General features: G+C 50.4%; 38 protein-coding genes, 2 tRNA genes and 1 pseudogene. 5 read left to right on the top strand and 36 right to left on the bottom strand.

Annotated elements, in window-relative coordinates; translation table 11 throughout:
* Nucleotides 1-125: 125 nt before the first annotated feature.
* From DWX59_RS27615 to DWX59_RS27565, 11 genes are all read right to left on the bottom strand, one after another.
* Nucleotides 126-214, bottom strand: a tRNA-Ser gene (locus tag DWX59_RS27615).
* 86 nt (nucleotides 215-300) lie between these two features.
* A tRNA-Ser gene (locus DWX59_RS27610) sits at nucleotides 301-386 on the bottom strand.
* Between the two features lie 155 nt (nucleotides 387-541).
* Nucleotides 542-1,285: a 2-C-methyl-D-erythritol 4-phosphate cytidylyltransferase gene (gene ispD / locus DWX59_RS27605; protein WP_117563359.1), complete on the bottom strand. Its 744-nt coding sequence runs from the start codon at nucleotides 1,283-1,285 to the stop codon at nucleotides 542-544.
* A 14-nt stretch (nucleotides 1,286-1,299) separates the two neighbouring features.
* Nucleotides 1,300-2,334, bottom strand: a complete 1,035-nt coding sequence (gene tsaD, locus DWX59_RS27600; protein ID WP_117563358.1) for a tRNA (adenosine(37)-N6)-threonylcarbamoyltransferase complex transferase subunit TsaD — start codon at nucleotides 2,332-2,334, stop codon at nucleotides 1,300-1,302.
* Nucleotides 2,335-2,347: 13 nt separating this feature from the next.
* Nucleotides 2,348-3,259: a ribonuclease Z gene (locus tag DWX59_RS27595; protein WP_117563357.1), complete on the bottom strand. Its 912-nt coding sequence runs from the start codon at nucleotides 3,257-3,259 to the stop codon at nucleotides 2,348-2,350.
* 266 nt (nucleotides 3,260-3,525) lie between these two features.
* Nucleotides 3,526-5,235 carry a vWA domain-containing protein gene (locus DWX59_RS27590; protein WP_117563356.1) on the bottom strand — a complete coding sequence of 570 codons (1,710 nt, stop codon included), beginning with the start codon at nucleotides 5,233-5,235 and terminating at the stop codon, nucleotides 3,526-3,528.
* Between the two features lie 130 nt (nucleotides 5,236-5,365).
* Nucleotides 5,366-5,608, bottom strand: a complete 243-nt coding sequence (locus DWX59_RS27585) for a hypothetical protein (protein WP_008726514.1) — start codon at nucleotides 5,606-5,608, stop codon at nucleotides 5,366-5,368.
* 154 nt (nucleotides 5,609-5,762) lie between these two features.
* Nucleotides 5,763-6,212 (bottom strand): ribosomal protein S18-alanine N-acetyltransferase, encoded by a 450-nt coding sequence (gene rimI / locus DWX59_RS27580; RefSeq protein ID WP_117563355.1) that lies wholly within the window; start codon nucleotides 6,210-6,212, stop codon nucleotides 5,763-5,765.
* Nucleotides 6,213-6,240: 28 nt separating this feature from the next.
* Complete coding sequence (gene tsaB, locus DWX59_RS27575) at nucleotides 6,241-7,020, bottom strand: tRNA (adenosine(37)-N6)-threonylcarbamoyltransferase complex dimerization subunit type 1 TsaB (RefSeq protein WP_117563354.1); 780 nt, start codon at nucleotides 7,018-7,020, stop codon at nucleotides 6,241-6,243.
* Complete coding sequence (tsaE, locus tag DWX59_RS27570) at nucleotides 7,020-7,448, bottom strand: tRNA (adenosine(37)-N6)-threonylcarbamoyltransferase complex ATPase subunit type 1 TsaE (protein WP_117563353.1); 429 nt, start codon at nucleotides 7,446-7,448, stop codon at nucleotides 7,020-7,022. Before tsaE ends, tsaB begins: the two co-directional genes overlap by 1 nt.
* Nucleotides 7,449-7,450: 2 nt before the next feature.
* Nucleotides 7,451-9,595 carry a Tex family protein gene (locus DWX59_RS27565; RefSeq protein WP_117563352.1) on the bottom strand — a complete coding sequence of 715 codons (2,145 nt, stop codon included), beginning with the start codon at nucleotides 9,593-9,595 and terminating at the stop codon, nucleotides 7,451-7,453.
* A gap of 186 nt (nucleotides 9,596-9,781) precedes the next feature.
* On the opposite strand from DWX59_RS27565, the gene DWX59_RS27560 reads away from it, so the two are divergent.
* Entirely contained in the window at nucleotides 9,782-10,228 is a 447-nt protein-coding gene (locus tag DWX59_RS27560) for a DUF4190 domain-containing protein (protein ID WP_180215823.1), read from the top strand.
* An 8-nt stretch (nucleotides 10,229-10,236) separates the two neighbouring features.
* Here the strand turns inward: DWX59_RS27560 and DWX59_RS27555 are convergent, their stop codons facing one another.
* From DWX59_RS27555 to DWX59_RS27530, 6 genes are all read right to left on the bottom strand, one after another.
* Nucleotides 10,237-10,596, bottom strand: coding sequence for a DUF2752 domain-containing protein (locus DWX59_RS27555; RefSeq protein ID WP_117563350.1), 360 nt, complete (start codon nucleotides 10,594-10,596; stop codon nucleotides 10,237-10,239).
* Nucleotides 10,597-10,611: 15 nt separating this feature from the next.
* Nucleotides 10,612-11,853 carry a homoserine dehydrogenase gene (locus tag DWX59_RS27550; RefSeq protein ID WP_117563349.1) on the bottom strand — a complete coding sequence of 414 codons (1,242 nt, stop codon included), beginning with the start codon at nucleotides 11,851-11,853 and terminating at the stop codon, nucleotides 10,612-10,614.
* A 71-nt stretch (nucleotides 11,854-11,924) separates the two neighbouring features.
* Nucleotides 11,925-12,368 (bottom strand): ACT domain-containing protein, encoded by a 444-nt coding sequence (locus DWX59_RS27545; RefSeq protein WP_117563348.1) that lies wholly within the window; start codon nucleotides 12,366-12,368, stop codon nucleotides 11,925-11,927.
* Between the two features lie 325 nt (nucleotides 12,369-12,693).
* Nucleotides 12,694-13,831 (bottom strand): peptide chain release factor 2 gene (gene prfB, locus DWX59_RS27540; protein WP_117563361.1). Its coding sequence is split into 2 segments (ribosomal slippage): nucleotides 12,694-13,755 and nucleotides 13,757-13,831, totalling 1,137 coding nucleotides; the frame shifts between segments, so codons are not numbered across the junction.
* 47 nt (nucleotides 13,832-13,878) lie between these two features.
* Complete coding sequence (gene secA / locus DWX59_RS27535; RefSeq protein ID WP_117563347.1) at nucleotides 13,879-16,452, bottom strand: preprotein translocase subunit SecA; 2,574 nt, start codon at nucleotides 16,450-16,452, stop codon at nucleotides 13,879-13,881.
* A gap of 535 nt (nucleotides 16,453-16,987) precedes the next feature.
* On the bottom strand, nucleotides 16,988-17,587 hold the full coding sequence (locus tag DWX59_RS27530; RefSeq protein ID WP_117563346.1) for a biotin transporter BioY: 600 nt from the start codon (nucleotides 17,585-17,587) through the stop codon (nucleotides 16,988-16,990).
* A gap of 550 nt (nucleotides 17,588-18,137) precedes the next feature.
* Here DWX59_RS27530 and hpf point away from each other — a divergent pair.
* On the top strand, nucleotides 18,138-18,668 hold the full coding sequence (gene hpf / locus DWX59_RS27525) for a ribosome hibernation-promoting factor, HPF/YfiA family (RefSeq protein ID WP_117563345.1): 531 nt from the start codon (nucleotides 18,138-18,140) through the stop codon (nucleotides 18,666-18,668).
* A 234-nt stretch (nucleotides 18,669-18,902) separates the two neighbouring features.
* Here the strand turns inward: hpf and DWX59_RS27520 are convergent, their stop codons facing one another.
* Both DWX59_RS27520 and trxB read right to left on the bottom strand, forming a co-directional pair.
* Nucleotides 18,903-20,396: a C40 family peptidase gene (locus DWX59_RS27520; RefSeq protein WP_117563344.1), complete on the bottom strand. Its 1,494-nt coding sequence runs from the start codon at nucleotides 20,394-20,396 to the stop codon at nucleotides 18,903-18,905.
* Nucleotides 20,397-20,411: 15 nt separating this feature from the next.
* Nucleotides 20,412-21,329, bottom strand: a complete 918-nt coding sequence (gene trxB, locus DWX59_RS27515) for a thioredoxin-disulfide reductase (RefSeq protein ID WP_117563343.1) — start codon at nucleotides 21,327-21,329, stop codon at nucleotides 20,412-20,414.
* A gap of 163 nt (nucleotides 21,330-21,492) precedes the next feature.
* Here trxB and ymfI point away from each other — a divergent pair, with 163 nt between their 5' ends.
* Nucleotides 21,493-22,224, top strand: coding sequence for an elongation factor P 5-aminopentanone reductase (gene ymfI / locus DWX59_RS27510; RefSeq protein WP_117563342.1), 732 nt, complete (start codon nucleotides 21,493-21,495; stop codon nucleotides 22,222-22,224).
* 246 nt (nucleotides 22,225-22,470) lie between these two features.
* Nucleotides 22,471-22,926 carry a hypothetical protein gene (locus tag DWX59_RS27505; protein WP_117563341.1) on the top strand — a complete coding sequence of 152 codons (456 nt, stop codon included), beginning with the start codon at nucleotides 22,471-22,473 and terminating at the stop codon, nucleotides 22,924-22,926.
* Nucleotides 22,927-22,993: 67 nt separating this feature from the next.
* On the opposite strand, the gene DWX59_RS29530 is transcribed toward DWX59_RS27505, so the two are convergent.
* The 15 genes and pseudogenes from DWX59_RS29530 to DWX59_RS27435 all read right to left on the bottom strand — a co-directional run bounded on the left by DWX59_RS29530 (nucleotide 22,994) and on the right by DWX59_RS27435 (nucleotide 35,921).
* Nucleotides 22,994-23,230: a DUF6930 domain-containing protein gene (locus tag DWX59_RS29530; protein ID WP_235845204.1), complete on the bottom strand. Its 237-nt coding sequence runs from the start codon at nucleotides 23,228-23,230 to the stop codon at nucleotides 22,994-22,996.
* 61 nt (nucleotides 23,231-23,291) lie between these two features.
* Nucleotides 23,292-23,408: pseudogene (locus tag DWX59_RS30365) on the bottom strand (DUF7309 domain-containing protein); the annotation flags it as partial.
* A 67-nt stretch (nucleotides 23,409-23,475) separates the two neighbouring features.
* The gene (locus DWX59_RS27495; RefSeq protein ID WP_117563340.1) at nucleotides 23,476-24,135 is read right to left on the bottom strand and encodes an HNH endonuclease family protein; all 660 of its coding nucleotides are present in this window, start codon (nucleotides 24,133-24,135) and stop codon (nucleotides 23,476-23,478) included.
* A complete protein-coding gene (locus DWX59_RS27490) occupies nucleotides 24,135-25,388 on the bottom strand; it encodes an AAA family ATPase (RefSeq protein ID WP_117563339.1) in 1,254 nt (417 codons plus the stop codon). Before DWX59_RS27490 ends, DWX59_RS27495 begins: the two co-directional genes overlap by 1 nt.
* A gap of 158 nt (nucleotides 25,389-25,546) precedes the next feature.
* Nucleotides 25,547-25,939, bottom strand: coding sequence for a 30S ribosomal protein S9 (rpsI, locus tag DWX59_RS27485; RefSeq protein WP_008726468.1), 393 nt, complete (start codon nucleotides 25,937-25,939; stop codon nucleotides 25,547-25,549).
* A gap of 24 nt (nucleotides 25,940-25,963) precedes the next feature.
* Entirely contained in the window at nucleotides 25,964-26,392 is a 429-nt protein-coding gene (rplM, locus tag DWX59_RS27480; RefSeq protein WP_117563338.1) for a 50S ribosomal protein L13, read from the bottom strand.
* 214 nt (nucleotides 26,393-26,606) lie between these two features.
* Nucleotides 26,607-27,362, bottom strand: coding sequence for a tRNA pseudouridine(38-40) synthase TruA (gene truA / locus DWX59_RS27475; protein ID WP_117563337.1), 756 nt, complete (start codon nucleotides 27,360-27,362; stop codon nucleotides 26,607-26,609).
* Between the two features lie 36 nt (nucleotides 27,363-27,398).
* Nucleotides 27,399-28,199: an energy-coupling factor transporter transmembrane component T family protein gene (locus DWX59_RS27470; RefSeq protein ID WP_117563336.1), complete on the bottom strand. Its 801-nt coding sequence runs from the start codon at nucleotides 28,197-28,199 to the stop codon at nucleotides 27,399-27,401.
* The gene (locus DWX59_RS27465; protein ID WP_117563335.1) at nucleotides 28,192-29,094 is read right to left on the bottom strand and encodes an energy-coupling factor transporter ATPase; all 903 of its coding nucleotides are present in this window, start codon (nucleotides 29,092-29,094) and stop codon (nucleotides 28,192-28,194) included. Before DWX59_RS27465 ends, DWX59_RS27470 begins: the two co-directional genes overlap by 8 nt.
* A 39-nt stretch (nucleotides 29,095-29,133) precedes the next feature.
* Entirely contained in the window at nucleotides 29,134-29,994 is an 861-nt protein-coding gene (locus tag DWX59_RS27460) for an energy-coupling factor transporter ATPase (RefSeq protein ID WP_117563334.1), read from the bottom strand.
* A gap of 215 nt (nucleotides 29,995-30,209) precedes the next feature.
* Nucleotides 30,210-31,523 (bottom strand): enolase C-terminal domain-like protein, encoded by a 1,314-nt coding sequence (locus tag DWX59_RS27455; protein ID WP_117563360.1) that lies wholly within the window; start codon nucleotides 31,521-31,523, stop codon nucleotides 30,210-30,212.
* A gap of 60 nt (nucleotides 31,524-31,583) precedes the next feature.
* The gene (locus DWX59_RS27450; RefSeq protein ID WP_117563333.1) at nucleotides 31,584-33,065 is read right to left on the bottom strand and encodes a tripartite tricarboxylate transporter permease; all 1,482 of its coding nucleotides are present in this window, start codon (nucleotides 33,063-33,065) and stop codon (nucleotides 31,584-31,586) included.
* Nucleotides 33,066-33,080: 15 nt separating this feature from the next.
* Nucleotides 33,081-33,479 (bottom strand): tripartite tricarboxylate transporter TctB family protein, encoded by a 399-nt coding sequence (locus DWX59_RS27445; RefSeq protein ID WP_117563332.1) that lies wholly within the window; start codon nucleotides 33,477-33,479, stop codon nucleotides 33,081-33,083.
* Between the two features lie 65 nt (nucleotides 33,480-33,544).
* Nucleotides 33,545-34,552, bottom strand: coding sequence for a type 2 periplasmic-binding domain-containing protein (locus DWX59_RS27440; protein ID WP_117563331.1), 1,008 nt, complete (start codon nucleotides 34,550-34,552; stop codon nucleotides 33,545-33,547).
* Nucleotides 34,553-34,592: 40 nt separating this feature from the next.
* On the bottom strand, nucleotides 34,593-35,921 hold the full coding sequence (locus DWX59_RS27435; protein ID WP_117563330.1) for an enolase C-terminal domain-like protein: 1,329 nt from the start codon (nucleotides 35,919-35,921) through the stop codon (nucleotides 34,593-34,595).
* A 195-nt stretch (nucleotides 35,922-36,116) separates the two neighbouring features.
* Here DWX59_RS27435 and DWX59_RS27430 point away from each other — a divergent pair, with 195 nt between their 5' ends.
* Nucleotides 36,117-37,049, top strand: coding sequence for a LysR family transcriptional regulator (locus tag DWX59_RS27430; protein WP_117563329.1), 933 nt, complete (start codon nucleotides 36,117-36,119; stop codon nucleotides 37,047-37,049).
* 132 nt (nucleotides 37,050-37,181) lie between these two features.
* Here DWX59_RS27430 and DWX59_RS27425 read toward each other — a convergent pair whose 3' ends face one another.
* Both DWX59_RS27425 and DWX59_RS27420 read right to left on the bottom strand, forming a co-directional pair.
* A complete protein-coding gene (locus DWX59_RS27425; protein ID WP_117563328.1) occupies nucleotides 37,182-39,131 on the bottom strand; it encodes a sensor domain-containing diguanylate cyclase in 1,950 nt (649 codons plus the stop codon).
* Nucleotides 39,124-40,548: an extracellular solute-binding protein gene (locus DWX59_RS27420; RefSeq protein WP_117563327.1), complete on the bottom strand. Its 1,425-nt coding sequence runs from the start codon at nucleotides 40,546-40,548 to the stop codon at nucleotides 39,124-39,126. The genes DWX59_RS27425 and DWX59_RS27420 overlap by 8 nt, the downstream gene beginning before the upstream one ends.
* Nucleotides 40,549-40,767: the final 219 nt, after the last annotated feature.

Here is a 40,767-nt window from a genome sequence, read left to right as displayed (position 1 = left end):
GCCCAAACCAGGCCTTCTGTTTTTTAGAATTTTCAGGGTTTGTGTATTATTCAGTCTTCAATTGTTAAGGTACGGGGCATTTCCACATAGGACAATCTGTCTCGTCCAAAATGTCATATGCCGAACGCAGAAGGAGGGATTTGAACCCTCGCGCCGCTACTAACGACCTACTCCCTTTCCAGGGGAGCCCCTTCAGCCGCTTGGGTACTTCTGCTTGGCTGATTCCTGTGTGCGCTTCTGTTTTAAAAGCATCACACCATTTATTTAATTCCGCAGGCAAATCATAGAATCCGTCTGCAGCGGAGAGAGTGGGATTCGAACCCACGCGCCCTTGCGGACAAACGGTTTTCAAGACCGCCTCGTTATGACCACTTCGATATCTCTCCAAACGTGCTTTTCTATATTACAGAAGATTAGCAGTTTTGTCAAGTGTTTTTTTAAATCTTTTTGAAAAACTTTTTTTCTCTGTTTTTCTGTGCTGCCCTGTTCAGTGGCAACTCGGATAGTCTATCATGTATTTCGACATAAGTCAACACCTTTTTTAACTTTTTTTATTTAACATGGTTTCGGCTATCAAAAGGTCTTCAGGCGTGGTGATTTTTATGTTCTCATAGCTGCCCTGGGTCATGTGGATTTTTACTCCCATCTGGGCTTCCACCACCATTGCGTCGTCCGTCACATTGCTGCAGTCTTTCTTCATCTGACGGGCAAACGCCTCTGCAATCAGGGGCACGGCAAACACCTGGGGCGTCTGCGCCTGCCACACAAGACTGCGCCTGGGGCTGTCCACGATGCAGCTGTCCGTGTCAACCAGTTTGATGGTGTCCTTCACAGGCATCCCCACCACACAGGCTTTCCACCGCACCACATCCTCATATGCCCTGGCTATGATTTCGGGGGTCACAAAGGGGCGGGCGCCGTCATGGATAAATACATACCCTTCCTGTCTTGCCCTGCACCGTGCCTCATCTTCCCACTCTTCCTGGTCCATAATGGTGCAGAGCGCCTTCCATACGCTCTCATACCGCTCCCGGCCGCCGGCCCCTACCGTGGATACCTTGTCCAGACCGTATGCCTCCACGATTTCCTGTTTACAGTATCCAAGATGGCCGGCATCTGTCATCAGGATGATCTCGTCAATCACAGGGGACTCCTGAAAGGCCAGAAGCGCATGGACCACCACCGGCATGCCTCCGATTTCCAGATACTGCTTTGCTGTCCGGGTACCCATCCTGGCCCCTCTGCCAGCTGCCAGCACAACAGCCGTACAATATTGCTTCTCCATGGAATCCGCTCTCCTTACCGTTCACCGAGTTTCAGGTTAGGGACCGCGTTTAAATCCCAGCCTGAGACATTTCCCTTTAAATACTCATAATACGCAGCAGCGCCGATCATGGCCGCATTGTCCGTGCAGAATATGGGCGAGGGATGATAGAACTTTATACCTTCTTTTTTACAGGCTTCCTCCATGGCGCTCCTGAGGGCTGAATTGCTTGCAACACCGCCTGCAATGGCCAGCTTTTTATAACCAAACTCCCGGGCAGCCAGTATGGCCCTGCTTACCAGGGATTCCACCACGGAATTCTGGAATGAGGCCGCCAGGTCGGGCACATTTATCTCCTCGCCAACCATGCGGGCATGGTTGATGTGGTTCAGCACTGCTGATTTAAGGCCGCTGAAGCTGAAATCATAGGGCGAGCCGTCCACCTTGCCCCTGGGAAATTCCATGGCATGGGCATTGCCTTCCCTGGCAGCCTTGTCAACCTTTGGACCGCCCGGATATCCCAGCCCCACGGCCCTGGCCACCTTATCAAATGCCTCGCCTGCAGCGTCATCCCTGGTACGGCCAATGATTTCAAATTCACCGTAGTCCTTTACAATCACCAGATGGGTATGTCCGCCGGATACAATCAGGCACACGAAGGGCGGCTTAAGGTCCGGGTTCTCAATAAAGTTAGCAGATACATGGCCTTCTATATGATGCACTCCAATCAGCGGTTTTTTAGCAGCATAGGCCAGTGCCTTGGCTTCCGCCACTCCCACCAGCAAAGCCCCCACCAGCCCCGGTCCGTAGGTCACACCGATGGCAGTGATCTCCTCAAGGCTTGTCTGCGCCTCTGCCAGCGCCCGCTCTATCACGTAATTCACAGCCTTGATATGCTCCCTGGAAGCAATCTCCGGAACCACGCCTCCATATACGGTATGGGTTGCAATCTGGGACGAAATTACATTGGACAGCACGGTCCTTCCGTTCTTCACCACGGATGCAGCTGTCTCGTCGCAGGAACTTTCTATTGCCAATATTAAAATATCCTCTGAAGTATTTCCAATCATGATCCCATCTCCACTAATCTTCATCAAATTCCAGTTCCAGGGTCCAGCCATCCCTGGCAGCCTTTGCCCGCGGGAAAATGCTGCGCACCTCATCCATATATTCCTCGGGCCTTGTCAGGGAAGGACTGTAATGGGTCAGCCACATCTGCCCAGGCTGCGCATCCCTGGCCAGGGACGCTGCCTCGTAAAAGGTCATATGTTTGTATTCCTTTGCCTTGGCAGCCTTATCCTTTTCACCGTACATGCCCTCACAGATAAAAAGGTCCGCACCAGCTGCATATTCTGCAATCACAGGCACCGGCCTGGTATCCGTACAGTACGTTACCTTCAGTCCCCTCCTGTCAGGTCCCAGCACCATCTTTGGGGTCAGCAGCCTTCCCTCATGTTCAATCTCCTCGCCTTTCTGCAGACGGCTCCAGAACTTTTGCGGGATTGCCCCGGCCCTTGCCCTCTCCACGTCAAACCGCCCGGTACGCGGAATGGAAATGGAATACCCGTAACAGATCACATTGTGGTTTACCCTATAGGCGTCAATCACATATGGGCCGAACTCCATGTGTTCCCTGTTCTCTGTCAGCTCCTTGAACTTCAGCTCAAAGGGCAGCTCCGGCGCAATGGTGCGCAGGGCAGTGACCACCCGCTCTAGCCCCTTGGGGCCAACCAGCGTAAGGGGGTCCATCCGCTCCGCATTGCCCATGGTCAGAAGCAGTCCCGGAAGGCCGCTGATATGGTCTGCATGGTAATGGGTAAAGCAGATGACGTCAATGGGTTTGGGACTCCATCCCTTTTCCTTTAACGCCACCTGGGTGCCCTCTCCGCAGTCAATCAGCAGGTTGCTTCCCCTGCACCTTGCCATCATGGAGGTGAGCCATCTGTATGGAAGAGGCATCATTCCCCCGGTTCCTAATAAACATATATCTAACATATCCGTTCCTCATCTTTTCTTGTCAACTTTGGAAATCATAACACAGATTGTATTGAATAATCAAGAGGAGGCCGGAAAAGTTCTGTAGGATATGGATGAAAATAAAGGGATGCCCCGCTGTCTTCTTATATCCGCGTGCCATGGGCAGCAAAAAACCGGGATGACCGGACCGCCCTTACATGGGCATGCCACGGTCATCCCGGTTCCATTGTTCCATTTATGGGGCGTGCAGATGACGGGAATGAATTTTCAGACAGACCCCGGCGTCAATATCCGGCCGCCCTTTTCACCAGATAAAGAAACTCCCCGCTATAATCGTCTTCCTTTACACGCTTCATATCCTGCAGCCTGCCGATGACCGACCCATAGGATGCATCCCCAGCGTATTCCGAATGTTTTAATAACAGTCCTGTTTCAGCCACGCAGGAAGCAAAGTCCATATCCTCGGGCATCTCGGAGTAGTAGCAGTCATCCTTAACCGGATATTCAAGCAGGCTGCTTTTGTCGGAGTCCGGATCCTTATAGCGGATTTTCACGGTAAGCCATTCATCGTTAAAGGAAGGGGCCTCTGCTGTTTCACGGTCTGATTCATGGTCTGTCCCATCATCTGTTTTATCAGCCGCCGTTCCAGCTGCCTGCTGGTACTTAAGGCTTGGGGACGGCAGCGCATCAGCGGAACCGGCCGGGATGATTTCATAAAGGGCTGTCACCCGGTGGCCGGCGCCGATTTCCCCGCCGTCCTTTGTATCGTCATCAAAGTCCTGGTCAGCCATGACCCGGTTCTCATAACCGATGAGACGGTATCCTTTTACCTTGGCCGGATTAAATTCCACCTGGAACTTAACATCTTTGGCAACCGTGAAAAGGGTTCCTCCCATCTCTTCCACCAGCACCTTCCTGGCCTCAGCCATGCTGTCTATGTAGGCGTATTGTCCGTTTCCGTTATCCGCCAGGGCCTCCATCTTGTTATCCTTGATATTCCCGGTCCCAAATCCCAGGACGGATAAAAACACGCCGCTTTTCCTTTTCTTCTGAATCAGGCGTGTCAGGCCGCCCTCACTGGTGACGCCCACGTTCAGGTCCCCGTCAGTGGCTAGGATGACACGGTTGTTGCCGCCCTTTATGAAATGCTTCTCCGCCAGTTCATATGCGGTCTTAATACCCTTGGAACCCGCCGTGCTTCCTCCTGCCTCAAGGTTTTCAATGGCAGTCATGATCCTGGTCCTGTCACTGCCGGACGCGCCGTCCAGCACAACCTTATCCGATGACGCATAGGTGACAATGGAAACGGAATCCCCGTCCTTCAGGTTCTCTGTCATCGTGAGAAATGCACGTTTGACCAGATCCAGTTTATCCGGGGCATCCATGGATCCGGATACGTCCAGCAGGAATACCAGATTGGAGGCAGGCAGCGCATCCTCATCCAGCTTCTTAGCCTGAAGTCCAATCTGAAGCAGGCTGTGGGGCTGATTCCACGGACATTCCGCCAGCCTGGTGGTTACGGAAAACGGTTCCTGTTCCTTGGGTTCCGGATAATCATAATAGAAATAGTTAAGCATTTCCTCAATGCGCACCGCATCTTCCGGAACCGGGCTTCCTCCCAGAAGCATCCTGCGGATGTTGGCATAGGATGCCGTATCCACATCTGCCCCAAAGGTGGACAGGGGCGCACCTGACACTGCCATGAACGGATTTTCCGGGTTATAGCGGTACTCCTCCGTGTTGTGGGCCACCATCGGGCTTCCTTCACCGTCTTCCGGCATGGAACCGTCATCCATGACCGGACCGGGTACTGCGGCCTCCATGGCAGCCATGGTTTCCGCGGCCTTGGCGGCATAGGTGTTGGCGGCAGGGGGTGGCTGTGCAGCCATGGTTGCCGATGCCTCCCTGCCCGCGCCGGATCCGCAGCCCCACAATACGCCTGCGGCCGCAAAAACCACTGCCGCAAGGCTCATCCATCTGATACATTTTTTCATGATACTTTCCTCCTTTTATGCTGCCCGGGCGGCAGCATTTCTCTGTTGTGATTCCAACATAACAGAAAAAGGAAAGTCCGGCAATAGGCTTAATAAAAGCCTAATCCATTCTTAATAATCCTTAAAATGCCTATAATAATTCAATCTGTTCCTCGGTTTCCACCGGCAGCCTGAAGCCGGAAATCCATTCATCATAACAGTCTTCACATAAGTCAAAATGATGGACCTGTCCGTCTTTTTCGGAAAAATAATCCCATGCATGGTCAATACCGATGGAGCCTTCACGGATGATCCCATGCTCCACAACCAGCTTCTTTCCGCAGCAGTTGCAAAGTACTGCCTCCAGCTGCCCGTTCCTATTGTACCTTTTCATATGAACCCTCGCCTTTCTCTTTCATCATGTCCTCTCATCCATCCCCTTTATCCTCCATAAGACGAACACTGCGTGCTCAATGCAAAATGAAGAGGAATGTCCGATTCCTCTCCATTATATACACAAAATATACATATTTTAAGTGGAAATTGTTTCATATTCCCCTGTTCCACATGATGATTGCATCCTCGGGCGGATTACGGTAATACCCCCTTCGCAGGGCCTCCTGCCTGAAACCATAGGATTCATAAAGCTTTCTGGCTCCGGTGTTGCCCTCGCGGACCTCCAGGGCAATGGAACGCACCCCCCTTGCTCTGGAAAAAGTGACCATGGCGTCCATGAGTTTCCTTGCGATTCCCTGCCTGCGGTAACCGGGCAGGACGGCAATCCGCTGTATCTCGCCTTCATCTGCCAGTATCCTTATGATACTGTATCCAAGAACCTGACCGTGGTCCTCGTAAACAAAGTACGTGTCCAGCCTGCTGTCCAGGCCGGAACGAAGCAGGCCCTCTGACCATTTTTCCGAAAAGCAAACCTGCTCCAGGCCGGTCACAGCCTCTATGTCCCGGGCAGTCATGGGGCGCACCCCTCTGATTAACTCCATACACCAATCCTCACTGCATAATTTTAAATCAATAGTCGCCCGGCAGCTTGGCAGCAGCCCCCTTGGCGGAAAGCTCCGCCTCACGCTGGCGTTCTGCCTGGGGTTTCCTCAGATAATCCGGGGCAAAATCAGCCGCGCCCACAAGACGGGCGCCGCAGTAATCCCCGGCTCCAGTCCCGCACCCGCTGCTGCCTGCTTCCGCAAGCGCCGTCATTCCCAGGACCGCCACGCAGGACGCCCTCTGCCGGTTCATCTGCGCCGGTGCAAATCCATAGCTTACCTGCATTTCCTCTTCAATGATGCTTCTGTACACAGGCACGCCGTCCCCCAGAAATATGACCCGCTCCCCTCTCCCGTTCAGGAGACGGGCCAGCTCCCTCATATCCATGGGACACTGCTCCATCAGCACCTCAAGGCCGTGCTCCACATGATAAAGCCCGGTATATACCTGGCTTCTCTTAGCATCCATGATCGGGCACACAAGGCCTGACGCCCCCCACATATTATATGCCATGGCATCCACGGTAGGAACATGTACCAAAGGCTTTTTAAGGGCCAGTCCCAGTCCCTTGGCAGTGGCTGCGCCGATGCGCAGGCCGGTAAAGGAACCAGGCCCCCCCGCCACGGCAATGGCGTCAATGGTATCCAGGTCCAGGTCCAGCAGCTTTACGATCTCATCCAGCATGGGCAGGAGCGTCTGGGAATGGGTCTTCTTGAAATCTACCGTGTATTCGGCTGTCATTATATCATCCGTTACCAGGGCCACGCTGGCAACCAGGGATGAACTTTCAATTCCTAATACTCTCATCACGTCTCCTCCACTGAAATCCGCCTGTAATCAAACCCATGTTCCAGGTTCTTCTCAATGGCTACTTTCGTCACATGCTCAGGAAGAATCTCTTCAATCAGCCCGGACCACTCAATCAGGCACACGCCGTCCCCGAAAAAGCAGTCCTCATAGCCGATTTCATCCATCTCACTGATATCGCCGATGCGGTAAACATCAAAATGATACAGGGGCAGCCGTCCTTCCCCATACTGCTGGACAATGGTAAAGGTAGGGCTGTTCACCGGCCCCTCAATCCCAAGGCCGGCCGCAAACCCCTGGGTAAATACGGTCTTGCCCACACCCAGGTCGCCGTTCAGGCAGATGACCTGGCCCGGCACGGCTTCCTCCCCCATCTTCTTACCCAGCTCATATGTCTCCTCTGGTTTCCATGTTTCAAACACTGTCATGACTAAATTCCTTTCATGGTAAGGGCAATCCTTTTCTTTGCCAGATCCACGCTGATGATCTTTACTTCCACAATATCCCCCACGCTTACCGCCTCCAGCGGATGCTTGATATACTTGTCGGTCAGCTGTGAGATATGTACCAGGCCGTCCTGGTGCACGCCGATGTCCACAAAGGCGCCAAAGTCAATTACATTGCGCACCGTCCCCTTAAGGACCATGCCCGGCTTTAAATCCTTCATTTCAAGGATATCGCTTCTGAGAATCGGCTTTGGCATCTCATCCCTTGGGTCCCTGGCAGGCTTTTCCAGTTCCCCCGCAATATCGCGCAGGGTAATCTCACCCACTTCCAGCTCGGACGCCATTTTCCTGTAATCAACAATCTTTTTGCCGATTCCTTTGATTCCTCCCTGGCCCAGTTCAGAAAGGTCATATCCCAGCCGGGTCAGAAGCTTTCTGGCCGCCTCATAACTCTCAGGATGCACACTGGTGCCGTCCAGGGGATTTTCCCCGCCCGTAATCCTCATAAAACCAGCGCACTGTTCAAATGCCTTAGGTCCAAGCTTGGCAACCTTTAACAGCTGCTTCCTGTTCTTAAACGCCCCGTTCTCCTCCCTGTAGGCAACAATGTTCTTAGCCAGGGCCTTATTGATGCCGGATACGTATTCAAGCAGGGATGCGGATGCAGTATTCAGGTCCACGCCCACCTTGTTCACGCAGTCCTCCACCACGCCTTCCAAGGCCGCGCCCAGGTGCTTCTGGTTCATGTCATGCTGGTACTGTCCCACGCCAATGGACTTGGGGTCAATCTTTACCAGCTCTGACAGCGGGTCCTGAAGGCGTCTGGCAATGGATACGGCGCTGCGCTGGCCCACGTCAAAATTAGGGAACTCCTCCGTGGCAAGCTTGCTGGCGGAATATACGGATGCGCCTGCCTCATTAACAATCACATACTGCACCGGCTCCTTGATTTCTTTTAAAAGGTCCACGATGATCTGCTCGGATTCCCTGGAGGCCGTTCCATTTCCAACAGAAATCAGGGAAATGTTATATTTTTTAATAAAATCCTTTAATATCTTCTTGGATTCCGCCACCTTGTTCTGGGGCGCCGTGGGATAAATCACCACTGTATCCAGCACTTTTCCCGTGCCGTCCACAACAGCCAGCTTACAGCCCGTACGGAAGGCCGGGTCCCATCCAAGGACAACCCGTCCCACAATGGGAGGCTGCATCAGCAGCTGTTCCAGATTCTTGCCAAATACCTTAATCGCGCCTTCCTCTGCCCGTTCCGTCAGCCCGCTGCGGATTTCACGCTCAATGGACGGGCCGATGAGCCTTTGATAGCTGTCGGCCGCAGCCTCCTTCAGCACAGGCGTGGTATGGGGGTTGTCCCTTACAATGGTCTGCTTCTCAAGGTACATGAGTATCTGGTCTTCCGGGGCCGCAATCTTGACCGTAAGTATCTTCTCATTCTCCCCGCGGTTCAGCGCCAGGATCCTGTGTCCGGCGCACTTTTTAACCGGCTCCTCATAATTATAGTACATCTCATACACGGACTGGGCCTTCTCATCCTTGGCCGAGGACTGGACCACGCCCTTGTTCATGGTTGCATTCCTGATATAAGTGCGGTACTCCGCATTGTCCGAGATGCGCTCTGCCAGGATATCCTTGGCCCCCTGGATGGCATCTTCCGCGGTTTCCACGCCCTTTTCCTGGGAAATGTAGGCAGCGGCCGCCTGCAGCAAAGGCTCCTTCACCATCTGCATGCTGATTAAATCCGCCAATGGCTCCAGGCCCTTTTCCTTTGCAATCATGGCCCTGGTCCGGCGCTTTGGCTTATAGGGCCTGTATAAATCCTCCACAGCCACCAGGGTCTGTGCATCCCTGATACTGCGCTCCAGTTCAGGCGTCAGCTTCTCCTGCTCTGCAATGGATGCGATGACCTGGTTCTTGCGTTCTTCCAGGTTACGCAGATATTTTAACCGTTCATCCAGATTGCGCAGGACCTCATCGTCCAGGGAGCCTGTGGCTTCCTTACGGTATCTGGCAATAAAGGGAATGGTGTTGCCTTCATCAATCAGCTTTACAGCTGCCTCTGCCTGGTGGCGGCCAATATTCAGTTCTTCCGCCAGTTTCTTAATAATGTCCATGGGTAATCCTCACCTATCTGTAATCTAACTAACTTATATATTATAGTTCATCCCTTCTTCTTATGCAAGTTCTGTTACAATGGAATTGTCTTCATCTGGACACAGCGCTTAATTCGTGATAAAATAAGCAGGATAACTACAGAAAAACTACCGTAAGGACTTAAAGAAAGGTATCTGTTCAGAATTATGAATGAAACTTATAATAGCCAAAACCCCAACACCGGCAAACAGCCCAGGAATCCCAAGGAATCCACTTCCTCAGAGCGCCTGGCAACCTGCTCCATGATAGCAGGAATCACAGGGATGATCTGCAGCTTCTTTTATTTTCCGGTATCCCTTGTCAGCGGCAGCAACACGCCTACCGGGATGATCTGCGGCATCATCGGCATCGTCCTTGCCATCATGTCAAGGAATGCGGATGTCAGCGGCAGGAAAAGCTTCAATGCCCGTGCAATCACCGGCATTGTGCTCAGCGGCCTTGCCATTGCGCTTACCTTCTTCTTTTTCTACCTGCTGGGATGTTACTATGAAATCCTCAGCGACCCTGTGATGGGACCTAAATTCAACGAATACATCAACCGCATCCAGCAGCAGATGCACCTGTCCGGCGGTTCCTCCTGGATCCATCTCTGATTGGGATTTCATCCCCATGCCGGCAGCAGGTCAATGCCAAAGAATACCAGCAGCACATTCTTGCCTATCCAGTTGACCACGATAATCCCTGCCGCTATATACACAAACAGTGTTTCATGCCCCAGATACCATCTGGGGTTTTTTGCTGCCTTTGATATGGCAAGGCTCAAAAGTTCCACGGTCAGCACTGCCGCCGTATAAAGGACCAGGGGATGATACTGGAAGCTCAGTCTCAGGTTCCCGGCCGCCATGGCCCGCACCGCCCTTGTACCGCCGCAGCCCGGGCAGTACAGTCCGGTTAAAAGATGAAACAGGCAGGGAAAACCCTGCCTTGTCATCCGTGTCATCCATTCAATGATTTCTGTCATATATTCCCGTACCCTCTACAGCATTGCCCGGATCATCTGTTTAATCCCATATTCAGACCTGGCCTGTTCAGCACTGTCATATGCGGTTGCCGCTGCCCTAAATTCCCCTTCTGACATCTCAGATGTAAGCACTGCGAACTCATCCATGCCGTAGAGCTCCACAACCTCCACCTTGCCAAAGGCCCGCTTCACATCCTGCTCCTTGTTGCGGCAGGAACCAGCCACACGGACAAAATAGCGGAACCTTGCCTGGTCCATGGATTCAATGGCCTGCTTTTCACCGGACCAGCCAATGGCCAGGTTGTGGTCCAGGTTCTGGGCAGCTTCAATGATGTCCGCCACCACTGCGCTGGCAGTGGGAAGCTTTCCGGCGCCGCTTCCGTAGAACATGGAAACCCCCAGCATGTTGCCCTTAACCATAATCCCGTTAAACACATCATTGACAGAATAAAGCGGGTTATTCTTCTGGATCATCACAGGAGCCACAAATGCATTCACCTTGCCGTCCTTGATGCGGCTGGTGCCGAAAAGCTTTATCGAGGTCCCCATCTTTTCCGCGTACTTAAAGTCAATATCCGTAATGCGGGTAATCCCTTCTGTGTAGATATCCTCATAATCCACTTCCCTGCCCGTTGCCATGGCAGTAAGGATAGCTATCTTACGGCAGGTGTCATGGCCTTCCACGTCAGCTTCCGGGTTGCGCTCCGCATACCCCAGGTTCTGCGCTTCCTTTAACGCATTTTCAAATGACTCACCCTCTTTATCCATCTTGGTCAGGATAAAGTTGGTTGTGCCGTTCAGGATTCCCGTAATCTCTTCAATCCTCTCCCCCATCAGGCACCGGTACATGGGCCGGATGATTGGGATGCCGCCGCCCACGCTTGCTTCAAACAGGAAATTCACGCCTTTTTCCCTGGCAATGGCCAAAAGCTCGGTTCCATAGGCAGCCACCAGGGCCTTGTTGGATGTGGCCACATGCTTTCCAGCCAGAAGGCAGGCCTTGACAAACGGATAGGCCGGGTTCAGCCCGCCCATGGCCTCCACCACGATCCTTACCTCCTCGTCCTGCTCTATCACCTTGAAATCATGGACAATCCTGTCTGCCACAGGGCTGTCCGGGAACTCCCTCAGGTCCAGCACATATTTTAACTCCACTTCCTGGCCCACCTGTTTTGCAATCACGTCCTTGTTCTGTTCCAATACCTCTGCCACGCCGGAACCGATTGTTCCATATCCCATTATTGCTGTCTTAATCATAATCCTTACGCTCCCTGTGTCTTATTTTCATTGCCGTGCCGCCGGCACCATATCTGTTCATTCCCGATTGCCTATTCCCTGGCAAGGATCTTAACGTAATGTATCCCCTCCAGCTCCTCCAGTTCATCAATCATGCTGGACACATTGCCCGTGTTGTCCCTGACTTCCACGCTCAGGGTAAGGGTGGCCACGCCGTTAACCGGAATACTCTGATGGATAGTAAGGATATTCGCCCTGTACACAGCCACCACGTGAAGCAGATCGCTGAGAAGCCCCTGTTCGTCATCCATCTGTACCACCAGGGTAATGGTCTTGCCTTTGGTATTGTCATAAAACGGGAAAATGTCATCCTTATATTTATAAAAGGAACTGCGGCTGATCCCCACCTTATCCGTTGCCTCCTGCACCGTAATGGCCCGCTCTGTCTCCAGAAGCTTCTTGGCCTCCACCACTTTTAAGAGGACCTCCGGCACCGCCTTCTGCTTTACCACAAAGTATTTGCTTTTGTCTTCCATTCTTTAATCCTTTCATAGGTCCGCATTCATGTCCGCATTAGGAATACATCTGTACTCACGAGGAAGATATTAGCACAATTCCATTGAAAATGCAACCACTTTTTATGCCATGCTTCCGGTAGCAGCAGGAAATCAGGCGGAACCCGGACCAAACACTCCAGCTGCTTTCTTGACAGCAATCTGAAAACCGCTGCTTAAACGGAAATCATCCATTCCCCGAACCATACTTCTGGCCGTATTCTTAGGCCTGCTGATGGGATAAATACAAAAAAACAGGCCTGAATCACTCAATACTCCAGGCCTGTTCATGATTGTTCCTAATCCATTAATCCTCTGTCACCGCATTCTTATCCGGGCATCCCAAACTCATCCACCGCAGATATGCACTGATAAATGAATCAATGTTTCCGTCCAATACCGCATCCACATTGCCGCTCTCCTCGCCGGTCCGGTGGTCTTTGACCATGGTATATGGCTGGAGTACATAGGAACGGATCTGGCTTCCCCATCCATTGTCCTTTACATCTCCCCGGATACCGGCAGCCTTGGCAGCCTGCTCCTCCTGCTTGAGCAGGAACAGCTTGGACTTAAGCATCTGCATGGCCTTATCCTTGTTCTGGAACTGGGACCTCTCATTCTGGCAGGTAACCACGGTTCCGCTGGGGAAATGGGTGATACGGATGGCGGATGAGGTTTTGTTAATATGCTGTCCGCCTGCACCGCTGGAACGGTAGGTGTCGATACGGATGTCATCCGGGTTAATCTCTATGTCAATATCTTCCTGTATATCCGGCATGATATCGCAGGATACAAAGGAGGTCTGGCGCTTTCCGGCCGCATTAAAGGGCGATATGCGGACCAGGCGGTGCACACCGTGCTCAGAGCGCAGATAACCATAGGCATTTTCCCCGTTAATCTGCACCGTAACCGACTTGATACCGGCCTCATCCCCGTCCAGGAAATCCAGCACCTCTGTCTTAAATCCTTTTTTCTCTGCCCAGCGGCAGTACATGCGGTAAAGCATGCTGCACCAGTCACAGGACTCCGTGCCGCCTGCCCCTGCATTAAGACGCAGTATGGCGTTGTTGCTGTCATATTCGCCGGACAGAAGAAGCTTCATGCGCATCTTCTCAAGGGTGTCGGAAAAATGGCCCAGCATCTCTTCAATCTCCGGAATCAGGGAGGCGTCATTTTCCTCATATCCCATCTGGATCATGACCTGGATGTCCTCATACTCCTGCTCCAGCTCCCTAAACGTCTCCACTTCATCCTTCAGGTTCTTGGCTTCCCTGACCATCCTTGTGGACTTCTCAGGGTTATCCCAGAATCCCGGCTCTTCCATGGATTTATCTAATTCATCGATTCGTCTGACCTTGTTATCCAGGTCAAAGTGAATCCCTCACTTCCACTAATGGTTTGTCATACGTTGATAACGTATATTTAAAATTATCTAACTCTACCACAGCTTCACCCGCTTTCATTTTATATTTCATCCCGGTATCCCGGTCAGTTATTTAATCCTTCCATGGCACTGCTTATACTTCTTGCCTGAACCACATGGACATGGATCGTTTGGATAAATCTTCTGCTCCGCCCGCTTCTTCGGCGCGCTGGCAAGGGAGGTATCCTTGTTGGTACCTGTTACCTTGGCAGCCGGCTCACGCTCCACCTTCTGCTCAACCCGGATGTGGAACAGGATGCGCACGGTCTCTTCCTGTACGGCAGCCATCATGGCCTCGTACATCTCATAACCCTGCATCTTATATTCAACAACCGGATCCCTCTGGCCGTAAGCCTGAAGTCCGATACCCTCGCGCAGGGCGTCCATATCATCCAGATGGGCCATCCACTTGTTATCAATTACCTTAAGCAGGACAACGCGCTCAATCTCACGGATCTGCTCAGGCTCAGGGAATTCAGCTTCTTTTGTCTCGTAAAGCTTGATTGCCTCTTCCTTCAGGTTATGCTTTAACTCGTTCTTCTTCATGGACTTCTTCTGGTCTTCGCTCAGGATGACCGGCTTCAGCGGAATAACAGGAAGAAGAAGGTTGTTCAGTTCCTTAAGATCCCATTTATCCGGGGTCTGGTCATCGGAAACAGACATATCCACTGCGTTCTCAACAATATCCGTAATCATCTTAAGGATAAGGTCGCGCATGTTGTCGCCGTCCAGGACCTTACGGCGCTCAGCGTAAATGACCTCACGCTGTTCATTGTTCACTTCATCGAATTTAAGCAGCTGCTCACGGATACCGAAGTTGTTGCTCTCTATCTTCATCTGCGCTTTCTCAATTGCATTGGAAAGCATCTTGTGCTCAATCTGCTCACCCTCCGGCACGCCCATTGCCTCAAACATGGCCATGAGGCGGTCAGAACCAAAGAGCCTTAAAAGGTCATCCTCCAGGGACAGGTAGAACCTGGACTCACCCGGGTCTCCCTGACGGCCGGAACGACCGCGCAGCTGGTTGTCAATACGGCGTGATTCATGGCGCTCCGTACCGATGATCTTCAGGCCCCCCAGTTCCTTGGACTCCTCATCCAGCTTAATATCCGTACCACGGCCTGCCATGTTGGTGGCAATGGTTACGGAGCCGTGGATACCTGCATCCGCTACAATCTCAGCCTCCAGCTCATGGAACTTGGCATTCAGCACCTTGTGGGGAATCCCGCGCTTATTCAGCATCTTGCTGAGCAGTTCGGAAGTCTCAATGGCAATGGTGCCCACCAGGACAGGCTGTCCCTTCTCATGGGCCTTTGCAACCTCCTCCACAACCGCTTTGTACTTTTCCTTCTTGGTCTTATATACTGCATCATCCAAATCCTTACGGACCATAGGCCGGTTGGTAGGGATGGCGATGACGTCCATTCCGTAAATGTTACGGAACTCCTTTTCCTCTGTCAGGGCAGTACCTGTCATACCCGACTTCTTGGTATATTTATTAAAGAAGTTCTGGAAGGTAACAGTAGCCAGGGTACGGCTCTCACGGCGCACGTTCACATGCTCCTTGGCCTCAATGGCCTGATGGAGTCCGTCTGAATAGCGACGGCCGGGCATGATACGTCCTGTAAATTCATCAACAATCAGGACCTCATCATCCTTTACAACATAATCCTTATCACGGAACATCAGGTTGTTGGCGCGCAGGGCCAGGATGATATTATGCTGGATTTCAAGGTTCTCAGGATCAGCCAGGTTCTCAATGTGGAAGAACTCCTCCACCTTCCGGACGCCCTGCTCGGTCAGGTTCACCACCTTATCCTTTTCATCCACAACAAAATCCCCGGTCTCCTCAATCTCCTCACCCATGATGGCGTCAATCTTGGAAAATTCCTTGGATACGGTTCCGCGCTCCAGCTGGCGCGCCAGCACGTCACATACCTCATACAGTTTGGTGGACTTGCCGCTCTGGCCGGAAATGATAAGAGGCGTCCTGGCCTCATCAATCAGCACCGAGTCAACCTCATCGATGATGGCGTAATCCAGGTCGCGAAGGACCAGCTGTTCCTTATAGATAGCCATGTTGTCACGCAGATAGTCAAACCCCAGCTCATTGTTGGTAACATATGTGATATCGCACGCATATGCTTCCTTACGCTGCTCACTGGTCATGTCATTCAGAACAACGCCCACGGTCAGTCCCAGGAAACGGTGCACCTGGCCCATCCACTCAGCATCACGCTTTGCCAGATAATCGTTGACCGTTACAATCTGCACACCCTTGCCGCCCAGCGCGTTCAGGTAGGCAGGACAGGTGGATACCAGCGTCTTGCCTTCACCAGTACGCATCTCAGCTATACGGCCCTGGTGAAGCACGATGCCGCCAATGAGCTGTACAGGGAAATGCTCCATATTCAGGGTTCTTTTTGCCGCCTCACGGACAGTGGCAAATGCCTCCGGCAAAATGTCATCCAGTGTTTCGCCCCCAGCCAGTCTTTCCTTAAGGATCCTGGTCTGGTCGCGCAGTTCCTCATCTGATTTGGCCATCATATCCGTGCGCATGCTTTCAATCTTTGCCACAATCGGCCTTATCATCTTCAGTTCTCTTTCACTGTGAGTCCCGAACACCTTTTCAATTACGTTCATGGTATACTCTCCTAACTTCTTCCTTAATTTCCCACGATGTGATTTTATCGTGGGCTTTCCTTTACTTCCCGCGATATGGCTTTATCGCGGGCTTTCCTTATATAACAGAAAATCCTTTTCAACCAGCGTCTGTATCTGCACCACCTGTCAGGGCAGTTCTTCCTGGACCTGGCACTGCCTTGCAATACTTATATTATCTGCCCGCTGATTCCAGTCTATTCCTTTACAATCCACGATACTCCCATCATGGACCTGGCGGCCCTTCCCACAACGCTTTCCTGCTGCGGATGTTCCGTATAAAATCCTGCAAATACTACGCCTATGATACAATCTTACTTATTGTAGCACTTGGAGCAGATTAATTCAACGGGTTAATGAAAAATTAACATTTTGGACATAAAATCAACGGTTTTACAGGGTTTTCCGGCTTATACGCGTCCAAAAACACCATACAAAAGGTCTGATTCCGGACGTTCCTGCATATAAATAAGAACGGGTCCGGTCATTGGCATGATTCCCGGTACCCGTTCTTCCATTACCCTAGTATCTGCGACACAACAGGCCGCAGCCTCCCTGCCACCATGATGGCAAGCACACACAGCACACCGTCCGGAAACATGGTGGGCAGGCAGTAAACCGCAAATATGGCTCCCCATCCAACCGTGTTTGGCGTTACCACAATCCAGTGAGTTATAAAATAAAAATAGAGAATACCCATTCCATAATAAATCACATACCCAACCGTTGCCGCAAATATCCATGTACCTGGTTTGGAGGAATGCATCCACTCACAGATTTTCCCCATGGCATATGCTGCCAATGCAAAACCAAGCAAAAAGCCGAAGGTGGGACGGAGCAGATAGGCCGGTCCGCCTCCCCGGGCAAAAACAGGGATTCCCATAAGTCCAATCAGCAGATAGGTGGACACACTTAGGAACGCCCTCTTTGACCCCAGCAACAGTCCTGCCAGCAGTACAAAAAACCACTGAAGGGTAAAATTCATGCTGTCAGCGCCCACCGGTATCACAATTTTTATAAATGCGCCAACTGCTATCAATGCAGAAAACAGCCCGCACACCGTTAAATCCTTTGCCTTTTCCCGTCTCCCTGCCATAACCCTGCTTTCATAATTCATCTTTCTTTCTCCTCTGTCTCATTGTCAGGCAATACCTATAAACATTATTCTACTGCTTTTTTTTCATTTAAACAACCATCTTTCACCATTCGCCCCACTTTTTTGCCTCACTTATGGTCAACCAAGCACATTGCACAAAAAATGTGTTCGATTTTTTACCTGTCCACATTATCCCCAGAAGTTTATGCACACTACCCACAAAGTTATCCACATCCCAGTTTGTCCATTTTAAGGCAAAAAATAGTTATACACTGACTTATCCACATTATCCACAAGTTTATAAGCTTTGGCCTTCAAACTTTACCCAGGCTTAACAGAAATTTTATTTTTGTACACTTCTGATAAACTTTCATATTTCGGAAGAAAATACATGTTTTTCTATTGACATTTTAAGGCCGTTCCTATTGATGATTCAATGGTTATCCCCCTGATTCAAAGATTATTTTTATAAAAAATTAAGATAAATTGTTAGGCAATTCATAGGTTCTGATTGTAATTTTATACTAAATATGTTATAATGTCACTATCTCAAGAAAAGGAGTTGATGATTATGCGTTATACCATAACAGGACGAAATATTGAGGTAACTCCAGGTTTGAAGGCTGCTGTTGAAAAGAAGATAGGCAAGCTGGAACATTTCTTCACTCCGGACACCGAAGTAATCGTAGCGCTGAGCGCGCAGAAGGACAGGCAGAAGATTGAAGTAACAATCCCGGTTAAGGGCAATACCATCCGTGCAGAAGAATCCAGTACAGACATGTACGTATCCATCGATCTGGTGGAGGAGGTTATTGAACGCCAGATCCGGAGATATAGAAAGAAACTGATTGACAAGAAACAGGCGGCAGTCTCTTTCTCACAGGCATTTATAGAGGAAGAGGACGAAGTACAGGACGATGAAATCCAGATTGTCAAGACCAAGAAGTTTGCCATTAAGCCAACCATTCCCGAGGAAGCATGCCTGCAGATGGAGATGCTGGGCCACAGCTTCTATGTATTCCTAAACGCAGATACGGACCAGGTCAATGTTGTTTACAAACGCAAGAACGGAACCTATGGCCTTATTGAACCGGAATTCTAGCCATATAAGATGATGTAAGGATTTTTCCTTCAAATAAGGACAAGACTGCAGCCAGTACATACTGGCTGCATTTTTTATACGGACACCCATGGAACAGGGGACAATCCCCGTGATAGCAGCATTCAGGAAAAAGAAGGCATTAAAAAGGACCATGCACCGTAAAATCCATGCATGATCCCTTTTATCTGTTGGCAGATCTGTCAATCCATCCAATCTTTATGTATTAACCATACCCTAATCCAGGAATGTAACTGCCTTACATGGCGTCCTGTAATTAGAAGGCGCTATGCAGATGCCTGTTGCCGGAGTGCTGGAATGTATAATCTGGCCGCCTCCTATATAAATGGCCACATGGTTGATATAATCACCGCTGGCATAGAACAGAAGGTCGCCCGGCTTGACATCGCTTACAGGAATCGCCTTGCCCCTGGCCGCCTGGTCCCTGGAGCTTCTTCCCGTACTGATACCGAAATGGGCGAATACGCTCTGGGTAAACCCGGAACAGTCCGCACCGCTTGTAAGGCTTGTCCCTCCGTACACATATGGATTGCCTAGGAACTGCTTGGCGTATGCCACCACAGCGTTCCTGGTGGCTGATGCCACCTCTGAGGAAGGGCTGCCCCCGCTTCCAGGTCCCTTGGACTGGCTTCCCTCTGTCTCCTTCTTGGTTGTGGGCGCTGCCACCGTAACATCCTTTCCATTCTCCGGATTGGCTGCAATGGTCTGGATTACCGGGTCCGTGGGCTTGTTTTCCTCTTTCTTTGGCGCCGCAGTGGTTGGCGCTTCCGTGGTCTTCTCTGCCTTTGTGGAAGCTGCAGTGGTCTTTTTCTCAGATTCTTTCTTCTTAGCGTCTTCCAGGGCCTTCAGGGCTTTTTCAGCCTCCTCTTTACGCTTAGCCTCCTCAGCCTCCTTGGCCTTCTCCTCTTCCACGGACACTGCCTTATTAAATTCCACGCTGGTCTTCATATACTCCTTAAATACATATCCTTCCAGGTCCGAATCCACGGAGACCTTTAAGAAGTCCCCCTCTTCTCCCGTAACCACATAATGGGCTCCTTCAGAGAGAAGGGTCAGTGTCTTGCCCTCCAGGTCAGGGGTATCCCGCAGACGCAGGCTGGGCGTGCCCACAATGGTACCGTACGTGGTCCCCACCTGCCTGGCCTTTGCCTCTGCCTGCTCCCCTGTCACAAAATATTCTGCCTTTATGTAGCCGGTAACGGAACCGGACTGTATCTTATACCACTTGCCGCCCTCCCCATCCACAGTACCCAGGATGGTTGCCGCTGAATCGTTGTATATCTTGCCTGCAACGCCGCTGTTGGTATTGGCGTCGGTCCTGATGTTTACGGACCCATTGACCTTGGAGACAGCAATATTATCGTATGGGGATGATTTGGGCTTCGCCGCCTTGGTCTCCTTGGGCGGGGCTTCCGTCTGTGCATCCGTCCCGGTTCCTGAATCCGAAGAAGCCGAACCCTTACCCGAAGACGCACCTTTATTGCTGCCAGAACCACTTCCCTGATTCTTTGCAGATCTGTTTTCCATGTCTGAATAGATGGTCGCCAGCTGCTTTTCAGGCTCCGTGTTGCCGGCATAGAAATTGTTCAGCGCCACGGAGATGCCTGCAAGGGAAGAACCGGTCTCCAGATTGGTGGATGCCAGGGCAGGCGCTGCAAACGCACAGCTGCACAGGCCGCTGACAGCCAGTATTCTCTTCCACTTCCTCATTCGCCCTGCAACCCCCTAATTCTCTATCAGGTACCGTTCCACGCTGGTAACTGCATTGGCGCCGTCCGCTGCTGCCGTAATGATCTGGCGAAGGGGCTTGGTCCGCACATCCCCGGCCGCAAAGATGCCCGGAACAGAGGTCACCCCGTCTTCACCGGCCCTGATGTATCCGTGGTCCATGTCCACAATCCCCTCAAAGGCTTTGCTCTCCGGTGAAATGCCTACAGCGATAAATACGCCCTGGACATCCAGGTCCGTCTTGGCCCCGGTTTTTACATTGGTTACGGACAGGCTCCTGACCATGCCGTCCCCATTGATGCAGTCAGCCACCGTATCCCAGATTACTTCCACATTTTCAAGACCAAGGAGGGTCTCCTGAAGGCTCTTGGCAGCCCTCAGCTCATTCCTTCTGTGAATCAGGTACACCTTGCTGCACATGCGGGCCAGGAAGATTGCATCCTCCACAGCCACATCCCCGCCTCCAATGACAGCGGTTACCTTGTTGCGGAAAAATGCCCCGTCGCAGGTTGCGCAGTAGGAGACTCCCATGCCGGCCAGCTCCTCCTCGCCAGGTATGCCCAGCTTCCGGTGGACAGCCCCGGTGGCAAGTATCAGGGCCCTGGATTCATAGGTCTCATGCTCACATACCACCCGTTTGATCTTACCCTGATCCTCAATCCTTACCACATCATCCTCTGCAAAGGCAGCGCCCAACTGGTCCGCATGTTCCCTGAACTTTAACCCCAGGTCATATCCGCCAATCCCGGGCAGGCCGGGATAATTATCCACTTCATAGGTCGTAAGGACCTGGCCTCCGCTGACCATTGCCTTCTCAATTACCAGTGTATCAAGTCTTGCCCTCTGGGCATAGACGGCTGCGGCAAGTCCTGCCGGTCCTGAGCCGATGATAACCAAATCATAAATATGTTCCATATCCTTACCTTTTCCTTATCTGAGTTTCATTATTTTAGTATTTTGGCCGATTTATAATTATTATATCACAGATATTTAACTTATTACAATTCAATTTCTTACAATTATAGTAAGGATGTGATAAAATATAAATACAGTGATGACAGAAAGGATGTGTGTCTATATGCCACGTAAAACAGTACTGGTCACCGGGGCATCCCGGGGCATCGGAAAGGCTATCGCAGTCAAATTCGCTAAAAAGGGCTATAACATAGCCATCAGCTGCGTCCACAGGGAAGACAGGCTCTTACAGACCCAGAAAGAAATTGAAGGCTTCCAGGTACCCTGCCTTGCTTATAAGGGTGATATGGGTAACATGCAGTGCTGCGAAGAACTGTTCGGAAAAATAAAGACCCGGTTCGGGGGCATTGATGTGCTGGTGAACAATGCCGGCATTTCCTATATAGGACTTTTGCAGGATATGTCTTCCCAGGACTGGGAAAGGATGCTCTGCACCAACCTGACCTCGGTATTCAACTGCTGCAAGCTTTCCATTCCCTATATGCTGCAGCAGAAACAGGGCAAAATCATTAACATCTCCTCTGTATGGGGCGTGGTGGGAGCGTCCTGTGAAACGGCATATTCAGCCACCAAAGGCGGTATTAACGCCTTTACCAGGGCATTGGCCAAGGAACTGGCCCCCAGCAACATACAGGTAAATGCAGTGGCCTGCGGCGCCATTGACACGGAGATGAACCAGTGGATGGAGGAGGACGAGCTCATTTCCCTGGTAGAGGGAATCCCCTCAGGAAGACTTGGAAAGGCAGAAGAAGTTGCCGACCTGGTATACCATCTTGGATATAAGGAATCCTACCTTACAGGCCAGGTCATCGGGCTGGACGGCGGTTGGATCTAGTGCAGAGCTGCAATAACACCTTAAGTAATAGTGCTCCATCCAGCCAGCAACCATGGTGACGGCTCTAGTATTCAATTATTTATGCAATACTGTATTTAGAGGTTTTACTGATTTTAACATTGTTACTTTAAATTTCCATTTTCCTTACAAATCCATTAACTGTATTGACCTTGGAGCAACTCCAGGGTGTAGAATCCAGCTATTGAAAGCAATACATTTAATAGATTCTGCAAGGAGGGAATTTTCATGAGAAAGAAATATTTGGCAACAGCTGCCCTGACCCTGGCTCTGGCAGCAGGAAGCGCCATGACATCATTTGCAGCCGGTTTTGTAAGCACATCACAGGGAATGAAATACCAGTGGGGTTCCGGCGACTACTGCACCAACAACTGGGTCAACTATAAGAACCACTGGTTTTTCTTTGGCGCCGACCAAATCATGAGGACCGGTTGGATTCAGAAAGACGGGACATGGTATTATGCGGCCGATACAGGCGAGCTTCAGGGCGGCCTGATGAAAATTAATGGCAATGTCTATTATTTTGACAACAACAGCCTGAAGCTGCAGACCGGCAACCGCACCATTAACGGCAGCTCCCATGAATTTACTGAGAACGGAACCACCGACGGCGGTCCATACGTCTACACAGAATGGAACAGTAACGGCACAATCAGACGCGGTACCAAATTCGGGGTACGTTAATAGATTGCATCATCACACAACCAAAAATACCTCTGTGGCCTTTCACCAGGCCCAGGGGTATTTTTATTCATCCGGTAAACCGTCCCATCTCCTTCCTGAACCCATCCAGGCCAGACAGGCGTTTTACCCTTCTAAGTCTGATTTCAGCTGATTCACAGATGTGTTCAAGAACCGACTCCACTATCACATTGGTAACCCGTATTTCCTTTGGGGCTCCGTGTTCCATGATAAAACCTACAATATTCTCTGCCAGGGCTGCCCTTGGGTCCTCCTCCGGACCCAGCATATCTGCTTTTAGGATCATACCCGACACAGCCTCCCCCTCTTCCAAGAACACTGAAAAATACGGTATCCTCCTCTTTCCCTTCCTGAATCCCAATCAAATCCATGTCCCAGAAATGCTCCCATGGTTTAAGTTCCTTAATTATAGTGGCAGCCTGGTATAAATCCTTCCACTCCTGTATGGACGCTTCTTTTCGCATTGTAATTCCTCCGGACCTGCCTTATACTTACGCAGTTATTGATAAGTCAATATTAATACATCTGATACTATAGGACATACTCAGATAACTCCGGAAAAACATCCAGCCGCTCCCTGACATAATGCCGTTTGAACCCGGCAAATGGCATTTCCTTTTTCAGCAGTGCCTGTAATGTCCGCATAATCTGTTTGGATTCAGGTTTCTCTGCGTGCGCTTCCAATTTTGTGTACAAAACATTCATCTCTTCCTGTAATGCCCTTAAACGCATTTCACTTTTGTATATACGCATCCCTGTATTTCTCATATTAAATACTTCTTCCACAAGCCGGGCAGCCAACCCGGCTTCAGGGTCTTCCTGATTTTTGGGAATGACTGAGACATTATCCTCTCTTAGGTCAAAGATAATGGCTTCTTCCGGATTCCTTTTGCAACAGTCTAATATACCGTCATCATACTTACTTTGGTTTTTTACACCATTACAATGTCCGCATGCCCAGAAAAGATTATCCCAATCAAATTCCCTTTCCTTATATCTGCCATTCTTATGGGGAAGCAGATGCTCTATCTGCGGGTCCTGCAATTCCTTCATTTCACAAATATAGCATTTGTTATGAAAATCACGTTTCAGCCTTTCTACCACATCGGGTTGAGCGTAGCTTCCATTAATTTTCGCAGCCTCCTTTAATAATGACTCCGGCGCCGGATAACTGCGTTCTATCTTTACCATTATAATAAATCCTCCCGGCTTTCGAAATCTAATTTTAAACCTTTATACTCGGTTGATATATTTAAAGCCAGATAATCCGGTATTTCATCTAAAAACATTTCCAATTTAGCAATCTCAGCAATATCTTCATCGGAAAGATTCTTCTTTCTCACCAGCATTTTGTATCTTTCATACTTTTCCCTTAACATAGCGGACATCTTATCCACATTAAAATATCCCTCAACAATTCCATCATAAGGCACATCTGTTAAGCCATCCTCCACCAGCAGATGGTTTTCCAAATCATAAATCACCACATTCTCCAGACTGTTCAAAATAAATGGAGAATGGGTCGAAACAATAAACTGTATATTGGGAAATATAGTTGTCAATAAATCCAGAATCCTCTTCTGCAATTCCAGATGGAGGTGGGTCTCAATTTCATCAATGAGGACAATTCCCGGCATTTCGAATTTAAAGCTTCTGCCGGTCCGCTTTTCCATACGGATGATAATATCAACAATGATATCCAAAACCGCTGCATATCCACTGGAAAGGCTGTTAAAGTCAAAGGGTTCCTTACCTGTTTCACAAATCGTAAATTGAAAGGTATCTTCATCAAAGTTCAGCTTTAAGGAGCCATCTTCAAAAATCCTGCCTAATAGATCCTCGAATTTATTAAACCAGGTCTTGATTACATCGGCCTTTTCTGTCTTACCTCCCGTTGCCGCCAGAGCCTGGGTCATCTTTAAATCCAGCAGATATTTAACAAAATCCTGGCGTGGCGTATCAGAAATTGAATAGTATTCCTTCAATTCCACCTTTTCTACATGTCTTGGAATCTCAGTGCGGAATATACGGTCGGCTTTATAATAGGCAATGATATATCCGCCGGCCTCATACATACTGCGTATCTCATTCAATGGATAATTCAATTGCATATCGATTCCTTGCTTTGCCCGTTCTATCCTTAGCTTAAAATGCTCTATGCGTTTCCTTATATCTGCAATTTCATTACCGGATTTTCCATTTTTAATCTGATATTCCAGATTATCTATATCTTGATTTAAATAATCTTGCGCTTCCACAGGGTCATTGGTTGTAGATACCGCATTCAAAAATCCTGCCATGGCATCCAAAACACTGGTTTTACCGCTTCCATTCCTTCCGGTAAATATCAGATGCTTCATTCTGTCTTTGGACAATGGAATGCGGATATCCTCCAAATGCCGGACCTTCTCTATTGTCAAAGCTGAAATAAATAATTGGTTCACTGTTCCCTCCTTAAAATATCAGTGTACTCCCGGAATCGCCTGGTGCTCAGGATTACGAGATGATTTTTGCCAGCCTTTTCATCCATCATACCACAAAAAAACCTCCCAGGGAATCCCCTGGAAGGTTTTGTCCTGCCATATTCTGTCCTGAAACGTGATTAACGCTTGGAGAACTGTGGTGCACGACGTGCAGCCTTTAAGCCGTACTTCTTTCTTTCTTTCATTCTTGGGTCCCTTGTTAAGAAACCAGCTTTCTTCAGAACCGGCCTGAAGTCAGCGTCTGCCTGAAGAAGGGCCCTGGAGATGCCGTGACGGATTGCGCCGGCCTGTCCTGTTGTGCCGCCGCCGCGGACATTAACCTGTACATCGAATTTGTCAGTGGTCTCAGTTGCAACTAAAGGCTGACGTACGATTACTTTTAAAGTCTCAAGACCAAGATACTCATCGATATCTCTCTTGTTGATTGTAACCTTACCTGTACCTGGTACTAAATATACTCTGGCGATGGATTTTTTTCTTCTGCCTGTTCCATAAAATTTTGCGTTAGCCATGATACTTTCTTCCTCCAATCCTCATTAAAATGTTAAAACTTCTGGTTTCTGTGCTGCCTGCTCATGGTCTGGGCCTGCATATACATGAAGCTTTGTAAACATGCTTCTTCCCAGAGGTCCCTTTGGAAGCATACCCTTTACTGCTAACTCTATTACCCTTTCAGGCTTCTTAGCCATCATCTCACGCAGGGTGGTCTCTCTCATGCCGCCTACGTAATCAGAATGGTTGTAATAAATCTTCTGATCCAGCTTCTTGCCGGTAACCTTAATCTGATCTGCGTTTACAACGATTACATAATCGCCGCAGTCCATGTGTGGTGTGAAAATCGGTTTATTCTTTCCTCTTAAAACCTTTGCTATCTCGGAAGATAAACGTCCTAATGTATATCCTGTAGCATCAACTACGTACCATTTTCTTTCAATTGTCGCTGGACTAGCCATAAAACTCTTCATTGGTTAACCTCCTGTTAATCTCAATCTTGTTATACGCCTGACATCCAACGGATGCCCGCTATATGCATGATAAATATGGGAAGTATTTATCTACAAATACTCACTCCGGGGCTTTGGACGAGTATTCTCTGCTAATGTCACAGTTTTATATTATATAATATACTTCCACGGATGTCAACCACTTAATCAGGAAAAAATGACGTAAAATCGTGGTTTACGGCAATGGTCCATCATCGTACTCCATCCGGATCAGCGTCAGCCCCCTGGCCGGCGCCGTGGGACCCGCAGCCCTTCTGTCCCGGGCCTCCAATATGCCTTCCATGTCTTCAGGCGCCATCTGTCCCATGCCCACTGCCATCAGGGTGCCTGCGATGATGCGCACCATGTTGTACAGGAAGCCGCTGCCTGTCACGCGGATACGGATCATATCCTCCTCGTCCCGCTTTACCTCTATGCTGTAGATGGTCCGCACCGTGTCCGTAACCTGGGTCCTCACGCTGCAGAAGCTTTTAAAATCATGCTCTCCGGTGAGCAGTCCTGCTGCCTGGCGCATTTTATCCAGGTCCAGGTTAAAGTAGCAGAAATGAGAGTAAAAGCGCTGCATGGGCATCTCAATCCTGCGGTTTAAAATCCTGTATTCATATGTCTTGAGACATCTGCATTTTCGCGGATGCCAGTCAGAGGCCACTTCCTCGGATGACTGCACCCTTATATCCTCCGGCAGCCGCTGGTTCAGCGCCATGCATATCCTGTCCGCAGGCATACGGTGGCTGGTGTCGAACACGGCCACATTCCCCCTGGCATGGACGCCGGAATCCGTGCGGCTGGCCCCGATGACCTGTACCGGTTCTCCCAAAAGGCTGGTAAGGGCCTCATTTAGCTTGGATTCTATGGTTACTTTCCCGGGCTGTATCTGCCACCCGTGATAATGGGTGCCGTCATAGGCAACCACAATGCGCACTCGCTTCATGGGTTCTTTTTCCTTCCGTCTTCCATTCCTTCGGCTTTACAGGTAAACCCTTGCCGCAATCATTACCACCAGATACAGGGCAAATATCATATATGCATCATGGTCCGCCTGCCCGTACTTAAGGGGCTTCATCTTGGTCCGCCCTTCCCCGCCCCTGTAACAGCGGGCTTCCATGGCCATGGCCAGGTCCGTTGCCCTGCGGAAGGCGGATATGAATAAGGGCACCAGGAGGGGCACCATGGCCTTGGCCTTCTGGATCAGGTTTCCTGTGTCAAAATCAGCTCCCCTGGCCATCTGGGCCTTCATGATTTTGTCCGTCTCCTCCACCAGGATTGGAATGAACCTGAGGGCAATGGACATCATCATTGAAACCTCGTGTACAGGAACATTTACCCGGTTCAGGAAACCCAGCCCCTTTTCCAGTCCGTCCGTCAGCTGGTTCGGCGTGGTGGTCAGGGTCATGAGGGAAGAGCCGATCACAAGGTAAACAAGCCTTACTCCCATGAAAAAGGCAAGGCGCAGTCCCTCTGTTGTAATCTTGAAGATCCATAGTCTGGCAAGGACATGGCCGTCTGTCAGGAACAGATTAAAGCTCACGCTGATTACCAGAAGGATCATGATTGCCTTCAGGCCCCTGACAATAAAACGGAACGGCACCTTTGTAATCTTAATGGCAGCTGCCAGTACCGCGGTTGCAATCACATATCCCCAGATATTATCTGCAATGAACAGGGATGCAATAAATACCATGGTGCCAAAAAGCTTGGTCCTGGGGTCCAGCCTGTGGACCACGGAATCGACCGGGTAATATTGTCCCAATGTAATTTCTCTAAACATCTTTATCCCTGCTGCTTTCTGTTAATTTACTTCCTCCGGCCCCTGACGCGACCGTCCACTGCGCCAGGATTGCTTGCCTGGCCTCATTTACCGTGGTGATATCCCCGTCAATCCGGACGCCCTTTTCCTTCAGGTCATGGACCAGATAGGTAATCTGCGGCGCAGCCAGGCCGATTGCCTCCAGCTCCCTGTAATGACGGAACACTTCCTTTGGCGTACCGTCATACACCTTCTGTCCGTGGTTCATCACAATCAGCCGGTCCGCGTACCTGGCCACATCCTCCATGCTGTGGGATACCAGGATGATGGTCATGCCCCGCTCCCTGTGGAGATGGTCTATCTGGTCCAGGATTTCATCCCGTCCCCTTGGGTCCAGTCCCGCCGTGGGCTCATCCAGGATCAGCACCTCCGGTTCCATGGCCAGCACCCCTGCAATTGCCACGCGGCGCTTCTGTCCTCCGGATAGTTCAAATGGGGACTGTTTATAATAGGAAGCATCCAGTCCCACCAGCTCAAGCGCTTTTTTGGCCCGGGCCTCTGCCTCTTCCTTATCAAGTCCCTGGTTCTTAGGCCCAAAACATACGTCGGACATGACATCCACCTCAAACAGCTGGTGTTCAGGGTACTGGAACACCAGCCCCACCTTGCTCCGCAGTTTCTTCATATCATAACCGCTGTCATAGATGTTCTCCCCGTTATAATAGAGCTGACCTGCGCTGGCCCTGATAAGTCCGTTCAGATGCTGTATCAGTGTGGACTTCCCCGAACCCGTATGTCCGATCAGTCCGACAAACTCCCCGTCCTGTATCTCCAGGTTCACATCAAACAAGGCGTGCTGCTCAAAGGCCGTGCCGCCGCCATATACAAAATTCAAATCAACTGCTTTAATTGACATCTGTTCTCTCCTTAACAACGCAGCAAGGCTTCTGTGTCCTTAACCCTTTTTCAGAAGCGGCTCCAGTTCCCTTACCAGCTGCTCCCTGGTCAGGATCCCGTCGGACAGCGGCATTCCGGCTTCCTTCAGCTCGTAGGCCAGTTCTGTTACCTGAGGCACGTCCAGCCCATAGGCTTTCAGTTCCTTTACCCTGGAAAATATCTCCGCAGGTTTCCCATCCATCACAATCCTGCCCCCGTCCATCACGATGATCCGGTCCGCATCAATTGCCTCTTCCATATAATGGGTAATCAGAAGGACCGTAATCCCCTCTGCCCGGTTCAGTTCATGGACCGTCTTAATGACCTCCCTGCGGCCATTGGGGTCCAGCATGGCAGTTGGCTCGTCCAGGATGATGCATTCCGGCTTCATGGCCATGACGCCTGCTATGGCCACCCTCTGCTTCTGTCCGCCTGACAGCTTGCCCGGGGACTGCAGCCGGTATGCGGTCATGCCAACCGCCTTCAGGCTTTCCTCCACCCGCTTCCATATCTCCTCTGTGGGGACGCCGATGTTTTCCGGGCCAAAACCCACATCCTCCTCCACAATATTGCCGATGATCTGGTTGTCCGGATTCTGGAACACCATTCCGGCTGTTTTGCGCACATCCCAGATGTGTTCCTCGTCCTTTGTATCCATATCCCCCACCCACACCGTACCATCAGTGGGCATGAGGAGTCCGTTTATATGCTTTGCAAAGGTGGACTTGCCGGAACCATTATGTCCCAGGACAGCCACAAAGCCGCCCTTTTCTATATCCACATCCAAACCGTCAATGGCCCGGTTCACTTCTTCTATATTCTCTTCCTCATCGCGCCTGATATACTCATAGACCAGTCTGGCTGCTTTTATGATTCCCATATGTTTACCCTAGCTTCCATGTATTGTTTACGTTTTTCAATTGTAGATGAAAATACTATAGAAGTCAAGTATGGCACATAAATATAGAAGGTATTGCATCCCCGGCGCTAAAACCAGCCAGGGACACAATACCTTCTGTCTTTTACGTTATCTGCATCTGCACATTCCATGCCTTCCGCTTTTACGCGTTCCGGCAGCCGTGCCTTATCCGTTTCCTACCTTACCATACACGGCTTCTTATGGTCAAACTTCCAGCCAGGGATCAGGTACTGCATCGCCATGGCGTCATTCCGGTCCCCGTAAGGAAGGGTGCGGTAAAGTTCATTTGCCTTCATCACCGCGTCCATGTCAACCTCAATGCCCAGCCCGGGTTCCCTGCGGATTTCAATGACGCCGTTCCTGATTTCCATGGGGTTCTTTGTCAGGTACTGTCCGTCCTGATATACATAGTGGGTATCCAGCGCAGTGATATTGCCCGGTGCGGCGGCCGCGCTGTGCGCAAAGATAGCCAGGGAAATATCAAAGTGGTTATTGGAGTGGGAACCCCAGGTCAGGCCCCAGTCATTTAACACCTGGCCCATGCGCACAGAACCGCTCATGGTCCAGAAATGCGGGTCTGCCAGCACAATATCCACCGCTGTCTGGCTGGCCGCGTGGTAGAACTGGCGCCAGTCCGTTGCAATCATATTGGTTGCCACCTGGATGCCGGTTGCATTTTTAAACTCCCTCATGATTTCACGGCCTGAGAAGCCTCTTTCCTCACCGCAGGGATCCTCAATATAGGTAAGGATATCCTTCATGCCCCTGCAGTATTCAATTGCCTGTTCCAGGGTCCAGGCCCCATTTGGGTCGATATTGATCCTGGCATCCGGAAAGTCCTTCTTAAGTTCCCGGACCGTCTCCATCTCCTCCCAGCCGTTCAGGACGCCGCCCTTCAGCTTGAAATCCTTAAATCCATACCGTTCTTTCATGGCATGGGCATTTTCCACGATACGGTCCGTGGTCATGGCCGGCCTCCTTCTGAGACTGAACCATCTGTCATGGGAACCGCTCTCATCCAGGTATGCCATGTCTGTCTTAGTGTAGTCCTGGCAGTAGAACAGGTATCCCAGGATCACCACCTCATCCCTCTGCTGTCCATCCCCCAGAAGCTCGCACACAGGCAGTCCCAGGAACTTGCCCATCAGGTCCAGCAGGGCGCATTCCACTGCCGTCTCCGCGTGCACCACGAATTTCAGGTTGCTCAGGTCCAGCTTCTGAAGCCCCTGACCGTCATTGCCGCCCGGGACATATCCATTGTTCCTGATGCTGCTTATGATACTCTTATATTCACCGATTGTCTTTCCCACCACAAGGGGGATATAGCTCTCAAGGATTTTTGTTATATCATCCCCGCCATGGACCTCGCCGATTCCCGTGCTGCCGGAATTATCCGTGATAATGACGATATTCCTGGTGAACAAGGGCCCATGGGCCCCGCTCAGGGATAAAAGCATGCTGTCATATCCGGCACAGGGAATGACCTTCATATCTGTTATTACAGGTGTCTTGCTCAACACTTCTTACCTCCGCCTTGCAGGCCATAACACTTAAGCCTTGTTCTGCGCCTCTATTTTTTTTGTTCTCTTGTTGTCAAAATAAGCATAGGCCAGTGAAATCAAAATCAGGACCCAGATTATATTGCCGATTGGACGGTTGAAAAATGCCGCAAAGCTGCCTTCGGAAGATTTCAGTACGTCAATGAAATATTTTTCAAAATCATCTCCCAGTATAAAACCGATCAGGAAGGGCGCTGCCGGTATGCCTGTCTTGCTGAATACAAAGCCCACAATTCCGAACAGCAGGAGGGTCCATACGTCAAACATGTTGCCGTTGCGGATTGCATAGGAGCCAACCACGCACATAAGGATGACAACCGGATACAGGCGGTTTTTCGGAATGTTGATAATCTTTGCTATGTACTTGATGGGATAGAACATTACTATGAACATGATGATGTTGCATACCACAAGGCCAATCAGGATATCCCTCCACAAATCCGGGTTCTGGGTGATGAACAGGGGCCCTACCTGGATGCCCTGCAAAAGGAATGCGCCGACCAGCACTGCCGTCGTACTGTCGCCGGGAATCCCCAGGGACAGAAGCGGTATCAGGGCGCCGCCTGTCAGTGCGTTGTTGGCTGCCTCAGATGCCACCAGACCATCCACACAGCCTTTGCCGAACTCATCCGGATGCTTGGAGAAGTTCTTGGCCTGTGAATAGGACAGCAGGGATGCGGCGGAACCTCCCACGCCTGGAAGGATTCCCATAAATGTCCCGATGGCAGCGGAACGGATTGTATTGACCCCCTGGCCCTTAAAATCGGAAAAGGAAAACTTCCTGCCTCCGCCCTTAATGCCGCCTTCCATCTTGGGGTTCCGTTTCATTCCGGCCTCTGCTTCCTCAAGGATCTGGGAAAGGGCGAACAGTCCGATAAGCACCGGAAGCAGCTGGAAACCGCTTCCCAGTTCCACGGTCAGGAACGAGGGCACCATACGAAGCTGCTGGTTGTCAAAAAATCTTCCAATCAGCGTGACCAGGACTCCTAAGAATCCGGCAAACACGCCTTTTGTCATAGAACCCTTGGAAAGGGCCGCAATGACCGTCATGGCGAATACAATGATCAGGAACTTCTCAACCGCTGAGAACTTAATGGCCAGCTTGGCCAGGGGCGGTGTGAAGAAGAACAGGGCCAGCAGGGAAATAAGCCCGCCGATCAGGGACACCGTGATGCCGATCTTAAGCGCCCTCTCACCTTCTCCCCTGGCAGCCATGGGATGGCCGTCAAAGCCGGTTGTGATGGAGGACGGGGTCCCCGGGATATTAATCAGGATGGCCGGCACAAGACCTCCGCTGATACCACCCACATAAAGCCCCAGAAGAAGGCAGAGCGCCTGCCCCAGGTCCAGTGAGTAGGTAAGCGGCAGGAATACCGCGATTGCCATGGTTGCCGTCATACCGGGAAGCGCCCCGAAGATAATACCGATTACCACTCCGAGGAACGACATTAAAATATTCATGATCCCAAACATTATCGAAACCTCCTTTTATGGTAATGTGATGCGGAACAATACTCCGAAAATAAGCCAGATGAAAACAGAAAAACCAACTGAAATGACGCCGGATGTAATCATGCTCTTCTTTGTCCTCTCATTGTCAAACAGGACATTGAATATGAAGATGCTGATGATGCTTGCCGGAAGGAATGTAAGGAATTCCATCAGGTAAATGTACGCAACAAAGGTCAATATGCCGCCAAGCAGCTTCACCTTATCCCATCCTGGCCGGAAGAAGCGGTAATTCTTTAATTGAATGAAAGGGGTTCCTGTCTTCCTGCAATGGATCAGCCTCTGAATCCCTATGATAACCAGGAGAACCACCAGAATCCCCATCACGATCCTGGGCATGACCCAGTGGGACGTTGAATTTATAATCTTAAGCTTCACAAGCTTTCCCTCCTTAATTGAAACCGGGCTGTCTCCAGCCCGGCCTTACTTGCTGCGCAACACTATTACTGGGTCAGGTAGTCAAAATCCGGACACGCTTCAATCAGCTGTGTCATCTCTGTCCTCTTGTTATAGATAAAGTCTTTTGCAGCAGAGGAATCCAGATACGCGCCCCTGTAATTCAGCTTGGCCATATCAGACTTGAAGCTTTCATTCTCACATACTTTGGCTGCCGCCGCATCCACTGCCTTTGCAAAATCAGCGTCAATATTCTGTGGGTAATATACAAGGAAATCCTTGGACAGTGCAAATGGCTCACCGTTAAATGTAATTCCCTGCTCCGCATAGGTCGGGGCATCTACAGCGCCCTCAATCTCATCCAGAAGGCCCACGCACTTCATGGCCAGCTGCTTGTCATCCACGCCCACATACTGCTGGATGCCATAGTAGTCATCAAAGATAATGTCCACATTGCCGTCCCATAACATCTGACGTTTCTCAGAGGTAACGCCTGCAGCGATTACACGGAGCTGGTCGGCAACTTCCTGTCCGTAGTTGTCCAGTACCCAGTTGTAGTATGCCAGGTAGCACAAGGTTGATACGGAACCGTTCTCACAGGCCACACGGATCTCAGCGTCCGGATTTGCCTTTAAATACTCAGCAGCCTCCACCAGTGTGTTGTACGGCGCGTCTGCCTTAGCAGCAAAGCAGCAGCCCGGGTTCTGGGCCACCCTTGGTCCCACGGTAATATTCTCAAGGGCGTATTCCTCGCCGTATGTACCGAATACAACTCCCAGATACATCATGTCATGGAAGATTGCGATGGTATCGCCTTTGCCCTTGTCGTTGCGGATGATTTCAAACATTTCCGCAGCGCCCACCGGGTCAACCTTTGCATCCCAGCCCATTTCTTCTGCCAGATAACGTGTCACGGTATCAGCTATCAGATAACTGTCACCGCTGGTGGATGAGGAACCGATTACCACACGTACGGATTTCTTTCTGTTGCATCCCGCCAGGCATGTAACCGCCATTGCCAGCACCAATAACATACACAATACTCTTCTCTTCATTACTCATTCTCCTTTTTATATATTCTTCAGGTCCCTTCTGTTATCTTACCAGGCAGGGGCGCTTTGAATCAAACTTCCATCCCGGGATCAGGTACTGCATGCCCATGGCGTCGTTCCGGGCTCCCAGGCAGTTCTCAAGGTATATCTGGTTTGCTTTCTTAACCTGTTCCATGTCAACCTCAACCCCAAGTCCGGGTTTCTTAGGAACAGCCACGCAGCCGTCCACGATCTGAAGGGGTTCCCTGGTCAGGCGCTCAAGGCCTTCCTGCCAGATCCAGTGGGTATCCAGGGCATTGTACTCACCTGGTACGGCTGCTCCCACCTGTGTGAACATGGCCAGGGAAATGTCAAAGTGGTTGTTGGAATGTGAACCCCAGGTATATCCAAAATCATGGCACAGCTGTCCGACCCTTACGGAACCGGCCATGGTCCAGAAGTGGGGGTCTGCCAGGATGATGTCCACTGCCTGTGACTCCAGGGAATGTCCTACCTCCCTCCAGTCTGTTGCAATCATGTTGGTGGCGGTGGGGAAACCGGTGCGGCGGCGGAACTCGCTCATGATTTCACGCCCCGAGTAAACGCCCTCTGCCCCGCATGGGTCCTCGCAGTAAGTGAGGATTCCCTGCATTCCCTTTACATACTCCACTGCCTGTTCAAGAAGCCAGCCTCCGTTGGGATCCAGGTCAATCCTGGCATTGGGGAATTCCTTTTTCAGGGCGCGGATCACATCCATCTCCTCATTGCCCGCAAGGACGCCGCCCTTTAACTTGAAATCCTCAAATCCATACTTTTCCTTTGTTGCCTTTGCAAATGCAACAATCTTATCAGCCGTAAGGGCTTCCTCATGGCGGATTCTGTACCATTCGCAGTCCGAATCCGGTTCAGATACATAAGGAAGGTCTGTTTTGTTCCTGTCTCCCACGAAGAAGAGGTAACCCAGCATACGCACCTTGTCCCTCTGCTGTCCTTCCCCTAAAAGCTCGCACACGGGAACGCCCAGGTGCTTGCCCAGAAGGTCCAGGCTTGGCGCCTCAATCGCAGTCAGTACATGGACGCCGGTGCGCAGGTCAAAGGTCTGGTTTCCCCTTACATCCTCTTCCCCCTTTGCATCCAGGTATTTCTTCACTTTCAGCAGCGTGCTCTTATACTCAGCCACCTTTGTGCCCACCACAAGAGGGATACACTCTTCCAGGGCCTTTGTGATTTTCTGTCCTCCCGGAACCTCTCCCACACCTGTCTCGCCATTATCAGCATACAGGACAACCACGTTCCTGGTAAAATACGGTGCATGGGCCCCGCTGAGGTTCAGCTCCATACAATCCTGACCAGCTACCGGCCACACTTCCATTTTAGTAATTGTTGGCGACATTCTCTTTACCTCCCAGCAAAAATATATGTGTTATTTTAAACTGCCTTTGATTTTTAACAAGAACTAAACCGTCATTTTGTAATTTGTTCTTGTCTTTTTTACATCTTTATTGTATAAAATATATAGGACTAAGTCAAATTACTAGTTTCGATTTTAACACTAAGTAAAACTTAGTCATTCAGGGAGGGCAGACACATGGATTTAAAACAATTGGAATACATCGTGAAAATAGCAGATGAAAACAGCATAACGCGGGCAGCGGAACGCCTTTATATCTCCCAGTCCGGCCTGAACCAGCAGCTGTTGAAGCTGGAAAACGAACTGGGCATCCAGCTGTTCCACCGCAGCAAGAATGACCTGAGGCTTACAGAAGCAGGGAAGGTCTATGTGAAGTATGCGCGGCAGATCCTTATGCTGAAGCAGGAAGCCTACGACATACTGAATGATATGGCGGACAATAAGGTGGGACGGCTGTCCGTGGGCCTGACGCCTGAGCGCGGCATCAGCATGCTTATGAGCATTTACCCGAAGTTCTACCAGCAGTTCCCCCACATCACCATAGAACCTCAGGAAATCGGTGTAAAGACACAGCAGTCCATGATCTCCAAGGGATATCTGGACCTGGGCTTTGTGACGCTCAGCGAGAAAGACAAGACCAATGATGAGTACGTCCATATATACTATGAGAATATCCTTCTGGCCGTGCCCCGTTCCCATCCCCTGGCAAAGCATGCCAACCCGCCGGGCCAGCCCTTTGCCACCGCGGACCTGAGGGATTTTAAGGACCAGCAGTTCGTGCTCATGTTTAAAAGTTCCACGCTGCGCACTGTCATCGACCCTCTGTTTGAGGAAGCCGGCTTCATGCCCCGGATCCTGTTCGAGACATCCAGCAACCTGACCCTGTGCAACATGGTGAAGAACCGGATGGCCTGTTCCCTGATTACCCATAACTACGCCAAGGAGCAGCAGGACGTGGCTTATTTCTATCTTCCCTCCCGCCCCTTCTGGGAATTGTGCGCAACCTACAAAAAAGGCCATTACCTCACAAAGGCCGGCAAAACCTTCATCGAACTGGCCATTGAACATTACCACGCAGCTGCCCTGCAGAACAACCAGAGCGTGGTGTGACGCTGGCCCAGGGCCGGACCAGGGCGGTAAACCACGAAGCAGCGCACTCCCCTTTCCCATAAACAGCAATGCAAATAAATAAAGGTGGGAACATGGAACATACCTTCTTCCTTATTCCCGCCTTTTATCTTATTACTGCTTCATTTCCCTTTTATTCGAATACATATCGGCATCCGCCCTGGACAACGTGTTATCCAGTCCTGCGTCCATTCCCGGATCATAAAATGCAATTCCGGCCGCAACGGACGCATCAAAACTGCAGCCGCGGCTGTACTCCTCCATCCCAACCGCCAGGACCTTTAATCCTTCCCTGGCCTCATCCGGCCATACATCGGTCAGTATGACGGCAAACTCATCCCCGCCAATGCGGAATACATGTCCGGTGGGAAATGCTTTCCTGATGCATCCTGCAGCTGCACAGATGTACTCATCCCCCTTATCATGGCCAAATACGTCATTGACCCCTTTCAGGTCATTGAGGTCGCACATGACCAGCGCAACCGACCGGTACTCATCCCGGCGCGCCCCCATCTGTATCATGGTCTCCCCAAAAGCCATCCTGTTCTTAACTCCGGTAAGTCCATCCCAGTCACGCTCCTTCCTCAGGGCCTTTGTCTGGAGGACTTCATCTGTCACATCCTCAACCACGCATCGGATTGGGCTGCCTGATGTTTTCCGGGCAATTTTAATCCAGCGGTTTTCCCCCTTGTCATGCATCCTGAAAACGCCCTCCTCACTGGACTCAGAGGATTCAAGCTCTTTTAGGAATGCGCACATCATATCCTTATCCCGGCTGAATTTCCGTTCCTGCTCCCTGGTAAGGTTCAGCAGCCTGGGAACCTGGCTGGTCATGTAAACCCGTTTGGAATGAGGCCGCATCTCAAAAGCCCCCACAGGAAGCCCTGCCAGTTCAATCAGTTTGGCATGACGCGTAAACCACTGGCTGGTGATGATGGCTGTAATGAAACCAATTATCAGTGACAGCAGGAATGAATAGCTGAGGATCCTCCCTATCTTTTCAGGGAACTGGTGAAGGTCCGGGCCTTCCATTAATCCTATGAGGAACCACTCCTCTCCTTCAAAGGGAGTGTTGTGGTAGTACATGCCCATGGGATTAAGGCAGGCATATACTTCCCCGCTGCTTTTGTGATTCAAAAGCCTGTAAATGGATTTTTCCTGATCCACCCCCGCAAGTTCCAGGGGCATACCCTCCTGAAGCATCCGTCTCTGCATGGCGCCATGGGTGACAGCAGCCTTTATATCCCCTTCCCCATCCCTGATTCCTATGATATATCCATAAGAATCCGATGTCTGCAGGTCCGAGGCGGGAAGGAAGCGGTACAGATAATTTACAGATATCTCTACCCCGAATATGGCCTTTACCTTCCCGTCCGCCCCAAACAACGGTGTGGAGTAGGTAATCACATCCTCGTCCTGGGGATTTACCTGGAAGGGGCTGCTCCAATACCCAAGCCACTTTGATTTTCCATGATTCAGGGCCGCCTCATAGGGCTTATACACAAAATCCCGGTTGGATTCATTCATATTCAGGCGGAAGCTCCAGTTGGCGGTGGTGGCAATCTCCAGTTTTTCCGCCACATTCCAAGGCCCTACCAGCATATAGAGATTGGAGTTCTCCCGGCTGCTCCTGTCCGGGTTGTTATTGCGCAAGTATAATGCGGGCAACGCGCCGTCCCCTTCCCTTCCCTGGTCAGGCATCACCAGGAATACCCCGGTTGTCTTAACACGGAATAAGGTGTCAATCACCATGGGCGCCAGCTCTTCCAGCATCGCATCCGCGTTTTCGGGAGCCCCCTCCTGTTCCATTATTTCAAAATATTGGCTGATCTGCTCTGCATCATAATCCAGGTTGGTCCAGATATTCTTCATCTGGTTTTCCAGATTATCACTGCGCCCATTGACCTTTTCAGCAAATATGCTGTATTGGTTTGCCTTTGCCTGCTTTAGGACACCTCCTGAAATCATCAGGGACGCCAGGAGGATGCTCTGGAAAACCGCAAAGAAAATAAACACCACAGCCAGTTTAAATGCAATTGAACCGCTTACATTCCTCTTACCCATCTGTTCTACCAGCCATTTCTCTCATGAGGCTTTCATACCACTCTTTAAAGTTCTCCTCCCCCAGAAGCCCTGCCTCCGCCTTTTCACGGCTCCCGCCATCTTCCGCCAGGCGGTTCAGCTCGTGGAGGTCCAGGGCAGTCTTATGCTCCAGGGAAGAGGTAAATATCTGGTTCATATCATAGGACCCCTCAAAAGGCTTCCGGATGTAGAATTCCCGTTCCCTCATGGCTTCCAGTTCTGTTTCTATACTGTGTTCCACCATTTCTGCATTTTCAGCTTCGCCCATCTCTTTTAAAAGGGTGTCCACTGATTCCAGGGCAGCTGTCTTTACAGGAAGATACCCGGTGGATACCGCAAACCGGATATTCTGCCCTGGCTGCGTAAACCACTTAAGGAACTGGGCCGAGGCATATTCATGGACATGGTCTGATTCAAATACAGCCATATTGGCGCCCCTCTGTGTCATATAGGGGGTTTTACCGCGGAATGTGGGATAAGGTAAGCTTGCACATTCAATGGGGTAGGAGTTATCCTCGTCCTCTATCACTTCCCTTGGAAAGAACCCGGCGCCTGCCGAGGAACCGATGTAAGCCATCAGCCTGCCGCTTTTAATCCCATCCTGGTTATATACCCTGCTCTCAAACCAGCCGCGTATATGGGGGACATAGTAGGCATCCCAGGCTTTCCGGGCAGTCTCCTCAGGATAGAAGAACCCCGCCTTTCCATCTGTTTCCCGGTATACCTGTGTGCCCATCTGGGCCGCTGTCAGGACGGCATAATCATTATATGAATTCATTCCCAGGAACGGGCTGCCTCCCGACCACTCATAATACATACCGGCCGCCTCAATCAGGCCTTCCCAGGTATACAGCATTTCATCCGAAGCACCTGTCTCCCTGGAAAATTTATCCCAATCCGTCTTATTCAGATATAAAAGTTCCGTGGACTTTGATACCGGTATCATCTTGCAGGACGCATCATCCCATATCCCCTCTTCCAGGAACTCCGGCCTGTACTCCTTAAGCTCATCTTCCGTAAAATAATCATCCATATTGACCAGCGGCGCGATTTTGTCCAGCCGGTACGCATTATCCGGATAGGATGCAAATATGTCCGGCAATGGTTCCGAGCCGATTACATGGTTGGCAGATGCATAAAGCACGTCTTCCAGCTCTTCACTGGAACCATAACCCACCGCATCCACAATAATCCCCTGTTCCATTCCAACTGTCTCATTAAATTCCATGACCAGTTCATCAAACTGTGCCTTTGCAACTGCATTATATGCATGCCATACCGTGATGACCGTAGGCGACTTGGCATCCAGTCCTCTTTTATCCTTGTCCCCGCAGCCTGACAGGCAAAATACCGCGGTCAACAAAATAATTGCCGCAGCCATATAATTCCATTTTTTCATTGTATTCCCCTGCTCCAATACAAAACCGTCAGAAAATAAATTACATTTATTTTCAGTATACACGATTGATAACCGGGTGTCTATTTGATTTTCTTATATATAGTATGGATAAAATATGTAATAAATCCGGATAATCCGGTATGTCTGAATCATTTATGCAAAAAAGGCATGAAAAAACGGTTCTATACTGAATGTTGGGGTGTACTGAAAAGCACACTT

It is taken from the genome of Enterocloster aldenensis (assembly GCF_003434055.1).
Taxonomy (GTDB): Bacteria; Bacillota; Clostridia; order Lachnospirales; family Lachnospiraceae; genus Enterocloster; species Enterocloster aldenensis.
This window is presented reverse-complemented; position numbering and strand designations above follow the sequence as displayed.

What these genes read in the sequence shown, in the direction of transcription:
- rplM (WP_117563338.1), bottom strand. Translation starts at nt 26,392, where the DNA reads ATGAAGAGTTTTATGGCTAGTCCAGCGACAATTGAAAGAAAATGGTAC.
- ymfI (WP_117563342.1), top strand. Translation starts at nt 21,493, where the DNA reads ATGCCACGTAAAACAGTACTGGTCACCGGGGCATCCCGGGGCATCGGA.
- DWX59_RS27555 (WP_117563350.1), bottom strand. Translation starts at nt 10,596, where the DNA reads ATGACAGAAATCATTGAATGGATGACACGGATGACAAGGCAGGGTTTT.
- DWX59_RS29530 (WP_235845204.1), bottom strand. Translation starts at nt 23,230, where the DNA reads ATGATCCTAAAAGCAGATATGCTGGGTCCGGAGGAGGACCCAAGGGCA.
- DWX59_RS27560 (WP_180215823.1), top strand. Translation starts at nt 9,782, where the DNA reads ATGAATGAAACTTATAATAGCCAAAACCCCAACACCGGCAAACAGCCC.
- DWX59_RS27585 (WP_008726514.1), bottom strand. Translation starts at nt 5,608, where the DNA reads ATGAAAAGGTACAATAGGAACGGGCAGCTGGAGGCAGTACTTTGCAAC.
- truA (WP_117563337.1), bottom strand. Translation starts at nt 27,362, where the DNA reads ATGAAGCGAGTGCGCATTGTGGTTGCCTATGACGGCACCCATTATCAC.
- DWX59_RS27440 (WP_117563331.1), bottom strand. Translation starts at nt 34,552, where the DNA reads ATGAAGAGAAGAGTATTGTGTATGTTATTGGTGCTGGCAATGGCGGTT.
- DWX59_RS27460 (WP_117563334.1), bottom strand. Translation starts at nt 29,994, where the DNA reads ATGGGAATCATAAAAGCAGCCAGACTGGTCTATGAGTATATCAGGCGC.
- hpf (WP_117563345.1), top strand. Translation starts at nt 18,138, where the DNA reads ATGCGTTATACCATAACAGGACGAAATATTGAGGTAACTCCAGGTTTG.
- DWX59_RS27450 (WP_117563333.1), bottom strand. Translation starts at nt 33,065, where the DNA reads ATGTTTGGGATCATGAATATTTTAATGTCGTTCCTCGGAGTGGTAATC.
- secA (WP_117563347.1), bottom strand. Translation starts at nt 16,452, where the DNA reads ATGAACGTAATTGAAAAGGTGTTCGGGACTCACAGTGAAAGAGAACTG.
- DWX59_RS27595 (WP_117563357.1), bottom strand. Translation starts at nt 3,259, where the DNA reads ATGTTAGATATATGTTTATTAGGAACCGGGGGAATGATGCCTCTTCCA.
- tsaB (WP_117563354.1), bottom strand. Translation starts at nt 7,020, where the DNA reads ATGAGAGTATTAGGAATTGAAAGTTCATCCCTGGTTGCCAGCGTGGCC.
- DWX59_RS27520 (WP_117563344.1), bottom strand. Translation starts at nt 20,396, where the DNA reads ATGAGGAAGTGGAAGAGAATACTGGCTGTCAGCGGCCTGTGCAGCTGT.
- ispD (WP_117563359.1), bottom strand. Translation starts at nt 1,285, where the DNA reads ATGGAGAAGCAATATTGTACGGCTGTTGTGCTGGCAGCTGGCAGAGGG.
- DWX59_RS27505 (WP_117563341.1), top strand. Translation starts at nt 22,471, where the DNA reads ATGAGAAAGAAATATTTGGCAACAGCTGCCCTGACCCTGGCTCTGGCA.
- DWX59_RS27590 (WP_117563356.1), bottom strand. Translation starts at nt 5,235, where the DNA reads ATGAAAAAATGTATCAGATGGATGAGCCTTGCGGCAGTGGTTTTTGCG.
- DWX59_RS27550 (WP_117563349.1), bottom strand. Translation starts at nt 11,853, where the DNA reads ATGATTAAGACAGCAATAATGGGATATGGAACAATCGGTTCCGGCGTG.
- tsaE (WP_117563353.1), bottom strand. Translation starts at nt 7,448, where the DNA reads ATGACAGTGTTTGAAACATGGAAACCAGAGGAGACATATGAGCTGGGT.
- rimI (WP_117563355.1), bottom strand. Translation starts at nt 6,212, where the DNA reads ATGGAGTTAATCAGAGGGGTGCGCCCCATGACTGCCCGGGACATAGAG.
- trxB (WP_117563343.1), bottom strand. Translation starts at nt 21,329, where the DNA reads ATGGAACATATTTATGATTTGGTTATCATCGGCTCAGGACCGGCAGGA.
- DWX59_RS27545 (WP_117563348.1), bottom strand. Translation starts at nt 12,368, where the DNA reads ATGGAAGACAAAAGCAAATACTTTGTGGTAAAGCAGAAGGCGGTGCCG.
- tsaD (WP_117563358.1), bottom strand. Translation starts at nt 2,334, where the DNA reads ATGATTGGAAATACTTCAGAGGATATTTTAATATTGGCAATAGAAAGT.
- DWX59_RS27425 (WP_117563328.1), bottom strand. Translation starts at nt 39,131, where the DNA reads ATGGGTAAGAGGAATGTAAGCGGTTCAATTGCATTTAAACTGGCTGTG.
- DWX59_RS27565 (WP_117563352.1), bottom strand. Translation starts at nt 9,595, where the DNA reads ATGGACATTATTAAGAAACTGGCGGAAGAACTGAATATTGGCCGCCAC.
- DWX59_RS27420 (WP_117563327.1), bottom strand. Translation starts at nt 40,548, where the DNA reads ATGAAAAAATGGAATTATATGGCTGCGGCAATTATTTTGTTGACCGCG.
- DWX59_RS27495 (WP_117563340.1), bottom strand. Translation starts at nt 24,135, where the DNA reads ATGGTAAAGATAGAACGCAGTTATCCGGCGCCGGAGTCATTATTAAAG.
- DWX59_RS27430 (WP_117563329.1), top strand. Translation starts at nt 36,117, where the DNA reads ATGGATTTAAAACAATTGGAATACATCGTGAAAATAGCAGATGAAAAC.
- DWX59_RS27455 (WP_117563360.1), bottom strand. Translation starts at nt 31,523, where the DNA reads ATGAAGGTCATTCCCTGTGCCGGATATGACAGCATGCTTTTATCCCTG.
- rpsI (WP_008726468.1), bottom strand. Translation starts at nt 25,939, where the DNA reads ATGGCTAACGCAAAATTTTATGGAACAGGCAGAAGAAAAAAATCCATC.
- DWX59_RS27465 (WP_117563335.1), bottom strand. Translation starts at nt 29,094, where the DNA reads ATGTCAATTAAAGCAGTTGATTTGAATTTTGTATATGGCGGCGGCACG.
- DWX59_RS27530 (WP_117563346.1), bottom strand. Translation starts at nt 17,587, where the DNA reads ATGAATTATGAAAGCAGGGTTATGGCAGGGAGACGGGAAAAGGCAAAG.
- DWX59_RS27470 (WP_117563336.1), bottom strand. Translation starts at nt 28,199, where the DNA reads ATGTTTAGAGAAATTACATTGGGACAATATTACCCGGTCGATTCCGTG.
- DWX59_RS27435 (WP_117563330.1), bottom strand. Translation starts at nt 35,921, where the DNA reads ATGTCGCCAACAATTACTAAAATGGAAGTGTGGCCGGTAGCTGGTCAG.